The 57,671-nt window shown below is 44.1% G+C and carries 50 protein-coding genes (1 of these 50 cut by a window edge); 9 read left to right on the top strand and 41 right to left on the bottom strand.

The genetic code is table 11. The features are described from left to right. From OW255_RS19480 to OW255_RS19565, 18 genes are all read right to left on the bottom strand, one after another. Nucleotides 1-881 carry the 5' portion of a collagen-like domain-containing protein gene (locus OW255_RS19480; RefSeq protein ID WP_326498139.1) on the bottom strand. Its footprint begins 1,156 nt before the window's first position, so 881 of the gene's 2,037 nt are visible here — the first part of the coding sequence; its start codon is at nucleotides 879-881; the stop codon falls past the left edge of the window. 536 nt (nucleotides 882-1,417) lie between these two features. Then, nucleotides 1,418-1,759, bottom strand: coding sequence for a P-II family nitrogen regulator (locus OW255_RS19485; protein ID WP_268115065.1), 342 nt, complete (start codon nucleotides 1,757-1,759; stop codon nucleotides 1,418-1,420). A gap of 18 nt (nucleotides 1,760-1,777) precedes the next feature. After that, complete coding sequence (locus tag OW255_RS19490; RefSeq protein WP_024838135.1) at nucleotides 1,778-3,013, bottom strand: ammonium transporter; 1,236 nt, start codon at nucleotides 3,011-3,013, stop codon at nucleotides 1,778-1,780. 211 nt (nucleotides 3,014-3,224) lie between these two features. Further along, nucleotides 3,225-4,745: a bifunctional metallophosphatase/5'-nucleotidase gene (locus OW255_RS19495; protein WP_268115066.1), complete on the bottom strand. Its 1,521-nt coding sequence runs from the start codon at nucleotides 4,743-4,745 to the stop codon at nucleotides 3,225-3,227. A 4-nt stretch (nucleotides 4,746-4,749) separates the two neighbouring features. Beyond that, nucleotides 4,750-5,559 carry a phosphonate ABC transporter, permease protein PhnE gene (phnE, locus tag OW255_RS19500; RefSeq protein ID WP_268115067.1) on the bottom strand — a complete coding sequence of 270 codons (810 nt, stop codon included), beginning with the start codon at nucleotides 5,557-5,559 and terminating at the stop codon, nucleotides 4,750-4,752. Between the two features lie 12 nt (nucleotides 5,560-5,571). Then, on the bottom strand, nucleotides 5,572-6,393 hold the full coding sequence (gene phnE, locus OW255_RS19505) for a phosphonate ABC transporter, permease protein PhnE (RefSeq protein ID WP_268115068.1): 822 nt from the start codon (nucleotides 6,391-6,393) through the stop codon (nucleotides 5,572-5,574). Further along, complete coding sequence (gene phnC / locus OW255_RS19510; protein ID WP_024838131.1) at nucleotides 6,390-7,145, bottom strand: phosphonate ABC transporter ATP-binding protein; 756 nt, start codon at nucleotides 7,143-7,145, stop codon at nucleotides 6,390-6,392. Before phnC ends, phnE (OW255_RS19505) begins: the two co-directional genes overlap by 4 nt. Before the next feature lie 83 nt (nucleotides 7,146-7,228). Then, nucleotides 7,229-8,332 (bottom strand): phosphate/phosphite/phosphonate ABC transporter substrate-binding protein, encoded by a 1,104-nt coding sequence (locus OW255_RS19515; RefSeq protein ID WP_268115069.1) that lies wholly within the window; start codon nucleotides 8,330-8,332, stop codon nucleotides 7,229-7,231. 47 nt (nucleotides 8,333-8,379) lie between these two features. Continuing rightward, a complete protein-coding gene (locus tag OW255_RS19520; protein WP_268115070.1) occupies nucleotides 8,380-9,354 on the bottom strand; it encodes a LacI family DNA-binding transcriptional regulator in 975 nt (324 codons plus the stop codon). Nucleotides 9,355-9,534: 180 nt separating this feature from the next. Continuing rightward, nucleotides 9,535-11,736: a DNA topoisomerase III gene (locus tag OW255_RS19525; RefSeq protein ID WP_268115071.1), complete on the bottom strand. Its 2,202-nt coding sequence runs from the start codon at nucleotides 11,734-11,736 to the stop codon at nucleotides 9,535-9,537. Nucleotides 11,737-11,800: 64 nt separating this feature from the next. Continuing rightward, entirely contained in the window at nucleotides 11,801-12,742 is a 942-nt protein-coding gene (locus OW255_RS19530) for a M14 family metallopeptidase (RefSeq protein ID WP_268115072.1), read from the bottom strand. After that, complete coding sequence (locus tag OW255_RS19535) at nucleotides 12,730-13,554, bottom strand: ABC transporter ATP-binding protein (RefSeq protein ID WP_268115073.1); 825 nt, start codon at nucleotides 13,552-13,554, stop codon at nucleotides 12,730-12,732. The genes OW255_RS19530 and OW255_RS19535 overlap by 13 nt, the downstream gene beginning before the upstream one ends. After that, nucleotides 13,551-14,381 (bottom strand): ABC transporter ATP-binding protein, encoded by an 831-nt coding sequence (locus OW255_RS19540; protein ID WP_268115074.1) that lies wholly within the window; start codon nucleotides 14,379-14,381, stop codon nucleotides 13,551-13,553. The genes OW255_RS19535 and OW255_RS19540 overlap by 4 nt, the downstream gene beginning before the upstream one ends. Beyond that, nucleotides 14,381-15,205: a nickel/cobalt ABC transporter permease gene (gene opp1C / locus OW255_RS19545; RefSeq protein ID WP_268115075.1), complete on the bottom strand. Its 825-nt coding sequence runs from the start codon at nucleotides 15,203-15,205 to the stop codon at nucleotides 14,381-14,383. The genes OW255_RS19540 and opp1C overlap by 1 nt, the downstream gene beginning before the upstream one ends. A gap of 1 nt (nucleotide 15,206) precedes the next feature. Continuing rightward, nucleotides 15,207-16,148 (bottom strand): nickel/cobalt ABC transporter permease, encoded by a 942-nt coding sequence (gene opp1B / locus OW255_RS19550; RefSeq protein ID WP_268115076.1) that lies wholly within the window; start codon nucleotides 16,146-16,148, stop codon nucleotides 15,207-15,209. Nucleotides 16,149-16,248: 100 nt separating this feature from the next. Next, on the bottom strand, nucleotides 16,249-17,883 hold the full coding sequence (gene nikA / locus OW255_RS19555; RefSeq protein WP_268115077.1) for a nickel ABC transporter substrate-binding protein: 1,635 nt from the start codon (nucleotides 17,881-17,883) through the stop codon (nucleotides 16,249-16,251). A gap of 83 nt (nucleotides 17,884-17,966) precedes the next feature. Beyond that, the gene (locus OW255_RS19560) at nucleotides 17,967-18,893 is read right to left on the bottom strand and encodes a LysR family transcriptional regulator (RefSeq protein WP_268115078.1); all 927 of its coding nucleotides are present in this window, start codon (nucleotides 18,891-18,893) and stop codon (nucleotides 17,967-17,969) included. A 254-nt stretch (nucleotides 18,894-19,147) separates the two neighbouring features. Continuing rightward, nucleotides 19,148-19,948, bottom strand: coding sequence for an alpha/beta hydrolase (locus OW255_RS19565; RefSeq protein WP_268115079.1), 801 nt, complete (start codon nucleotides 19,946-19,948; stop codon nucleotides 19,148-19,150). 261 nt (nucleotides 19,949-20,209) lie between these two features. Between OW255_RS19565 and OW255_RS19570 the strand changes: the two genes are divergently transcribed. Both OW255_RS19570 and OW255_RS19575 read left to right on the top strand, forming a co-directional pair. Continuing rightward, nucleotides 20,210-22,711, top strand: coding sequence for a glycoside hydrolase family 31 protein (locus OW255_RS19570; RefSeq protein ID WP_268116640.1), 2,502 nt, complete (start codon nucleotides 20,210-20,212; stop codon nucleotides 22,709-22,711). A 306-nt stretch (nucleotides 22,712-23,017) separates the two neighbouring features. Beyond that, the gene (locus OW255_RS19575; protein WP_268115080.1) at nucleotides 23,018-23,899 is read left to right on the top strand and encodes a helix-turn-helix domain-containing protein; all 882 of its coding nucleotides are present in this window, start codon (nucleotides 23,018-23,020) and stop codon (nucleotides 23,897-23,899) included. On the opposite strand, the gene OW255_RS19580 is transcribed toward OW255_RS19575, so the two are convergent. The 5 genes from OW255_RS19580 to OW255_RS19600 all read right to left on the bottom strand — a co-directional run bounded on the left by OW255_RS19580 (nucleotide 23,826) and on the right by OW255_RS19600 (nucleotide 30,936). After that, nucleotides 23,826-25,211 (bottom strand): MATE family efflux transporter, encoded by a 1,386-nt coding sequence (locus OW255_RS19580; RefSeq protein WP_024838116.1) that lies wholly within the window; start codon nucleotides 25,209-25,211, stop codon nucleotides 23,826-23,828. The two genes, OW255_RS19575 and OW255_RS19580, sit on opposite strands and share 74 nt — an antisense overlap. Before the next feature lie 195 nt (nucleotides 25,212-25,406). Continuing rightward, the gene (locus OW255_RS19585) at nucleotides 25,407-27,833 is read right to left on the bottom strand and encodes a glycoside hydrolase family 31 protein (protein WP_268115081.1); all 2,427 of its coding nucleotides are present in this window, start codon (nucleotides 27,831-27,833) and stop codon (nucleotides 25,407-25,409) included. A gap of 4 nt (nucleotides 27,834-27,837) precedes the next feature. Further along, entirely contained in the window at nucleotides 27,838-28,665 is an 828-nt protein-coding gene (locus OW255_RS19590; RefSeq protein WP_268115082.1) for a carbohydrate ABC transporter permease, read from the bottom strand. Next, nucleotides 28,665-29,543 (bottom strand): carbohydrate ABC transporter permease, encoded by an 879-nt coding sequence (locus tag OW255_RS19595; protein ID WP_268115083.1) that lies wholly within the window; start codon nucleotides 29,541-29,543, stop codon nucleotides 28,665-28,667. Before OW255_RS19595 ends, OW255_RS19590 begins: the two co-directional genes overlap by 1 nt. A gap of 34 nt (nucleotides 29,544-29,577) precedes the next feature. After that, nucleotides 29,578-30,936 (bottom strand): ABC transporter substrate-binding protein, encoded by a 1,359-nt coding sequence (locus OW255_RS19600; protein ID WP_268115084.1) that lies wholly within the window; start codon nucleotides 30,934-30,936, stop codon nucleotides 29,578-29,580. A 148-nt stretch (nucleotides 30,937-31,084) separates the two neighbouring features. Here OW255_RS19600 and OW255_RS19605 point away from each other — a divergent pair, with 148 nt between their 5' ends. Both OW255_RS19605 and OW255_RS19610 read left to right on the top strand, forming a co-directional pair. Beyond that, nucleotides 31,085-32,926: a sensor histidine kinase gene (locus OW255_RS19605; protein WP_268115085.1), complete on the top strand. Its 1,842-nt coding sequence runs from the start codon at nucleotides 31,085-31,087 to the stop codon at nucleotides 32,924-32,926. Beyond that, complete coding sequence (locus OW255_RS19610; protein WP_268115086.1) at nucleotides 32,923-33,669, top strand: response regulator transcription factor; 747 nt, start codon at nucleotides 32,923-32,925, stop codon at nucleotides 33,667-33,669. Before OW255_RS19605 ends, OW255_RS19610 begins: the two co-directional genes overlap by 4 nt. 70 nt (nucleotides 33,670-33,739) lie before the next feature. On the opposite strand, the gene OW255_RS19615 is transcribed toward OW255_RS19610, so the two are convergent. From OW255_RS19615 to licT, 10 genes are all read right to left on the bottom strand, one after another. After that, entirely contained in the window at nucleotides 33,740-34,756 is a 1,017-nt protein-coding gene (locus OW255_RS19615) for an ABC transporter permease subunit (protein WP_024838110.1), read from the bottom strand. Next, nucleotides 34,757-35,812 (bottom strand): ABC transporter permease, encoded by a 1,056-nt coding sequence (locus OW255_RS19620; RefSeq protein WP_331485703.1) that lies wholly within the window; start codon nucleotides 35,810-35,812, stop codon nucleotides 34,757-34,759. Next, complete coding sequence (locus OW255_RS19625; RefSeq protein ID WP_268115087.1) at nucleotides 35,805-37,325, bottom strand: sugar ABC transporter ATP-binding protein; 1,521 nt, start codon at nucleotides 37,323-37,325, stop codon at nucleotides 35,805-35,807. Before OW255_RS19625 ends, OW255_RS19620 begins: the two co-directional genes overlap by 8 nt. Nucleotides 37,326-37,480: 155 nt before the next feature. After that, nucleotides 37,481-38,566 (bottom strand): ABC transporter substrate-binding protein, encoded by a 1,086-nt coding sequence (locus OW255_RS19630; protein ID WP_024838107.1) that lies wholly within the window; start codon nucleotides 38,564-38,566, stop codon nucleotides 37,481-37,483. Nucleotides 38,567-38,740: 174 nt separating this feature from the next. Further along, nucleotides 38,741-40,174 carry a sensor histidine kinase gene (locus OW255_RS19635; protein WP_268115088.1) on the bottom strand — a complete coding sequence of 478 codons (1,434 nt, stop codon included), beginning with the start codon at nucleotides 40,172-40,174 and terminating at the stop codon, nucleotides 38,741-38,743. After that, nucleotides 40,158-41,786, bottom strand: a complete 1,629-nt coding sequence (locus OW255_RS19640; RefSeq protein ID WP_268115089.1) for a response regulator transcription factor — start codon at nucleotides 41,784-41,786, stop codon at nucleotides 40,158-40,160. The genes OW255_RS19635 and OW255_RS19640 overlap by 17 nt, the downstream gene beginning before the upstream one ends. 117 nt (nucleotides 41,787-41,903) lie before the next feature. Then, entirely contained in the window at nucleotides 41,904-43,652 is a 1,749-nt protein-coding gene (locus OW255_RS19645; RefSeq protein WP_268115090.1) for a carboxylesterase family protein, read from the bottom strand. 22 nt (nucleotides 43,653-43,674) lie between these two features. Then, nucleotides 43,675-45,114, bottom strand: a complete 1,440-nt coding sequence (locus OW255_RS19650; RefSeq protein WP_268115091.1) for a glycoside hydrolase family 1 protein — start codon at nucleotides 45,112-45,114, stop codon at nucleotides 43,675-43,677. Nucleotides 45,115-45,132: 18 nt separating this feature from the next. Then, nucleotides 45,133-47,001: a beta-glucoside-specific PTS transporter subunit IIABC gene (locus tag OW255_RS19655; RefSeq protein ID WP_268115092.1), complete on the bottom strand. Its 1,869-nt coding sequence runs from the start codon at nucleotides 46,999-47,001 to the stop codon at nucleotides 45,133-45,135. 211 nt (nucleotides 47,002-47,212) lie between these two features. Then, a complete protein-coding gene (gene licT / locus OW255_RS19660) occupies nucleotides 47,213-48,052 on the bottom strand; it encodes a BglG family transcription antiterminator LicT (protein WP_268115093.1) in 840 nt (279 codons plus the stop codon). 336 nt (nucleotides 48,053-48,388) lie between these two features. On the opposite strand from licT, the gene OW255_RS19665 reads away from it, so the two are divergent. The 3 genes from OW255_RS19665 to OW255_RS19675 all read left to right on the top strand — a co-directional run bounded on the left by OW255_RS19665 (nucleotide 48,389) and on the right by OW255_RS19675 (nucleotide 50,926). Then, on the top strand, nucleotides 48,389-49,150 hold the full coding sequence (locus tag OW255_RS19665; protein WP_268115094.1) for a class I SAM-dependent methyltransferase: 762 nt from the start codon (nucleotides 48,389-48,391) through the stop codon (nucleotides 49,148-49,150). A 91-nt stretch (nucleotides 49,151-49,241) separates the two neighbouring features. Then, nucleotides 49,242-49,568, top strand: a complete 327-nt coding sequence (locus tag OW255_RS19670) for an ArsR/SmtB family transcription factor (RefSeq protein WP_268115095.1) — start codon at nucleotides 49,242-49,244, stop codon at nucleotides 49,566-49,568. 23 nt (nucleotides 49,569-49,591) lie between these two features. Next, on the top strand, nucleotides 49,592-50,926 hold the full coding sequence (locus OW255_RS19675; protein ID WP_268115096.1) for an MATE family efflux transporter: 1,335 nt from the start codon (nucleotides 49,592-49,594) through the stop codon (nucleotides 50,924-50,926). Between the two features lie 13 nt (nucleotides 50,927-50,939). On the opposite strand, the gene OW255_RS19680 is transcribed toward OW255_RS19675, so the two are convergent. Further along, complete coding sequence (locus tag OW255_RS19680; protein WP_268115097.1) at nucleotides 50,940-51,332, bottom strand: VOC family protein; 393 nt, start codon at nucleotides 51,330-51,332, stop codon at nucleotides 50,940-50,942. 155 nt (nucleotides 51,333-51,487) lie between these two features. Between OW255_RS19680 and OW255_RS19685 the strand changes: the two genes are divergently transcribed. Both OW255_RS19685 and OW255_RS19690 read left to right on the top strand, forming a co-directional pair. Continuing rightward, entirely contained in the window at nucleotides 51,488-52,003 is a 516-nt protein-coding gene (locus tag OW255_RS19685) for a hypothetical protein (RefSeq protein WP_268115098.1), read from the top strand. 32 nt (nucleotides 52,004-52,035) lie between these two features. Beyond that, nucleotides 52,036-52,257 carry a hypothetical protein gene (locus OW255_RS19690; RefSeq protein ID WP_268115099.1) on the top strand — a complete coding sequence of 74 codons (222 nt, stop codon included), beginning with the start codon at nucleotides 52,036-52,038 and terminating at the stop codon, nucleotides 52,255-52,257. 122 nt (nucleotides 52,258-52,379) lie between these two features. Here OW255_RS19690 and OW255_RS19695 read toward each other — a convergent pair whose 3' ends face one another. The 7 genes from OW255_RS19695 to OW255_RS19725 form a co-directional block, all read right to left on the bottom strand. Beyond that, nucleotides 52,380-53,045 (bottom strand): DUF1266 domain-containing protein, encoded by a 666-nt coding sequence (locus tag OW255_RS19695; RefSeq protein WP_268115100.1) that lies wholly within the window; start codon nucleotides 53,043-53,045, stop codon nucleotides 52,380-52,382. Between the two features lie 144 nt (nucleotides 53,046-53,189). Continuing rightward, nucleotides 53,190-53,777 (bottom strand): nitroreductase family protein, encoded by a 588-nt coding sequence (locus OW255_RS19700; protein ID WP_465245368.1) that lies wholly within the window; start codon nucleotides 53,775-53,777, stop codon nucleotides 53,190-53,192. A gap of 62 nt (nucleotides 53,778-53,839) precedes the next feature. After that, the gene (locus tag OW255_RS19705) at nucleotides 53,840-54,481 is read right to left on the bottom strand and encodes an RpiB/LacA/LacB family sugar-phosphate isomerase (protein WP_268115102.1); all 642 of its coding nucleotides are present in this window, start codon (nucleotides 54,479-54,481) and stop codon (nucleotides 53,840-53,842) included. A gap of 168 nt (nucleotides 54,482-54,649) precedes the next feature. Beyond that, a complete protein-coding gene (locus tag OW255_RS19710; RefSeq protein ID WP_024838091.1) occupies nucleotides 54,650-55,417 on the bottom strand; it encodes an SDR family oxidoreductase in 768 nt (255 codons plus the stop codon). A 37-nt stretch (nucleotides 55,418-55,454) separates the two neighbouring features. Then, a complete protein-coding gene (locus tag OW255_RS19715; protein ID WP_268115103.1) occupies nucleotides 55,455-55,952 on the bottom strand; it encodes a peptide deformylase in 498 nt (165 codons plus the stop codon). Nucleotides 55,953-55,992: 40 nt separating this feature from the next. Continuing rightward, entirely contained in the window at nucleotides 55,993-56,934 is a 942-nt protein-coding gene (locus OW255_RS19720) for a hypothetical protein (protein ID WP_024838089.1), read from the bottom strand. Nucleotides 56,935-56,998: 64 nt separating this feature from the next. After that, the gene (locus OW255_RS19725) at nucleotides 56,999-57,517 is read right to left on the bottom strand and encodes a methyltransferase family protein (RefSeq protein WP_268115104.1); all 519 of its coding nucleotides are present in this window, start codon (nucleotides 57,515-57,517) and stop codon (nucleotides 56,999-57,001) included. Nucleotides 57,518-57,671 lie beyond the last annotated feature (154 nt).

Here is a 57,671-nt window from a genome sequence, read left to right on the forward strand (position 1 = left end):
CCGGTATCTCCTGTTGGGCCAGTGACTCCCGTTGGGCCAGTAGCTCCTGTTGGACCGATGGTTCCTGTTGGACCGGTTTCTCCCGTTGGGCCGGTATCTCCCGTCGGGCCGGTACTTCCCGTCGGACCGGTGACTCCCGTTGGGCCCGTGGCTCCTGTTGGACCTGTTTCTCCTGTCGGGCCGGTATCTCCTGTTGGGCCAGTGACTCCCGTTGGGCCAGTAGCTCCTGTTGGACCGGTGGTTCCTGTTGGACCTGTTTCTCCCGTCGGGCCGGTACTTCCCGTCGGACCGGTGACTCCCGTTGGGCCCGTGGCTCCTGTCGGGCCAGTCGGACCTGTTTCTCCCGTTGGACCCGTGGCTCCCGTCGGACCCGTGACTCCCATTGGGCCCGTGGCTCCTGTTGGACCAGTCGCTCCCATCGGGCCCGTGGCTCCCGCTGGACCAGTTTCCCCCGTCGGACCGGTGGCTCCTGTTGAACCGGTGGCTCCTGTCGGGCCCGTGGCTCCTGTTGAGCCCGTATCCCCCGTTAGACCAATATCTCCTGTGGGATCAGTATCTCCAGTTGGGCCAGTCGCTCCCGTAGCGCCTGTTTCTCCTAACGGGCCGGTGCTTCCTGTGGGGCCGATGACTCCCGTCGGGCCAGTGACTCCTGTTGGACCGGTGGCTCCTGTGGGACCAGTTGTTCCTGTCGGACCTGTAGCTCCTGTCGGACCCGTAGCTCCGGTTGGACCTGTTTCTCCTGCGGAACCTGTAGCTCCTGTGGGACCTGTACTCCCCATCGGACCCGTTGCACCAGTTGGCCCCCTAGCTCCTGTTGAACCCGTAGCTCCTGTCGGGCCAGTGCTTCCTGTTGGACCTATATCTCCTGTGGGGCCTGTCACTCCCGTGGGGCCAATATCCCCAGTCGGACCGGTGGCTCCGTTTAACTTATGTATTCTCTTACTCGATTAAAAACGACCTTTAATTAATTATATCAGTATTCTTAATCACCAGTTTTGAATTACTCAATGTTCAGTATAATTATGTAATAATTTCCTTTACCTGATTATAATGATTCATAAAACTGATACATATATAATCAGCAATCATATTTTATTCTTAGCAGATGAATATGAATTAAATTAATATTTTTATGTATTATAAAACCAACCAAGCTAACTTCTAAGTGAATTTTTAATTATTCCTATTGTAATAAAGTTTTAATTTCTTTTCATCATTACCAAGTAAAAATGTATAAACACACTTGCTGCATCCTTCTAAAACAAAGTAACATAAGAATCAAAGTAACATCATAATTTATTCCGCAAATTTTCCTCTATACACACAAACATAGCAAAGACTAAATCAATTCTTACCCCACTAAAAAAAGCAGTGTCTGGTCGCAACTCCAGCCCACTGCTCTATTATATAGAAGAAACTATTTAATCGCATCTTCTCCACGCTCTCCGGTACGAATACGAACCGCATCCTGAATATCGGAAATAAAAATCTTTCCATCACCAAATTCACCGGTATAAGCTTTTTTTGTAATTGCACTGATAACCGTTTCAGCCTGGTCATCAGCCACAACCATTTCGATCTTTATCTTTGTAAGAAAGTTATAATCGACCTCAGCACCGCGGACATATTCTGTCCAGCCCTTCTGATTTCCACAGCCCATAACCTGGCTGATGCTCAAGCCGTTTAACTTCTGCTCTTCCATGATTTCTTTAATATCCTCCAGCTTCTCCGGACGGATAAATGCTTCTATTTTCTTCATGAGACTGTCCCCCTTCTCTTAATCCATACCATTAAATGCCGGATAAGCAGTTTCGCCATGCTCCGATACGTCAAGTCCGATCATCTCATCCTTATTGGATACCTTGATTCCTTTGGTAATCAGAGAAGCGATCTTAGCGGCTATAAGGGTTCCTACAACAGCAATGATGATGGTGATAACAATGGCTGCAAGCTGACGAAGGAATAAGGTAACTTCTCCGTATATAAGACCATTCCATGGTGCTGCGGAATTAATCTTGGTATTTGCAAAGATACCAGTTGCAATACCGCCCCAAAGTCCTCCAATGCCATGGCATCCGAATACATCAAGTGCATCGTCATAGCCAAACTTAGGCTTAATTACATTGATAAAGTAATAGCAAATCGGGCTTACCAATGCTCCGATGATGATGGCCGCCCAAATCGGTACAAATCCAGCACCTGGGGTAATGGCAACCAGACCGATTACAAGACCGGTAGAGGTTCCTACCAGGGTAGGCTTTCCATTTTTAATCACTTCTATGAGAATCCAGGAAAGAAGTGCAGAAGCTGCTGCTGTGTTGGTAGTCATGAATGCGTGAGCTGCCAGCTCATTGGCTGCCAGTGCGCTGCCTCCATTAAATCCGAACCAGCCAAACCAGAGAAGTGCTGCTCCCAAAAATACGAAAGGTACATTGTGTGGGTGATACGGTGCTTTGCCTAAGTTTCTTCGCTTTCCAAGAAGGAAGGAGAGAACCAGTGCACTGATACCAGAACTGATGTGAACTACGTTTCCGCCAGCAAAATCTACGGAGCCGATCTGGAACAGGAATCCGCCGCCCCATACCATATGCGCCAGGGGATAATACACGATAATGGACCACAATGCCACAAAAATGACCAGAGAGGAAAATTTCATTCGCTCTGCCACAGCACCGGTAATAAGAGCCGGAGCAATGATGGCGAACATCATCTGGAAGATGGCGAATACAAGGGTATTGGGGTAAGGGTGTGTGGTGTCGGCGAAGGTATCGAAGTTAAGGCCGAACCAGTTAAGATTTCCGATGACACCGCCAATATCTCCACTAAAGGAGAGAGAAAAACCGATCAAAACCCAAAGAATTGATCCAACTCCCATCATGATGGCTGATGACATTATGGTGTTTACAACATTTTTTCGTTTTACCAGACCTCCATAAAAAAATGCCAGCCCCGGGGTCATGATAAATACGAGAGCGGAACAAACAAGCATCCATGAAAAATCTCCGTGATCCATAAAAAAGCACCTCTTTCTTAATTTTGGGTAAAAAAATTAAGCCATAACCTTGTGCGACGCTGCACATTGTTATGGCTTCTTTGCCTTGAAAATTATTGTTAACTTCGTTTTATAAAGTATATAGCTAGACTAAAGCATGAATGATTTTTTGTCAAGTAAAATTTTTAAAGTCCAACTGGAATATTTTTGTCATTTTGGTGCGAACAGCCTTTTACCTACGGATGATGATGCTCCCATTCTTTTGGAGTTCTACCACGGGGTGCTTTTTTAAATAATCCAGGGCAAGCTCAGGTACATCGGTACCGATTCGCTTTATTACCGGACACGTTTTGTACACTTCATAGCCTCCGGTTCCACTTCCTCTGTAATCACTCATACAAAGACTTAAGCTCCGTCCATTTAACGGTTCACCCTGATATAAAATGGACCTTACCCGGCTTCCTACCGGCATGGTCACATCTACTTCATAGGTGATTCCTGCAAAATAATCGTAATTGTAATGCTCCACCTTTGGATTTAAGAATACATCAGAAATCTCAATGACACCATCCTTTAAGGTGAAGTATTCGGCGCAGCGTTCCAACGCTTTTTTAAGAGCAGCCTCATCAACGGATAAAACGACCAGGGTGTTGGAGAAGGGGTATACCCTTACCAGATCCCGCATGGTGATGTGCTCCGGGAGACTCATAGGAGTATTGCCAAGGCCCACACAGGAGATATCCGCCCCAGAATAGAAAAGCTGTATCTGGTTAAATAAATCTGCGATTCCAGAACCGTACATCGCCATATCAAGCTTGCTCATTTCTAAGACTGGTTCTTTTAATCTTCCAATGCTCACGTCAAGCCATTTCTGTACTTCGCCCTCCAATGGAAGAAGGGTCTTATAGGGCTCTTCCTCATGGTAATCGCCCGCCGGGCAAATGGTGGATTCAACAGTAACCTTGCCCTCTGAGACTGTAATCTCAATCCTGGCAAACTGAATGGCATTGGCCATTACCTGAAGGGTATGGGTCCCGCAAATCTCTCTTCCAGAAACCGGCATATGCTGATGAGCTGTCAGGAGGATATCATAGTCCAGCTCTTTTAAAATCCGGTAGCCTACGTTTTCACCGCTGGTGCTTAAGACCTCACCAGTTTCCAGATCGCATTCATAGCCGCCATGATAAATACAGATGGTGACATCACACTGATCCTTAAGAAGGGACAGTTCCTTCTTTGCTGCCATAAAGGCATCTGTTATCTTTATATTCTTAAGATGCTCCGGTTGTTCCCAAACATTGACATAATCAGTTACAATGCCTGTAACGCCCAGACGAAGGCCATTTTCCAGAGTGAAGATTTTACTGTTTGAGAGCTTTAATTCACCTTCCAGATCTTCTACATTGGCACCAAGACAGGCACCATGCAACGCATTGTAATAATGGGAAAGGCGTTCATATCCAAAGTTAAAGTCATGGTTTCCCGGAACCACGCAATCATACCCTGCCTCATTATACACAAGAGCGATAGGCTCGGATTCAAGAACCTCACCTCCCTTTGCCATAATGTAGGAGGCCATGGGAGAGCCCTGAAGCGTATCTCCCCCATCAAAAACAAGTGTATTTCCGTCCTTTTTAAAGTTGGATACACAGTTTAACAGACCCATGGCCTTTTCCTCTTTGTCTCCGTATGAGGTCGGAAGCAGGTATCCATGGACATCTGAGGTGTAATATATCGTTGCTTTTCGTTTCATTCCATCACCCCCTGGCCAGCTTTACACGAATCTTTGTGGAGATGTATTCCACCAGGAGAACCAACACGACAAGTCCCACTAAAATCGCTCCAGCCTCATTCCAGCGGTAGGAATTCATGGCAAAGATTAAAGGTGCGCCAATACCTCCGGCACCCACGAGACCAAGAACCGTAGCATCCCTTAAATTGATGTCAAACCTATAAATTACCGTAGAGGCGAAGTTTGGAATCAACTGGGGAAGAATGCCATAGCGGATCTTCTGAAACGTCGTACAGCCACAGGCATCTAAGGACTCTAAAATCCTGGTATCTAAATCCTCAATGGCTTCAATGTACATCTTGGATACCATACCAATGGAGCAGACAGACATGGTGAGAAGTCCGGTAAATGCGCCAGGTCCGCTGACACGGATAAACATAAGACCATATACAAATGCAGGTATGGTACGAATTGCCATGATAATCAGACGGCTGATAAAGGCAATGGGTGCTGGCATTAAATTGGACGCTGATAAAAATGACAGTGGAATGGCTAAAAATGCACCTACCAGAGTTCCTAAAAATGCAATACAAACGGTCTCAAGAAGGAGATAAGGCACGCCCTGAATGGTTAAGTTAAACAGTAGCTTTGGTTCTGGATGGAAAATACCATTTAAGATATTTCCTGCAATAGAAAGGCCTGAAAGACCTCCCTTTGATATCTCAACCGCGGAACCGGACCATAAGATACACACCAGGACAATGACAGACACTGCTATCTGGTATACTGTATTCTTTGGCCGTTCAGCGTATGCTTTTTCAATTTGTTTATTCATATGTACGCCCTCCTATACCAGTTTCTTGCGGCAATAACGGCTCACCGATTCAATGAGAAATACGGTTACAAACAGCATGAGCAGAATCATACCTACACTTGGATACTCTCTCCAGCCCAGCTTTTCATTGAGAATGAGTCCAAGACCACCTGCACCTACATAGCCTAAGATGGCTGCATAACGGACATTTCCCTCAAAACAGAACAGACCGTTTGAGATATAGGATGGCAGGACCTGTGGAATAATGGCACTTGCAAAGGCTCTTACTTTGGTAGCTCCAATGGCTTCCATGGCTTCAAAGGCACCCATATCCACAGTTTCAATCTCTTCGTAAAGGATTTTCCCCATATAGGCAAAGGTAAACACAGCAATTGCCGTGGTTCCTGCTAAGGTACCCAGTCCGAAAACATAAGTCGCAACAAGAGCGGTCACCAGGGTGGGAAGGGTTCTTACAATGCTTAAAAACAGTCTTACCACACTAACTAAGACAGAATTTTTAATAATATTGGTGGAAGCAGCCATGGCAAATGGTATGACAGTGACAGCACCTACAACAGTTCCTAAGAGAGACATTTTTACCGTGTCAAACAGGGGCTCCCACACCTGGGAGCTATAGGAAAATGCTGGTGGAATCATCATTCCAAGGATGACAAAAAACTGGTAACCCCGCTCCTTTAAAACGGCCAGGTCAAAGCCAGTGATCTTTACGGAAAGTATGGTAAAAAGCACAACGATTAAGGCGACGAGAGGAAGTCTGGACGCTGGCTTATAGACGGCTTTCCCATTTGACAATTCCATTTTCCTGGGTGGAAATATCTTGTCATATACACTCATCCTTCGGCCTCCTTTTGTTTTCCTTCATAGATCTCGTTTAAGATTTCCTCCGTTACTTCGGAAGCCGGACCGTCATATACGATGGCGCCGGAACGGATGCCTACCACACGGCTGGCATACTGGAGTGCCAGATCCACATGATGGATGTTTAAAAGAATGGTGATGTTCATCTCCTTGTTGATTCTCTGAAAATCTCCCATGACCTGCTTTGCCGTTACCGGGTCAAGAGAGGCAACCGGTTCATCGGCCAGGATGATCTGAGGATTCTGGGCAAGCGTTCTTGCAAGGGCAACTCTCTGCTGCTGTCCGCCGGAGAGCTGGTCGGCACGGACAAATGCCTTATCTAAAATTCCCACCTTATCAAGAGCTTCCAGTGCATTTAACTTATCTTCCTTTGGATAAATGCCAAACAGGGCCCGAAAGAAGGACAGTTCCGGTACCTTTGACATGAGAACGTTATTAATGACTCTGGTTCTGGTCACCAGGTTAAAGGACTGGAAGATCATGCCGATCTTTCTGCGGAAGCCTCTAAGCTCCCCACCCCTAAGCTGCATGACATCGGTGCCGTCTACGGTTAAGCTTCCCTCTGTAATGTCGTGCATACGGTTAATGGTCCGAAGAAGGGTGGACTTTCCCGCACCGGATAAACCGATGATTGCCACGAATTCTCCCTGTTCAATGGTTAAGTTAATATCTTTTAAAGCCTCAAAGCCGTTGGGATATTTTTTGCTTACGTGATTAAATTCAATCATACTTTTCCTCATTTCCATGCACAAAGAGCGGAGGCGCCGCAATTGTTACCCCTTACGACGCCCCCGCAGCCTGTATGTATTATTTATTTTGCATTTAATTCCTTAATCATCTGCTGTGCTTTGCGCTCATTGTCATAATCAGCGCTCTTTGCTTCCTGATATCCCTTGTGGCTGTAGATTGCGATGACCTTCTGGCCTTCTTCTGTCTTGCCGATGTTGATGAATGCATTGGAAAGAGCTTTCTTGAATGCATCATCCATGATTTTGGAAGTCTTGCTTACGCTTACTGTGTCGTTGAAGATAGGAGGAGTTACACCAATGACGCTGGTCTCTTCCCAGATGGAACCGGTTCTGTTGTACTCTGCTTTCCATTTTTCCTCATAATCTCTGCGAGCATCTGCGTAGGTACAAAGTACATCTACCTGTCCGGCAGCAAGTCTTGCAAATGCACTACCGTAGGAATCAGACTGAACGGCATGGGAAAGATTTAAAATGTTCTTCTGGAAATTGTCCTGAAGCCATAAGGAAGGGTAAATGTATCCTGCCGGTGAGGAGGAAGACATAACGCTCCAGTTTGCTCCGTCTAAATCTTCAAATGTAAGAGCTTCGCCGCTGTTGATCTTCTTTGCAAGCTCCTGTCCTTTTTCAGAAGGACCTGCAATGATGAGAGAACGGTAAGAGGTTGCCTGCTCTGTGGTAGCCTCGGTTGCTTTTCCGTCATTCCAGTCTTTTGCAGCATCAGAGTTCTTGCTTAAACCATCTCTGGTTGCTGTAAGAAGTACATCTGCGCCGTCATCGTAAAGGACATAGGTTCCTCCAGGAATAAGACCGATATCTGCAGTACCTGCGGAAAGCGCTTCTCCAACTGCTTCATAGCTGGTTCCAACGGTAATCACTACCTCACCAATATCATAACCTTCTTTTGAAAGTTCTGTCTTAAGCATGTCCTTTAACGGCTCTGTTGCGGTTACGATTTCCTGTGGCTCTCTGGAAGGTACGAAATATACGTTGAGCTTGTCTACCTTTTTATTCTCTGCCTTTGTATCGTCTGTCTTTGCGGAACTTTCTGCTCCTGCCTGGGTAGTCGCTGCGGTGGTTGCACCTGCCTGCTTGCTGCCACCGGAACATCCTCCGATCATTGCTGCACAGAGTGCTGCTGCCATTAATACAGAAACTGTTTTTCTCATACTGCTCTCCTTTTTCGTGTGATTCATCGGTTCTCTTGTTTTACGACTTACGCACTGTCTCCGACCTCCAGCTTGGTCGGAAGATAAATTGTCATGTTGTCCTTTCGCCCTTCCCTGATCTGCTCAAGCAAAAGCTTAATGGCTGTCTGCCAGACGATTTCCGGGAACATGCGGACCTTAGTGAAGGTAGGCCATTTGGATTCCAGAGTCTCAATGTCCTTATAGATGACCACTGCAACATCCTTAGGAATTCGAAGTCCTGCATCATAAAAAGCTTCTAAGGCTCCTTCTGCCACTTCTTCACTTCCTAATAGAACCGCCTCTGGAAGGCATCCGGATTCCACCGCCCTCTTCGCCAGCTCATAACCGCTTTCCTTACTGATATCTCCCAGATAGAAATATTTGTCTTCGTATAATTCCTTCTGGTTGAAAGCTGCTTTGATGCCCTCTAATCTGCGGTAGCCGATCTTTACCTGACCCTCTTCGTAAAGACCTCCTATGTAACCAACACTTCGGTACTTTTTCTGATCCACAAGATAAGAAAGCATCTCATGGATTCCCTTATTAAAGTCCATGACAATGCTGTCATATTCATAATCCTTAGGATCGGAATTGATGAATACGATGGCATAGCCTTGCATCCGGAGAAATTCCATCTCTTCTTCGGAAAAAACACCAAATGCAATGATTCCGTCGTACTGTCCGGGCGTTCCCTTATCCATGCGCTCGAACCTTACCTCACTGTTTCCTGACATGGACTTAACGATTATGTCCAGGGAGGAAAGCCTGATGTTTGTCCGGTCCTTGCGGATAATGTGCCAGTCAGCCACACCAATGACAATTTCTCTTTTTTTCTGCGTATGACGCATCCTGGGTGGGACATATTTTAATTCGTGGGCAATCTTAAATATCCTCTTTTTCACTTCCGGGCTCACCACAATGGTTTCATCCTGATTGAGCACCCGGGATACGGTTGCGATGGAAACCTCCGCAAGCTGTGAAATTTCTTTAATTGTAGCCATAACCTATATCCTCACCTTTCAGATTTCATTATAATTGGACTCTCTGGTACCGTCAATAAGCAAAGTAAAATTTTACTAAAGTTTTACCTTGGCTTTAAATGAGATTCAAATAAAAAGAGAAATGAGGGCATCGCTCTATCACATCAAGGATGAAATTGCGATACCCTCACTATTAATTTACTAATCTTCTTTCCCCAGATCCAGCTTTGCAAATGCCGCAGCAAATGGACTGTTGATGGCTTCCTTTGCTTCCTTGTTCTGCTGATTGATGTATTTCGCCACATCTCTTTTGGATACTCCGGCCCCTTCCTTGGTCCGGCGTTCCTTAAAGGCAGAAAGCTTTTCCTTATAGCCGCATTGGCAGACAAAGATCTGTCCATCTCCTTTTCCCTTTAGAGAAAGCTTTTTATGGCAGACCGGACACCTTGCGTTGCTGGTTCTTGAGATCACTTCCCGATGGCCGCATTCCCGGTCCTGGCAAACAAGCATCTCACTGTTTTTGCCCTTTACTGACAGCATCAGTTTTCCGCAGTCCGGACATTTTTTATTGGTCAGGTTATCATGGGAGAAACAGCCTTCTCCTGCCTTAATCTCATGAATCAGCTCCTCAGAGTACTGTCTGATATCCTTCATAAAGGCAGCTCGTTTTCTCGTTCCTCTGGCAATCTCAGAAAGCTTCATCTCCCAGTCAGCCGTAAGCTCCGGCTTCTTTAAATCCTCCGGCACCAGAGTGAGAAGCTGTCTGGCCTTGGAGGTGACGAAGATGTCCTTCCCCTTTTTCTCCAATAGAAAGCTGGAAAATAATTTTTCTATGATATCAGCTCTGGTTGCTACGGTTCCCAGCCCCCCGGTCTCTCCAAGGGTCTTTGCCATATCTCTGTCTTTCGACTCCATATAGGAAACTGGATTTTCCATGGCGGACAAAAGAGTGGCCTCATTAAATGGAGCAGGTGGTTTTGTCTTTCCTTCTATCATGAAAAGGGTAAGTGAGGAGAGGCGCTCTCCTTTTTTAATGAGAGGCAGATTCTGTTCCTTTAATTCCTGCTCCTCCTCTTCCTCATCCTGGTTCTCATAGACTTCCTTCCAGCCTGAGTTTTTTACAGTTTTTCCACGAGCCACCAGCTTTTCTCCCCCTAAATCCACAAAGAGTTCTGTCTGTTCATACTCAAAGGGTGGATAAAGGACTGCGATAAATCTTCGGACCACAAGATCATAGATCTTTCTCTCGTCAATGGTCATGTGATCCATCTGAACAAACTGCTCTGTTGGGATGATGGCATGATGGTCGGATACTTTTTTATCATCTACAAACGATGACTTTGCCTCAATCTTCTGATTGATCAGTCTTCCTGCCAGCTTCCGGTAAGGCCCTATGCTGCAGGCCTCCAGCCTTTCCTTAATGGAGGGCACAATATCTGAACTCAAATACCTGGAATCCGTTCTCGGATAGGTGAGGACTTTATGATTTTCATACAGCCTCTGCATGATATTTAAGGTCTCCTTGGCGGAATAGTTAAAGCGGCGATTGGCTTCTCTTTGAAGCTCAGTCAGGTCGTAAAGCTGAGGAGAATACGTCTTCTTTGGCACGCTCTTTACCTCGGTGACCACACCTTCACTCTCTTCCTTCATCTTTAAAAGCAACGCTTCTACCCGCTTTTTATCAAAGGAGCGGTAGCTTTTAGAGCCTTCGTCTCTCCAGGTAAAGGTAAGGGAAGGAGTCTGACATTTAGCCGTGATTCCGTAGTAGGGCTTAGGAACAAACTTTTTAATCTCTTCTTCTCTTTTTGCAATAATCGCTAAGGTAGGAGTCTGAACCCTTCCGCAGCTAAGCTGTGCATTGTATTTGCAGGTAAGGGCACGGGTGGCATTGATACCAACCAGCCAGTCTGCTTCGGCACGGCACATGGCAGCATCGTATAAATCATCGTACTGGTGCCCGTCCTTTAACTTAGCAAAGCCTTCCTGAATGGCCTTATCGGTAACAGAGGAAATCCAAAGCCGCTTGATAGGTTTTTTATTCCCTGCCTTTTCAAGAATCAACCTTGCCACCAGTTCCCCTTCTCTTCCGGCATCTGTGGCAACAATGATTTCACTCACATCATTTCTGTGTATCTGAGTTTTGACCACACGGTACTGTTTTCCCGTCTGTTTGATGACTTCCAGCTTAAACCGGTCCGGCATCATGGGAAGATCTTCCATCTTCCATTCCTTATATTTGGGATCGTAATCCTCGGGATCTGCCAGGGTGACCAGATGGCCAAGCCCCCAGGTTACAATATATTTATCTCCCTCAACGACCCCGTTCTGGTTCCTGGTACAATGAAGCACCCGGGCAATGTCCCTTGCTACCGAGGGTTTTTCCGCTATAATCAAAGATTTCATGGTATTCCTCCAAATTTCATTTCTCCCACAATTATAGCCCATAGCGCCTTTTATTACAAGAAAATCACTTCCCGTATGCAATCAGGGATTCTCCTTGGCTTACTCCCATGCACACGGTTTCATAAAGAATGATGCCGTCATACGCTCCACAAACTGCCTGAAGCTCATTTCCCCAGACATCCTTAACTGTTCCAAGTAGCTCTCCTTCTAAAAAAGTATCACCCGGACGTTTACATGGATACCAGAAGCCTTGTGCCTCTGAGTTAATATAGGTTGCTGTCAAAACTTCCTTCTGCTCCTGTTTTTCCGTCAAAATCTCATCCCTTAACACACCTAGATGAACCAGAACCTGCTTTACCTCTTGCCTATAGCTTTCTAGCTCTTCTGGTAAAAAGGCACCCTGGCCTCCTCGTTCCATGAGGATGGAGGGGATCCCTTGAATAGCTGCATAGTTATAGGAGCCAGTAATAGCTGTAGACTTAACCCGGATTGCCATACCGGTTGCTTCTGCCATCATCCTGGATTTTTCTGATACTTCTTCCGTTGCAACTCCAGCATAATAGACAAAGGACATGACCCGTTCACTGGTATCCCCGGAGTGTAAATCTATGTAATAGTCTGCCTGATTCTGCAATTCCTTTTCCATAGTGTAGGCAATTTTTTCCGAGAGGGTGCCATCCTTTTTCCCTGGAAACATACGGTTTAGATTTTTCCCATCCTCTGGCACGAAACGGCGGGTATAGGTATAGGCCGCTGATGGATTTGCCACCAGAAGAAACAAGATCGTTCCACGGATTTGAGAGGGCTTTAGCTCTTTTGACAAAGTCATGGCTGTCTCTATGCCAATGTATTCGGCTCCGTGGACTCCGGCAGAGATTAATACAACAGGTCCTTCCTCGTCTCCTTTTATGGCGCATACCGGTAGCTCAAGGTTATGGTTGATTACCGGAATTATGGTTTCCAATTTGCACCCTTTTTTTAATTGCTGGTTATTTATGTAGCACATAATAATTCCTCCTGCTGTAGTATTTCTTCCTCCCCCATAGCCTCTACATCAAATATGGCATTTAAAAGCTTTCTGGCATATGGATGAGACGCTTGACCAATGATTTCCACACTTCTCATCTCTGCCACCTGCCCCTGATACAGAAATAGTACATGAGTGCATAAGTAGGTGACTGAGGTTAAGTCATGAGTGATAAAAATATAAGTTAGTTCCTTATCTTTTTGTATCTGTTTTAATAAGTCCATGATCTGAACCTGAGTATGGGCATCCAAAGAACTGATGGCTTCATCAAAAAGAATGACCTCCGGGTTTACAGCCAATGCCCGTGCAATGCACACACGCTGAAGCTGCCCTCCGCTCAGCTCGTGAGGCAGCCGCTCCTTATAGCTGGTGCACAGTCCTACAAACTCCAGAAGCTCATCTATTTCCTTTTCCTTATTAAGTGAAATGCCCTCCCGCCGTTCCCTGGCCCGTAAGCCCTCACCAATCAGGCCCCTGACCGTAAATCTTGGGTTTGCAGATGTGGTGTAATCCTGGAATACCACGCTTATTACTGCCTTTTTTTCTCCTTTTTTCCGTTTTCCCATTGGCTCCCCATGGAAAAGAAGATGGCCCTTATCCGGCTTTAACAGACCGCAAATCACTCTTCCCAGAGTGCTTTTCCCGCTTCCGCTTTCTCCAAGGATTCCAAGACACTCTCCTTTTTTTACCTCAAAAGAGACATCTGTAAGAACCTGCTGGCGATCCACGCCCCACAGCCGTGTCTGGTTTTCCTTTTTAAAGCTGACGTAAATATGTTCTGCCTTAATCATAAACCAATTCCTCCCTTTTTGCGAACCGCCTGATGATATTTCTCCATAACTGCCCTTTTCTTTTCCACAAGCAGCCTGGTATAAGGATCCTGGGGATTTTCGTAGATTCTGGAGAAGGTCCCTTTATCCGCTACACTACCCTGGTTCAATACAAGTACCTGATCCGATATGGCAGATATGACCCCAAGATCATGGCTGATAAAGATCATAGAAATTTTAGACTGCTTTTTAATTCGCACAAATTCCTTCATAATCTCATATTGGGTGATGGCATCAATGGCAGTTGTCGGTTCATCGGCAATAATCAGGTCCGGCTCCATGGACATGGCAAGTCCTATCATGATTCTCTGTAACATGCCGCCGCTTAGCTGATGAGGATATTTCTTTAAGACTTCTCTTGGGTTTGAGATTCTCATGGATGTCAAAACCTCCACCGATTGATCCAAAATCTCAGCCTTTGTAAGACTTTTATGTTCTCTGTATGTCTCTGCCAGCTGTTCGTCAATCCGGTAAAGAGGATCAAAGCAGGTCATGGGATTTTGTAAAATCATCCCGATTCTTTTTCCTCTAATTTTCCGAAGCTGCTCCCTGGATTTCCCGATTAAATTTTCTCCCTGAAATATGGCTTCTCCTTCTACGGTAAAGCCCTGACCCAAAAGGCCCATTATGCCCTTTAAGCTCATACTTTTCCCGCTTCCGCTCTCTCCAAGGATACCAAGGCACTGACCTGGCATCACTTCAAAATCAATGCCGTGTACAATGGAGGTAGAATATTTTTTACTCCTGTGCTCTATAGTTAAATTGCTTACCTTTAAAACTGGTTCCATCAGATTCTAACCTCCTTTGGATCTAGGGCATCTCTTAAGGCATCCCCTAGAAGATTAAAGGCAGCCACCAGGATAACTATGGCAAGTCCTGGTGCAATCATTTGGACCGGATTGGTTGTCATGACATTCTTCGCCTCATTCAGCATTGCTCCCCATTCCGGCATGGGTGCCTGTACTCCCAGTCCTAAAAAGGACAGAGTTGATATGTTAAGAATAGCCCAGCCAATATCAAGAGTGGCAAGAACTGCCATCTCAGATGCCACACTGGGAAGAAGATGATTTAACATGATAAACCGCTCTCCGCTTCCCACACATCTGGAAAAAAGAACAAAGTTCTTATCCCTGTATTTCATAACGTTAGTACGAATCATACGGGCATACCAGGCCCATTTGATGAGTACATTTGCAAGAATTACATTTCTAACGTCAACTCCAAGAAGTGCCACTACGGCAAAAACCATGATCTGGCTGGGAAACGACATCATTACATCTACAGCTCTCATTATGATCTCATCCACAAATCCACGGAAATATCCGGCCAGAAGTCCCATGATACAGCCGATTCCTATCGTTCCTGCCATGGTTACCAGAGACAGAAAGAGTGTAGGGCGGATTCCATAAATCATTCTGGAAAAAATACATCGGCCGAGCTGGTCTGTCCCCAGGGGATAGGTGAGGCTGAAGCCGGAAAACTTTTGAAGGATATTATTTTCATAAGGATCGTTGGGAGCAAACACAGGGGCAAAGATACCAAGGACAGCCACCAGAAAAATAAGGGCCATCATGATTACCGCAATTTTATTCTTAAACAGACGTTTCCACATCTTAAGATACCTCCCTTCGAAGTCTTGGGTCCGCAATGGACTGTATGATATCAAACAACAGATTAAATACCACAAATAAGGTTCCAATTAAGAGCACATAGGTTTGAATAACCGGATAATCCCGGTTGAAAATAGATGTAATGCAGAGCTTTCCAAGTCCTGGCCACGCAAAGACATTTTCCACTACAATGGTACCAGCCATAAGCTGGGGAACGCTCATGCCAATGGCTACGATACAGGTGTGAAGAGAATTCTTCAAAATATGCCTTATGAGGATGTTCCGCTGCCTAAGTCCTCTGGCATTTGCGTACAGAACGTAATCCTCTTTCATGTTCTCCAGCATATTGTTTCGGATGAGGCGGATATAGGTTGAGATATAGGTGAGAGACACGGTAAAAGACGGCAGAATAAGGTGCTTTATGGTGCCGCTTCCACTGGTGGGCAGCAGATCCCATTTAATACTGACCAACCAGATGAGCAAAAGGCCGATCCAGTAAGCAGGCATGGCAGTGGTCATAAAGACGATTCCCCTTACCACCCGGTCAAAAAGGCTGTCCTTGTAAACAGCACACAAAAATCCGATGGGAAGGCTTAATACGATTACAAAGACAAGAGACGCCATGGAAAGTACAAAAGTGGCCGGGAGACAACGGACGATCTCTCCCAGCACAGTTCGGGAGGGATTCGTATAACTTACTCCAAAATCAAGCCTCAAACAGTCCAGCAGCCAGTTAACATATCGTACCAGATAGGGGTCATTCAGTCCCATTTCCTCTCTCACCTGTTCTATGGCCTCTGGTGTGATTACAGGTGTCTGGCGGACTCTTAGGGCCACCTCCGCGGGATCAGACGGAATTAAGTTTATAAATACGAAGCACAAAAAAGAAATAAGGAGCAAGAGCGGAATGGCAGACAGTGTTCGCTTTATGATATATGATTTCATGTATTACCTCCAATGTATCGAAAGAAGGGAGAACCAGCCTCTGGTTCCCCCTGTGATGTTTTTCCTTGGGTTCCGGTAAACATCCTGTTTCTTTTCGTTCTTATTCAAAATACATCTGTCCAAAGGGAACCTCATACTGGGTCTGGGTAAATCCTACCCCCTTTAATGAGGAAGAATAAATGGCTTTGTTGCACTCATAGGTCAGGGGAATGTAAACGGCATCCTCGTGAAGCCTTGTCAATACGAAACGGTAGAGCTCCTGACGCTTTGCTTCATCGGTGGAAACCAGAATCTCTGAGATGGCCTCGTCAATTTCCTTCTTATCCTCAAGACCCTGCTGCGCCGCAAAGTCACCGTATACTGGCTGTCTCATGGCAGATAGAGAGGACTGCGGATCGTATGGAGTTCCCCAGCAGATATTAAATACCATGTCAAAATGACCTGCCTTCATGTTGTCCCGGTAGGACTGCTCCTCTTCTCCCTTAATTTCAAGACCCATACCAAGCTTTCCAAACTCAGACTGCAAGTATTCAGCAATAGTCTTCTCCGTTACACTGTCACTGTTGTATAAAAGGGACAGCTTTAATGCTTTACCGTCTTTTTCCCGGATGTTATTGCCACTCATGACCCAGCCTGCCTCATCAAGCATCTGACCTGCCTTCTCTGCATCGTACTCATAAGGCGTCAGTCCGATCTTGCAGTAAGGAGTGGATTCTGCAAACAGGGTATCTGCAGGTTTTTCAAGTCCGTAAAAGACTCCGTTAGAAATAGCCTTGCGGTTGGTGGCATGCTGAATCGCCTGACGTACTGCCTTTTCCTTTAAAATATCATTGGTAGTATTTAAAACAATCTGTCTTGTGGAGGTGGGCTCGGATAAGGAAACTTTGAAATCACCGCTTTCCTTATATTTATTTACTGCATCGGCGTCAATCATGTTTTTGCCGAAGATCAAGTCAATTTCTCCTTTTTCCAGAGCAAGAATTCTTGTCTGGTTATCAGGAATTACCTTTACCGTAATTTTTTTCACCTTTGGCTTTTCTCCCCAGTAGGATTCATTGGCTTCAAAGATGGCATATTCATCGGTTACAGATTCTTTCAGTATGTAAGCACCAGTTCCCACATATGCGCTTACACCATCTTTGGTACTTCCGCCCTTCATGGCCTTTGGAGATATCATAGCGAAGGGTCTGGTCACTCCAAGCTCTGTCAGCATTGGATAATACGGCTTAGACAGTTCAATGACAAAGGTTTCTTCATCTGGTGCGGAAACTCCCACTAAAAGATTCATCATCTCCAGCCAGGTGTGACGGTCCTTATTTTCAATAATGGCATCAAAGTTGTCTTTTATGGCATTGGCATCGCAAACCTCTCCGTCTGAGAAGGTCACTCCCTTTCGGATCTTAAAGGTATATGTCTTTCCATCGTCACTGATTGTCCAGCTTTCTGCAAGACATGGCGCGTAGCCGTCCTCTGTAATGGTAACCAGAGTTTCGTAAAGCATTTCCTGGGCATACATCTCCCCGGCATACAGATGAGGATTTAAATCTCTGATGTCTCTGTAGTTAACAAACACCAGCTCCTCCCTCGCCTTATCAGACTGGCCAGCCTCCTGGCTCTCCTCTGCTTTGGCGGAAGCTGCTGCTTCCTTTCCGCCGGCAGGTGCTTTGCTGCATCCAGCTAATACTGCTGCAGAGATAACGCCTGCAAGACAGGTATATAATAACTTCTTTTTCATTTATCGTACCTCCTGATTTTATCACGCTATCTACTATAGCACGGTTAGTCTTAACTTACCAATAACAAATCAGGGAGGGTTGGTTATAACAAATCGTTATACTCAGACAGCTTTTTCTTAAGCTCCTCTATGTAATACTTGGCTTCCATTGACAGCTCTTTTTTCTTTTGTTTTACATAGCCAATGGTCAGAAACCGTTCACAGTCATTGACCTTAAGTGCCTTGATACCCTGGGCTTCATAATCCTTGGAAACAAAATCAATGCCCATGCAGCAGACATCGGTATGCTTTAACATGTTGTGAATCATATAATCGCTGTTGGTATAAACAGCATTGTTACGATTCTCCATCTGCATGGCCCCTATACTGATCCGGTCGATGTGATGCTCCATGGCAAAGAAATCCTCGGTACCTTCCATAAATTTCAGTTCCTTCAGTTCATCAAATTCAATAGAATCCCTGTGATACCAGGGGTGTTGATTCCCCATGTAGATCCGTATTCCACGGTCCCCCAAGGGGTGGTATTCCAGTTTCTTGTGCCACATAATATGATGAAAGCAGGGAAGCTGGGAATGAGCCAGATAGACAATGCCTATCTCAGATAGGTGCTCTGACACATGATCAGTAATCTCCTCAACGGTCCCTTCTCTGTATCCAAACTTAATACCTTTATCCTTATGAGCCACATATAAATCTGCCACCAATCTGGTCAGGATGCTGCTTTGATAACCAGATACGCAGAAATAAGTCTCCGCCTGCTTTTTTACCAGGACCTGAATCATATTGGAGTTCTTCAAAATGGAAAGTGCGTAAGTATACAATAAATTCCCCTGCTCCGTGATTTTGATTCCTCTGCTGTTTCGTTCAAATAAAAGGACTCCCAGTTCCTTTTCCAGATTTGCAATGACCTTGCTTACATTGGGCTGGGAAGTGTATAAGTACTCTGCCGCCTTGTTTAAGCTGCCGTGGTCTGCCGTTGCCACAAAATATTCCAATTGTTTAATTTCCAACTTTATATCTCCTTTCAGGCCTTTCGCCGGATTCATCTTAAGCATAAAATAGGCGCAAAAAAAGCCGTCCAGTCATGCGGTAACCAGTACGGCTCTCTTGCAGGAGTCATGATCCTTCACGGGTCAAATGAAGGATGCAATCAGAGGGTTAGTCTGATTTAGAATATTCACACGCAGTTAGCTAAAACTAACTGTATTTATATTACCATAATATGATTAAAAATGCAAGAAGTGCACACGAAAAGAATTATCATTTATAGGGGTAACATCCACTGTAACACCTTCTGGATGTATGCCTCCCAGAAGTCCCAGTCATGATTGCCGGGGCCTTCCACATAGACAGCCTTAGAGCCTCTCTCATCAAGCTGTGCTTTCATGGCGGTATTCATATCGTACACAAAGTCCTCGGTGCCGCAGGCAAAGTAAAGCTCCGGCAGATTCCCGGCCTTCTCACAGCGGTCATAAAGGGTAATCAGATCTGCATCGCTTCCCAACACATCCGTTGGATTCTTAAAAATTAAGTCCCAGCGGAAGGGGGATCCGCCTTCCCCGTCTTTTGTTCTTTCATAAGTCATCTCGATATCAAGGGCACCGGATAAGCTGGCTGCCTTTGCATACTGCTCTGGCTTTGAAAGTCCCAGATACCAGGCGCCATAGCCGCCCATGGAAAGACCTGCCACAAAGGTATCTTCTCTTCTCTTTGAGATTGGAAAAATACTTTTTACAAAAGCAGGAAGCTCTTCCGTAAAAAAGGTAAAATAATTATTTCCCAGATACATGTCCTGATAAAAGCTGTTATCCGCAGAAGCCATTACCACTGCCACACAATGCTTTTGTGCATACCGTTCAATATTGGAAAACCTCATCCAGGAGCTGTAATCTCCATAGGCACCATGAAGAAGGTAAAGAACAGGAAGCCCTGTATCATATGGGTACGACTTTTTTGTTTCTTCACTGGTGATCTGCTCGTTTCCTTCCGGAGTTGGGATAATTACATTTACATCGACTGTGCGCTTTAGGGAAAAGCTATAGTAATGACAATTCATGCTGGCCATGAGCTGGTCCTCCTTACTGTTTTTTCTTATTATATGCTTAAAGATCAGGGAAAGCTAGACGGAAATTGCACTGTTATTCTCAGTATAAAACGTATTTTGCTCATTTTACATTGGGAATGCCTTATATTTCGTCAGAAAAAAGCGCAAGATATGTATAGTTTTACCCGTCAAACTGCAATTTCCGTCTAGCATTTGCATGACGTTTTCTTTATGATGATAGCAGAAACTTATGATACATTTACAAAAAGGAGCAGATACCATATGAAGCTTTGTACCGCTGTAAAAGAAGTGATTTCCTCTGATTCTTATTTCCGGATCCTTACCAATTCCATTGAGATCCGCCTCATGTTCTTTACCGATTCCATTATCCGCATCCGGGCAGGCTTTGACGGGGATTTTGCAGAAGAATCCTACAGCCTCATTACCACTGCATGGGAAGACCGTATGGATAAATTCCTTGGCAGTATGAGAAAGCGGATTACGCCTGCCCCAGCCAGTATGTCTGACCAAGGAGACTCCGTAATCCTACAGGGAGCACTTTTAAAGGTGGTCGTTGAAAAAGACCCGTTTCGTATCTGCATCTATGACAAGGAAGGAACCTGCATTCACTCCGATATCGTGGACCTTGGCTATATGGAGGACAGCAACCACAGACGAATCCATACCAGCGAAATTTCACCAAAAGACTGCTTTTACGGCTTTGGAGAAAAGAGCGGGGAATGGAACAAGGCCCAGAAGTTCCTTTCCATGAGTCCAAAGGATGCCATGGGGTATAACCCGAAGGAAACAGACTCTTTATATAAGCATATCCCATTTTACATTAAACTGAATAAGGATACCAAAAAGGCAGTGGGCTATTTCTATCACAACACCTACGAATGCGATTTTGATATGGGCCGGGAAAAGAGCAATTACTGGAAGCCTCACAGCCGCTACCGTGCCGACGGCGGTGACATCGACTTATTCCTCATTGCAGGGCCAAAGGTAAGGAGTGTGGTGGAACGGTACACGGATTTGACGGGAAAGTCAGCCCTTCTTCCCCGCTACGCCCTTGGCTATCTTGGTTCCTCCATGTATTACCCGGAGCTTCCCAAGGACTGTGACGACGCAATCCTGGAATTTATTGATACCACAAGGGAAGAAGACATTCCGGCAGACGGCTTTCAGCTCTCCTCCGGCTACACCTCCATTGAGACAAAGGATGGCATCAAGCGCTGCGTCTTTACCTGGAATAAGGACCGTTTTAAAGATCCAAAGAACTTCTTTAGGGAAATGAAAAAACGGGGCATTACCGTATCTCCTAACGTAAAGCCAGGCATCCTGTTATCCCATCCAGATTTAGAAACCATGAAGGCAGAGGATATCTTTGTAAAAGACAGTGAAAAGGACGAGCCGGGAGTGGGGACCTGGTGGGGCGGCAAGGGCGTGTTTGCCGATTTCACGAAGGAAAAGACAAGAACCGTCTGGAAGAAGCTGTTAAAAGAAAATGTTCTGGAGATGGGCACTAATTCCATCTGGAATGATAACTGCGAATACGACAGTATGGTGGACAAGGACAGCCGCTGCGACTTTGAAGGAAAGGGCGGCACCATCGGACAGTTAAAATCTGTGATGTCCAACTTAATGTGCCACATCACCGACGAGGCCATTCATGAGACCTTTGACAATACAAGACCATTTATCGTATGCCGTTCCGGTCACAGTGGAATCCAGCGCTATGCCCAGACCTGGGCAGGAGATAATTTGACCTGCTGGGATTCGTTAAAATATAACATTGCAACCATTTTAGGAATGAGCTTAAGCGGAGTTGCCAATCAAGGCTGTGATATCGGCGGCTTTTACGGCACATCACCAGAAGCTGAATTAATGGTCCGCTGGGTGCAAAACGGAATCTTCCAGCCTCGTTTCTCTGTTCATTCCGTGAATACAGACAACACGGTAACAGAGCCCTGGATGTACGGAGACTATACCAAATATATCCGTAACGCCATGAAATTCCGCTACCGCATGATTCCATATTTCTATTCACTCATGGAGCGGGCCCATGAAACTGGTCTTCCTATTATGGAACCCATGTGCAGTGCGTTTCAAAACGACCCGAAATGCTACGAGGAAGGCATTGATTTTATGACCGGCGATTCTCTTCTGGTTGCCAACGTCGTAGAAAAAGGAGCCCAGTTCCGGGAAGTATATCTGCCTGAGGGAGAAGTCTTCTATGATTTTTACACAAGAGAACGGTATGAAGGCGGACAGACCATTAAGATTCCTGTTACCATCGAGAGCATTCCTCTCTTTGTCCGGGGCGGAGCCATTATTCCCATGGCCTTAAACCAGATAAATAACGTAACTACAGAAACCATTACCGGCCTTCATCTCCTGATTGCAGCAGATAAGGACAATTGCTTCACTTTATATGAGGATGACGGCTGTTCCATGGATTATGAAAAGGGAGCATATTTAAAAACTCATATTGATATGAAGGCTGGAGAGCAGACAGTTCTTAAATTTAAGCAGGAAGGAAATTTTGAGACCACAGTGGAGACCCTGCATCTGGATGTGATTCAGAGAGAAAAAGCACCTTTCTTTGTAACCCTTGACGGAGAACTTATGCCCCATTTCCTTCACAGGAAAAAATTTGAGCAGGCAGAATCCGGTTGGTATTACAGCCAGACATTAAAATCGGTTCAGATAAAATATCCAAATCCGAAAAAAGATTCCAAACTGTTAATCTCCTTTGAACAGTTTGATATGATCGGAATGTAACAATCAAACAATTTTTAATATCAAAAAGGCCGTCCTTGTCATGCGGTAACAAGGAGGGCCTTTTCGTAGGAGTCATGATCCTTCATGGGTCAATGAAGGAGAATCTCAGAGGGTTAGTCTGATGTATAGAATATTCACACGTAGTTAGTGTCGGCTAACTAACCTTATGTTAGCATAGGGACAAGAAAAAATCAAGAGGGTTTATTGATATCATTTATCAATAACTCTTTTTTTGTCTCATTGCCAACGGGTCAAGAAACAGATATAATGTCCCTATCGTTAGAATTTGAAAGGAGGAGAGAAACGTTGATCGATTCTGCAGGCTTTTTAATGGCTGGCGGGAAATCCATAGCCAGCGAACGCATCCAGGGTGTGGATGACAACATGGAACGATCTCATTATCATGAGTATTTCGAGCTTTACTATCTGGAATACGGAAACCGTTACCACATGGTTAATGAACATATCTATTCCATTCAATCCGGGGAATTGATCCTGTTTCCTCCCTATGTGATGCATCACTCCTACGGAGACAGCGGCGTGGCTTTTAAACGTCTTTTGGTCTATTTCACCCCGGATATGATTCTGGTTCCTGAGATCAAAAAGGCTTTAGGCACCTCTTCTGGCGTTTACCGTCTGGATAAGAAGGACAGCCTTCTCATTCATCAGCTGTTAAAAGAGATTCTTAAGGAGCAGGATGAAGGAGATGGCTATGGAACAGAAGCCATGCAAATGCTTTTAAATCAGCTTTTAATTAAGCTGGCAAGGCGGTCCGGAGAGTCCATTAAGCCGGAACAGTCCGGACGCATCAGTGAAATCCTTCATTACCTTCACTTAAATTACAGTGAGAACATTACTCTTAATGACCTGGCTGCCAGGTTTTATATCAGTCCCTATTATCTGTGCCGGGAATTTAAACGCTATACCAACAGCACCATCATTCATTACATAAATAACCTTCGCATCATTCAGGCGCAGAGAATGTTTCTGGAGACGGACAAGACCATCACCGACATCAGCCGGGAGGTTGGTTTTTCAAACGTCACTCATTTTAACCGGGTCTTTAAAAGCCTCCTTGGTATGTCACCGTCTCAGAACCGGAAGCAGTTAAGACCTAGCCTTCCTCCAGAACAATATTCTGAATCCAAACGCCCTTCTTCACCAGAACAAAACCAATCGCACATTTGACCAGATCCACCATCTGGCACATGAAATACAGCTGGACGATTGGAATATCCGTAAACCGGCTTAAAGTATAAGCAACCGGAATACTGGCTACCCAGATAAACACGCTGTCAAAGAAAAAGGTAACAATGGTCTTTCCTCCGGAACGAAGGGTAAAATAAGAAACATTCATAAATGCATTAATGGGCATGCAAAATGCCAGGATACGGATAAACTGTACAGCTAATTTTTTCACCTCATCCGAGGTGTTATATACCATGGGGAATAACGGTGCCAGGACCATTAAAATCATTCCGATGATAAGTCCCGAGCAAACAGAAAATGCAATCAGCTTTGTATCCGTATCTCTTGCCTCCTCATGCTTTCCAGCTCCCAGAAGCTGACCTACAATAATAGAAACCGCGCTTCCCATAGCCAGATAAACCACGTTGAACACATTACCAATGGTACCGGATATATTAAGACCTGCCACTGCCACTAAGCCTCTGATGGAATAGCACTGCATCAGTCCTGCCATACCGGCAGCCCAAAGCGCTTCATTTACCATGAGAGGAGTGCCCTTAATGAGAATCTTCTTTACCAGGCTTCCTGGAATGTAAAGGCTTTTATAAGCTCCTACAATAAATGGATTTCTTTTTTTATGGCTGTGAGTCCAGGAAACAATGATTCCAGCCTCAATAAATCTTGCTACCGCAGTGGCTGTACCAGCACCCATGACTCCAAGCTCCGGGGCACCGAATCTGCCAAAGATCAAAATAAAGTTCAAGGTCACATTGACAAGTACGGCTACAATACCAGCCTTCATGGGAACAACAGTTTGACCGCACTCTCTAAGGGTACTGGTATACGCCTGTTCAATTCCAAATGGGACCATGCCGATTAACATAATCAGCATATACTGTCTTCCATAGCCAAGAACCATCTCACGTTCTGCTTCATTTCCCTCGCCCTCAAGATACAGGGCAATGAGATCTTTTCCGAAAAAAAAGAAGAGAGCCGCAGCAAACGCCGTAAGAATGAGACAGCAGATAATCTTAAACCGGAACGCATGCCTCACTCCGTCATGCTTTTGGCTGCCATAAAACTGGGCACCAAAAATCCCGGCACCTGATATGATTCCAAAAATAGTGATGTTAAATACGAACATCAGCTGGTTAACAATGGCAACTCCGGTCATCTGTTCCGTTCCCACCATACCAACCATAATATTATTTAAAAGGCTGACAAAATTCGTAATACCGTTCTGTATCATAATGGGGATGGCAATGGACAGCACCATCTGATAAAATCTTTTATTTCCAATAAATTTGCTCATAGTATGTTCCAGTAAAAGGAGCCCCTTTTTCTGTTATTCCTCCCTGCTTTCACCTGCATTTACATTGTTTCCTTCTATTAGTCTTATGTATTATAATCAATAAGAAGGCGATGCGCAAGCAGAACCATAAGTCGTGGAAAAAAGGCCGCCATTCCTGAAATTATGAATGATGGCCTTTTTATTTTCCTGTTCATTTTATGGGAAAGATATGGTTGTTTCCGTTCCATCATAGGAAAAGAACATTTCCCGTCCTCCCGAGGTGCGGATCACGCAGCTTCGACCCTTAATGGATTGGGGAAAGGAATAACGGCTCTTACCAAGGGACAGCTCTCTTTTTTTATCGTCCCAGGAAACCGGAATAAGATTATAGATTCCTTTTTCATAATCATACCCATCTCCCGAATCCTCATACAGCTGAAAAGATCCGTCTTTTCCTTCGTATACGTGAAATTCAAATGGAGTATCAACCACCTCATCTGCATAGCTAAGTCCCTGTTCCATTGGAATGATGGCTCCTTCCCTGATAAATACAGGAATCTTATTAATAGGAGCTTCTGCTATGATCCATTGGCCGCCCTCATAATAATTTCCGGTCCAGAAATCATACCAGCCGCAGGAAAGGGGCAGATAGCATCTCCAGGTCCGTTCCCGCTCCAGTGGGATATTTTCCGCTTCATAATACATAGGCTCTGTCACCGGACAAACCAGGATGGAATCTCCGTACATAAACTGTGAGGATATTCCCTTTGCCGTCTCATCCTCTGGAAAATCAAACAGAAGGCTTCGAAGCATGGTATCATCCTGAAGCATGACCCGTCCCGCAAGGGAATAGGTATAGGGCATTAATTTATATCTAAGACGGATACATCGCTCTATCTCATCATAAAACATAGTGCCCCGCTCTCCGAAGTTCCAGATTTCCCGTGGGGTATCCGTTCCGTGAGAACGGAACATGGGAAGAAAGAGGGAAAACTGAAGCCATCTCACATAAAGCTCCCGGTATGCCCTGTCATCCACTCCCTGCTCATAACCGCCCTGCCAGAACCATTTGGGTTCCGGGTCATTGCTTGAATTGCAGCCCCTTTTTTTCCAGTTGTCCTTTACCACAAAGAAGCCCCCCACATCCAGTGTCCAGTAGGGGTGACCGCTCATGCAGAAGTTAAGTCCTTCCTTCATCTGCAATTTAAGAGTTTCCCAGGTGGCAGTAATATCCCCGGACCAAAGAACCGTTCCGTAGGCCTGAGAGCCGGCAAAGCCGGATCTGGTCAGATTCAGTACCCGCTTATTGTGGTTCTCTTTCCTCTGATTTTCATAGATTCCCTTTGCATGGTATTTTCCATATAAGTTGGCCTTAGCAGGATCAAGGTATTTCTTATGCTCTTCCCCCACCAGCATGAACCGCTCCCAGGCTTCCCTACGAAAGCTTCCCTTCCAGTCCGGTCCGCAAAACGGCTCCGTGGAATCACACCACCAGGCATCCACGCCTGCCGCAAGCAGTTCCTCTTTCAGCTGCTTATAATATACGGCTCTCGCCTTGGGATTAAAAGCATCGTAGGTGGATAAATCATGTAATAGCAGTCCCTTATCCAAAAATTCCTTGTGGTTTTCCGTACTGGGGTCCATATTGGGCCATACAGAGACCATGACATGAACGTTTTTCTTATGTAATTCCTTCACTGCCCCAGGAAAATCAGGATACCGGGATTTATCCAAGAGCTTATTGCCCCATTTCCCCTCTTCCCAGGTGTTCCAGTCCTGAACAATTCCGTCAATGGGAATGCCTCTCTTTCGATATTCCTTTACTACATCTAAAAGCTCCTGCTGGGTATGGTATGCCTCCTTGGACTGGATATATCCAAAGGACCATTTGGGAAGCATGGGCGCTCTCCCGGATAACGTTCTGATCCCCTTTATGATCTGGTCAAATTGAGGTCCATAGATAATATAATAGCTCAGCTGATCCACTGTATCAAAATACACATAAGAGCCCCTTTTATCATCATTAAAGGTCATCAGGCTGCCGCAGTCAAACAACAGGCCATAGCCCCGGTCAGATATGAGGACAGGAAGGGGAATTCTCATGTTATGCTGGTAAAGATACTGAACAGAACCCTTGTAATCGTAGATTCCTTCCTCTCCCTGCCCAAGCCCATGAAGCTTTTCATCCCTTTGCCACTCAAACCACAATTTTCCCCTGTAAGCGGTCCTCACCTCTTCCTGCACCAGGTTATTGATAAAAATACGCTCTCCATCAACGGTCTTTACCCGTTTGATTTCAGGGGCTTCCCCCTTTGTGGTATGCTGATAGACAGGGATCTCATAAAGCTCCCTGTCTGTCTCTTCAAAAAGCAGTTTCCCGGACCCGCTGTGGCTCCAGTATGTCTTTCCTGTTTTTCTGTTGATCTCCGCTTTAAGAGTACCATTTCCAAATATATGGAAATGATTGGTCCTCTCATACTGAAAGACCCCGCTTGCAGGCGGCTCGATTCCTAAGGGGGAGGGCTTTATAATACTTCCCGTCACCCCACAGGTGCAGTGAATGATGTTGTCAGAAATATTTCTGTATATCAAAGTTTTCTTTCCCGATTCTATGACCACCGTATCTACCTGATTCAATGCCATTTACCTATCCTTTCACCGCTCCGGCTGTCATACCGGATACAATATACTTTTGCCCTAAAAGATAAACAAGTATTACCGGAAGACTGGTCAGGAAAATATCGGCACAGACCAGATTCCAGTCTTTAAAATACATTCCAAAAAAGTTGTAGACCGAAAGTGTCATTGGCCACTTGGCAGAGCTGCTTAAAAAATACAAAGGGGATACAAACTCATTCCATGTATTTAAAAATGTAAGTACCACTACCGTTGCAATTGCAGGCTTTAAAAGAGGCAGGATAACCGAGACAAACAACCGGACCGGACTGCAGCCATCGATGACAGCGGCTTCATCAAGCTCTGTTGGCAGCTTTGCCACAAAGCCATGAATCAGAAATACGGAAAACGGAAGCTGCATCGCCGTATACAAAAGAATGATTCCCACTCTGGTATTATTCAGATGAAGAAACATCATAACCTTTGTCAGTGCCACATAATTGACTGGCATGGTGATTCCTAACACCATATAAAGATAGAGAATCCGGTTTATTTTAGACCGGTTCCTTGAAAAAACATAGGAGGCCATGGACGCAAACAGCGTACAGAGAAAAACACTTGCAACCGAATAGATGCAGCTATTTAAAAATGAGGTCAAAAGCTTTCCCTTTTCCACTACCACAAGGAAATTATCCCACTGAAGGGGAACTGCCGGTAGCTTAAGATTCATTTCAGAGGCTCCCAGGCTGTCCTTTAAGGAGTTTAATAGAATAAGCAGAAAAGGAATCAGTGAAATGGCAGTGATCAGCCATGCCCCGGCGTTGGCGGCAATGGCAGCGGCATGTTTTTTTGCTTTCATTATTCTTCCACCTCATCTTTCGTCATCGTGCGGATCATAAAGAATCCGATTACTACCATGAATACGAACATGACAGAGGATAGGGCGGTACCAATGGCATACTGACCGGTTCCGAACTTCTTGAACACAGCCGTATAAAGAACCTCTGTCGTTGCTTTTCCGGGACCTCCGTTTGTCAGTGCATAAATCATATCAAAGACCTTAAGTCCATAAATTACATTTAAAACCGTTGTGGTGGCAAGGGTGGGAAGCAGCAGAGGCAGTGTAATAAACCGGAATTTCTGCCAGGAGGAGGCCCCATCAATGCTGCATGCCTCATAGTAATCCTGAGAGATGGAAAGGATACCGGCAATTAATATGGTCATGATATACCCGGTCCCTCTCCAGATATCCACTGCCATCACAGACGGAAAGGCATATACCGGGCTGGTGAGCCAGGGCTTAGCAAGCCCCTCCAGCCCAGTTCCCCGTAAAAATGTATTTAATAAGCCTGTGGAGGGATTCAATATCGAGGTGAAAACCATTCCAAGGATCAGGGTAGACAGCACAGACGGCAGGAACATAACGCCCCGGTGAAAATTTAAAAGCCGGATGGATTTTGTAAGCAGCACCGCCAGTGCAAGTCCTAATATGTTCTTAATTACAGTTGTTGAAAGAGTGAATACCAGAGTATTCTTTATAATCTTCAAGTAATTTTCATCTGCGGAAAATACGGTCTTAAAATTCTCAAGCCCAACAAAATGGAGCTGGTTTGAATAGGAGGACCAGTCAGTAAAGGAATATCCGATACCAATCAGGCCGGGAAGAACAAATAAGACCGTGTAGATGAAAAGTGCCAGCGCAGCAAACCACATAGGGTAAATTTTATTTTTATTCATCGTATTCACTCACCTTAAAGAGAATTACAGGTTGTCATTTCCAGGCGGGGTCCCCGGCGGCCTTTGCCTGCTGGGCTCTCACTTCATCAATTGATTTTAATACCTCTTCCGGTTTCATCTCACCAACGATCATTGCTGATAAATTGGCCCCTATTTCGCTCCACTGAGGATTAACATATTTGACCGCTGTCTGGATTACTGTTCCCTTGTTGGTGTAGCGGCTGTAGAAATCCTGAACAGATTCTGTATACATGCTGGGCGCATTCTTAAAGGGAAGCTTATTGAATTTGCTGACATTCTCCGTTAAGTAAGCCAGGTTCTCTTCCTTAGCCAGGAATTCCAGATACTGAATTGCCTCTTCCTGATGCTTCGAGCCGCTGAATACAAATCTTGCTGGTCCTGCCGGATTTACATTTAAGGCCTGATTATCAGCTAGTGGTATTACAAAATATCCGATATCATCTACCGCAATATCAGGATTCACCTTGTTGACCTCTGCCCCAAAGCCCTGATTGGCAATTGTCATGGCGTACTTACCAGAGGCAATGTTCTTTGCAGAATCTGCATACGTATTGGACATGTAGTCCTCGCCCCAGTACCCCTTAGAGACCATTTCATTAACCTGATTTAAGATGGTTGTCAGAGTGGCATTTCCCTCAAAGGCTGCCTTATTTTCATTCCACTTGTCTATGATTCCAGGCTCTTTTGTCTCTGCCTGTACCCCTGTTTCCGGCAGCCATAAGGTATGATGCCAGCCATCGGATACACACTCATATATAGGCGTAATTCCCTCTGCCGATATGGCATCACATACTTTGGTAAAGCTTTCATAATCCGTTGGTATCTCTAAATTTAATTTCTCAAAGATCTTCTTGTTATAGCCAATGGCCCATACAGAAGACACATCCTGTATTGGCTGCCCATACAGCTTTTTGTCTATGGACAGTTCATCGGCTACCAGAGGTTCCACCTGACTGCTAAAGGCGGTTTTAGATAAATCAACGGCATTCTTCTCAACACTAATCTGGGCCTTAATATCAAATCTTCCGCTTTGGGCTCCAAAAATGTCCGTACATTCCCCAGTATTTAATTTCGTCATTAAAAGGTTGACGTACTGGTCAGAAGGAATAATCTGATAATCCACCTTAATTCCTGTTTCTTCCGTAAATTTCTTAGACAGCTCAATTTCTGCATCCTGAATCCAATCCTGGCTTGCCATAAAGGAAATAGTCACACCATCCTTTCCCTTACCGGAGGAAGCCTTTGCCTCCTGGGAAGCGCTTTCCCCGGAAGCAGCACTTCCGGTTCCTCCACTCTCCGTTTTTGCGCAGCCGGTAAAAATAAGTGCAGCCGCCATCGTCAGGCTCAATACTACAGTTTTTTTAAGCTTCATAAAAATACCTCCCCGAAAAATTATATTGACTTTTAATTTGTTATCTGTATTATATAGTGTAATATAGACATTTTTGAATGAACATTTCGATCATTTTTCATGTATATTTTTAACCATCAGGGATGAAGCCGGGGAGGAAAAGTCAATTATGGTGTCAATAACAACAAAGAAACCGAGAAATCAGAGCATCATGCAGACACTTTTTCTTCCATATACCGCCTTGTTTATTTTTGTAATTCTTTTACTTACCTTCTATACCATTGCAAATGAGACAACCAAGCTGAAAACCAGTGCATTCTCTACGTTACAGAACAATGCTGCTATCATCATGGACAACTTTGAGTCCGTGGTACACGACTTAGATACCGCATCTCAAAACATCATTTATTCCAATCTCATAAAAGAAAAATTCGGAACCTATATCAATTATCAGGACAGTACCCTAAGCTCCAATGAAATCTATGAAAGTATCAACAACACAAAAGTGCTTTACGATTTAATTATCGCAATGATTGGACCAAACTCTCCCGCTGACCAGACCTATCTCTATTCCCTGGACTACGGGAAATTCGGCGTAGGCTTAGACAACACCTCCTCAAAAGACAGCGTTTTAAACCAGGACTGGTATGATGAGGTGGTTCGCTTAAAAGGCAAGAAGTATATCTATTGTGAAAAAGATGAGACCTTGGGCCGCTATTATTCCTATCCTGACGATAACAATTTCATTTCCCTCAGCCGGGTATTTTACAGTCCGCTAAATATCCCTCAGGGAATTGTTGAAGTAAAAAAATCCTTTAAAAGCGTAGCCAACGCTGTCACTGCCTTTCAAAGCCCCTACGAGGAGGAGGTCTACCTTTACGGCCCCGACGGAAAAACGGTCTATTCCACGGGAAGCGGGAAACATAACGAGCTTTACTTCGATTTAATAACCAAGCAGACAAATGGGGCTCTAGAGGATGCCAATCAAACCCCTATTTATCTGAAATCAGAAAACAAGTACATCCTGTTTACCACCTCCGATTATACCGGCTTTATTACTGCATTGGTCATTGATAACCGGATGCTGATGCAGCCCATCTATCAGTATATTTCTGCCAACTTGATTCTTTTGCTTTTCGTCATGGTAATAACCGTTTTCATATCCTACTTAATTTCCAAACGGATTGCTACACCGCTATCCAAAATATCGAATCAGGCGAGAGCCTTTCAGCTGACAAGCGCTGATACAGAGCCAGCATTTGAAGAGATGGAGCTTAAAATCACAGAGGTAAATACCTTATATCAGACGCTGTTAAAGATGCAAAAGAAGGCCAGAGCCTCTATGGAGCGGGAACTCCAGCTGCAAAGCAGTGATATGCAGTCTAAGATGCTTGCGCTACAGGCTCAGATGAATCCTCATTTTTTATATAATTCCCTTGCCACCATTCAGGCCATGGCCGATGAGAATATGAATCAGGAAATTATCATGATGTGCCAGACGATTTCACGGATATTCCGATATATCTCATCTGACAGCGAACAGCTTGTATCCTTAAAAGATGAGCTGTCCCATACACAGGATTATCTGGAATGCATGAAGGTGAGATACCACGACAGCCTTCAGTTTGAATTTGATATTCCGGAAGGGATGCATGAGGTACGTATACCGAAGCTGTGCCTACAGTTAATCGTAGAAAATGCCATTAAGTATTCCACCAAATCAAGTCCTCCCTGGAATGTTAAGATACTGGGAGTTTTAACCAACACATACTGGGAGATTCAAATCAGGGACAACGGGCCTGGCTTTACAAAGGATGACCTGGAACATCTCCAGGAAAAAATATCTCACATTGAAAAAAACGGAGTTCTTCCAAACCTGGAAATAGACGGGATGGGGCTCATGAACATCTACATCCGATTTAAAATTTTATATCAGGGAAAACACATTTTCAGATTGAGCAACCACGTGCCTCACGGAGCAATTGTAGTCATAGGAGGAATGATGCCATGAAGTTTTCAGTACTGGTGATTGAAGATGAATCCTTAATTGCCAAAAACATTGCCAAGAAAATTGAAGAGTTGAACCCGTCCTTTTTAGTAGCTGCAATTGCTTCCAATGGTCAGGAGGGGCTTAAGCTGGCGGAAGAATATCTCCCGAATGTCATTTTCACCGACATTCGAATGCCAGTGATGGATGGACTGGAGCTGGTAAAACAGATTCACGAAAGGTATCCCTTCATCCTTTCTGTCATCATCAGCGGTTACTCCGACTTTGAATATGCCAAGGAGGCCCTCCGGTACGAGGTGAGCAATTATCTCTTAAAGCCAGTCAATTACGAAGAGCTTAGAAAAACCCTGTCTGTTCTGGAGACTAAGCTGCTTTCAGCCAAGGACCGCTTCCAACAAGACACCCTGCTTCATTCTCCAAACCGGGCAAAGGAAATCGTAGAGCTTGTGAAGGAATATATTCACAAAAATTACCAGAATCAGATTGATTTTACTTCTCTTGCCACAGAATTTGGTTTCTCCGTCCCCTATTTAAGTAAGATTTTCCTAAAACACTCCGGAATCACGCCTTCCAAGTATTTAAGGAACCATCGGTTAAGTATTTCAAAACAGCTTCTTCGAAATCCTGAGCTGTCTATTGCAGATATCAGCCAGCTTACTGGCTATCTGGACCCCTTTCATTTCAGTAAGACCTTTAAACACGTCTACGGCATAAGCCCCAGTGAATACCGGAGTGAGCTCTCATAAGGGAAGCTTCTATAGAAGCCACAAGCAGGCAGGAGATCTCAAGTCTCCTGCCTGCTTATCAAAAGGCCTGTTATCGTTTTTCCTTTGCCTTTGCAAAAAGGCTCTGAAGTATAATAAAGAAAGCCAAAAGGGCTGCTATGGTAATCTTGGTCCACCAGGAAGAAAGAGTTCCCTGAAAGGTGATAAAGGTCTCAATGGTTCCTTTAATCAGTACCCCGAACAAGCTTCCAAAGACATTGCCAACACCTCCGGTGAGCAGGGTGCCTCCGATAACGGCAGATGCAATGGCCTCCATCTCAAAGCCCTTTGCCTGCTCCACGAATCCGGCACACGTATTCAAGCAGAACAGGAAGCCCCCAAGGGAACATAAAAACCCATTGATGACATAAACAAAAAGCTTGGTGCGCCTTACATTAAGACCCATCATCAGGGCCGACTGCTCACTGCCACCTACCGCATAGACCGTCCGTCCAAACTTCGTATACTTTAAGAGCACGAATACAAGAACCAGGACAATCAGGGCAATGATAACACTGGGATAGATAAAGGGATAATTTACCACGCCCTTTTTATTCACCGTTCCCCCCAGGAAGGTTAAGTTAATTTTGCTTTTCGCCCATTGGAGGAATAATTCATTTTTTACACTGATCATCTCCTGGCTGATAATGGCTGTCATACCTCTGGCAAAGAACATGCCTGCCAGGGTAACGATAAAGGGCTGTAGCTTTAAATAAGCAATTAAAAATCCCTGTACCAGACCAAATACCAGGCCCATGATCAGGACGATGATGAGAGCCGGAACCGCTCCTACACCCTTAACCTCCATCATCCAGGCAAGCATCATACAGGTAAGAGCCACCACGGAACCAACGGAAATATCAATTCCTCCGGTAATCATGACCATGGTCATTCCTGCTGCTATGACAATGAGTCCTGCATTGGATATGAACAGATTTAAAAATACCTGAGGCTTTGCAAAGCCCTTACTGTTAAAGATAATAACACCGGCCAGATACATGGCAAGGAAAAGAACGATTGTAATAATCAGAAGGAATACTTTGCCGTCTATTTTACCCATTTTTTTCATTTATGCCACCTTCTTTCCCGCTGCACGTTCTGTTTGTAACCGCTTCACGATTCTCTTAAGTTCTGTTGACTGGAGGGCAACAATTACCACCACTACAGCTGCCTTGTAAACCGGAATCTGGTCAGGTGACACTCCCATGGCATATAAGGTGGTGCTTAAAGCCTGAATGGTATAGGCTCCGATGACACTTCCAAGCAGAGAGAATTTACCACCGCCCAAGCTGTTTCCTCCCAGGGCAACTGCTAAAATCGCATCCAGCTCCAGATTCAGTCCAATGTTATTGGCATCGGCCGAATAGATTCTTGATGAAGCCACAAGACCAGAAATTCCAGCACAAAGACCGCAAAATACATAGGATAAGAAAATAATCATAGGAGAATTAATTCCCATGAGCCTGGAAGCCTTGGGATTAATTCCTACCGTCTGAATATAAAGTCCAAGAGTTGTTTTCTTTAACAGCACATAGGTCAAAAGAACTACGATTAATGCCACGAACACAGGAGTGGGAATTGGAATTCCCGGAATGCTGGAACCTAACATCTTATAGGATTCCACACGTATGTAGGTAATCTGGCCTTTGGTAATCAGCTGGGCGATTCCCCGGCCCGCCGTAAACAGAATCAACGTGGCGACCATGGGCTGAATCTTCATCTTTGCCACTAAAAATCCGTTAAAGCACCCGCATAAGATACCGGCGATTACAGCTGCCAGAACACCTAAGAGATATGGATTCTGGAATGCGTTGACCGACTGCTGGCCCCCAGCCAGAATAAAGCAGCAAACCGCACCAGCCACTGACATGACTGCTCCTACAGAAATATCTGTACCGCCAGAAGCTGCGACGACCAGAGTCATACCGACAGCCAGAATGACCAGATCGCTGGCCCGGTTAATAACGTCAATGATATAGCCGTAGAGAACCCCGTTTTTAATGGTTACTTCAAAAAATCCAGGTGTCTTTATAAGATTGGACAACAATACTAATACCAGGCAAAACAGAGGAAGAAACAGCCGGGCTCCCGTCAGCTTTTTATAATATCCCATGAACTTATTCATCTGCCCCACCTCCTGCAATCGCTTTCATGATCTGGTTCTGGTCAAGCTCATGTTCCTCCAGCTCGCCTACCTTTTCCCCGTCCCGAAGCACTGCCATTCGGGTGCAGGTACGAAGCATTTCCTCTACTTCTGATGAAATGAACATGACGGATTTCCCCTCCTCCGCAAGCTTCACCACAAGTTTTTGTATCTCTGTTTTGGTTCCTACATCAATTCCTCTTGTAGGCTCATCTAAAATAAGAAAATCAGGATTGGTCAGGAGCCAGCGCCCTAAAATTACTTTCTGCTGGTTTCCTCCGCTCAGACTTTTAATGGGAGTGTCCAGACTGGCTGTTTTTATCTGGAGTATCTTTACATACTCCTCTGCCAGCTCCTCCTGCTCCTTTCTGCCAATGAGATGGAACATGCCCCTTTTTGCCTGTAGGGCAAGAATTAGATTATCCCTTACAGACAGGTCCGCAACAATTCCTTCTTCCTTCCGGTTCTCGGGCAGATAAGCCATTCCTGCCATCATGGCATCTAAGGGCTTATTCACCGTCACATGGGTTCCATTTACCTTAAGCTCTCCGCTGTCTGGCTTATCCGCCCCGTAAAGGCTTCTGGCAAGCTCAGAACGGCCGGAGCCTAGCAGCCCCGTAAGCCCTACGACTTCCCCTTTATGAATCTTAAGATCATAAGGTTTAATAGATCCCTGATGTCCAATGCCATGTGCATCAATGACGATATCCTCACGGATCTTTCCTTCCTCTTTTTCCTTCTTAATGGAGGCCAGATCATCAAAATCCTTACCCATCATCTTTGCAACCAGCTGTACCCTTGGAAGCTTTTCCGTTTCATACTCTCCCACCAGGCAGCCGTTTCTGAGCACCGTAATCCGGTCACAGACCTCATAGACCTGCTCCAGGAAATGAGTCACGAAAATGATTCCGACTCCTTCGGATTTCAGACGCTTCATCAGCTTAAACAGCTTCTCCACCTCGCTGTCGTCAAGGGAAGAGGTAGGCTCATCAAGGATTAAGACCTTCGCTGACATATCCACGGCTCTTGCAATGGCTATCATCTGCTGGAGTGCAATGGAGTAATTCTCTATGGCCTTTGTCACATCAATTTCAATCTTAAGCCCTTTTAGAAGCTCTTTTGCCTTCCGGTTCATGGTCTTCCAGTCGATCATGCCAGCCCGCCTTGGCTCTCTTCCGATAAAAAGGTTTTCCGCCACGGAAAGATTGGGGCAGAGATTCACCTCCTGATATACGGTGCTGATTCCCCGCTCCTGTGCCTCCTGGGGAGAATGATTGATGATATCACCCTTTTCTCCAAGGAGGGTAATCTCCCCGGATTCAAACTCCTCGACTCCTGTAAGAACCTTTATGAGAGTGGATTTCCCCGCTCCATTCTCTCCCATCAGTGCGTGGATTTCCCCGCTTCGAAGGGTAAAATCCACATGGGACAGAGCCTGAACCCCTGGAAACGTTTTCGTTATATTTCGCATGGCCAATACGTGTTCACCTGGCATAATCGAACCTTCCTTTCCTTTGCTGTACTGCCTTAGGAGGCAATTTTAAGGATAAAAAAAGGTGAGGAGCGGAGGACGAAAGGAAATCGTCCTCCATGACCCTACACCTGTTTATCCGGCTTTTGCCTTCGTCCGGCATCACCGGTCTTTATGGATTAATATTGTCTCTTTGGTTTTTCTGCTGCTGCGGTATCTGCTGGGAATACGCCCTCTTTTACATAAGCGATCTTATCTACAGTTTCGCCCTTTTCAAGCTTCTGGATAATTTCAGCAACTCTTGGTCCGTGAAGAGGATTACATTCTACAGAAACGTTCATATCACCTGCGATCATAGAATCAAAGGCTGCTGCAACAGCATCAAAGGAAATGATGGTGATATCACCCTTCGGTCCACAGGTCTTTCCTGCTGCCTTGATGGCATCAATGGCTCCAAAAGCCATGTTATCATTTTCAGCGATTACAACATCAATATTATTATAGGTCTTTAAGAAGGACTCCATAACCTCCTGACCCTTTGCCTGTGTGAATTCACCGGTCTGACGCTCTAACATCTTCCACTTCGGATGGTCTTTCATCTTCTCTTCCACACCATTAGTACGTCCGATCTGTGCAGAAGAACCGATGGTTCCCTGAATGGTTACGATATTAATCTCTTTGTCAGCCTTGTTGTTGGCCTTTAAATAACCGTCAAGCCAAGCCACTGCATCATAGCCTTCCTGAAGGAAGTTAGAGCCAACCCATGCGGTATATAAGGAATCATCGGATACATTGATCATACGGTCAACGATGATAACCGGAATTCCGGCATCCTTTGCTTCCTGTAATACAGTATCCCAGCCGGTCTCAGTAACCGGTGCGATTACGATATAATCGACATCCTGCTGAATAAAGTTACGAACTGCCTTTAACTGATTCTCCTGTTTCTGCTGAGCATCGTCAAAAATCAGCTTATATCCATTGGCCTCTGTAAATGTGGATTTCATGGATTCGGTATTGGCAGTTCTCCAGTCAGACTCTGCTCCTACCTGAGAGAAACCTACTACGATTTCTTTCTTTTCGCCTTCCTTTGCCTCTGCTTTGGTCTCATCCTTTGAAGCCTCTGTGGTGGCTGCCTCCGATTTGCTTTCTGTTGCTGCCGGAGCTGCGGTTGTCGCTGCGGTCTGTGTGCCGCTGCAGCCTGTGAGAATCGTAGCCGCGGTCATAACTGCTACTGTTAACACGCTTAAAAATCTTTTCTTCATATCTTACCCTCCATCTAAAATATCGTTTCTGCTACCGTTTGTATCTATCCGTATCATAGCTTTCCTACGAGTGTTTCACAATGCAAAATCTTTCGAAAAAGTTTAAGTTTCTTACGCATCTGAAATAATTCCTGCCAGGGGTTGATTTTTTTACGAAAAAAGTTGATTTTTTTACTAACATTTTAAGACTGCCGGAATTCGCAGGGTCACTGACGTCCCCACTCCATACTGGCTGTCAATGGAAAGCTCATAGGCTTCCCCGAAATTCAACCGGATACGCTCCGCTACGTTGGCAATTCCAAAGCCTTCCCGCTGGTCTACATCTTCTCCTCTTCTGCGGACCAGCTTCCGCATCTTTAAAAGCTCCTCCTGTTTCATTCCGATTCCGTTGTCCTCTACCCTTAAAAAGATATCTTGTCCTTTCAGCCAGCCGCTGATCTTAAGAGACCCCTTTTTTCTGCAATTCTTAATACCATGGTAAAGGGCATTCTCTACAATGGGCTGTAGGGTAAGCTTTAGGATGGAATAGTCCTTAATCTCTTCCTCAAAATCGATCTCATAATCCATAATATCTTCATAACGGAAATGCTGAATCTGAAGATAGCTTTTAATATGCTCTTCCTCTCCCCGTATGGTAATAAAATCCCGCCCGTTATTAAGCCCCGTCCGAAGAAAGAGGGAAAGAGCCGTAATCATCTCCACCACTTCCTCATGACGCTTCCCCTCTGCCAGCCACACGATGGTATCCAGGGTATTATAAAGAAAATGAGGGTTAATTTGAGCCTGCAAAAGCTTAAGCTCTGTCTTCCTTTTAAGCTCCTGTTCCTCCCTGATATGCGAAATGAGTTCCCCGATCCGCACCACCATCTGGTCGTATTGGTCACTTAACATCTGTATTTCCCTGATGTTGCTTTTTGGCGCACTGACATTTAAGTTTCCATTGGCCAGCTTCATGGTGTAATTGCACAGCTCTTCCATGGGCGTTGTAATCTTTTTCCCAAAGGCAGAAAAGGAGGCCATAAGACATATGACAATGTAAGCAGAAATCACGATGCAAAGGGCAATGGCCTGCTTAATCTGTTCATCTAAGGTCTGGCGCATGGACTCCAGGGTTTTCGTCTCATTATAAATATAGTTGGACATGGACTCTTTTATGAGATCGGTGATCACATAAATGTCCTTTTCCAGCCGTTCCATGTTCTGGTCATAATCGCCGAAAATACTGCTGGCCTTAATATCATCAATTCTCTTTTCTAAAATTCCTATGAGCTGAAGCAGACCGTCCAGCCCCTTTTTACTGGTCTCCTGAGGTGTGGACTCCTTAAGCTCTTCAAATATCTTTCTGGAATTTTCAAGGTCCTCATAAGGGTCCAAGGTCTGAAAGGTATCTGCTCCGATTACGATCCGGTACATCTTATAATCAATGTTTGATTTAAAGTCAAAGTTAAACTCCGTTGCCATGGTCAAATTCCTTATGCTCTGCCGATACTGGCTGTTTTGCCAGGCCATCATAGAAAGAAGTACCCCAATCATTAGGATGACCGGAAGAAACACCACTATCTGCATCATATTGATCTGTGATTTAATGGAATCATGCCTGCGCTTCATACTCTCCTCCTGACCGGAAAGCCTTAGGCGTGATTCCATGTATCTTTTTAAACAGATAGCTGAAATAATGAGGGTCCTTATATCCCACCTGATAACCGATTTCAGAGGTCCGAAGGTCCGTCTTTAACAAAAGCTCCCTGGCTGCCTCCATACGGACCTTTGTTAAATATTCCACAAACGTAATTCCGATTTCCTGACTGAATATGGTACTGAAATGATTCGGGCTGATATTCACACAAGAAGCGACCACATTTAAGGATATATTCTCATCCCGGTAATGACCTAGGATATACTCTTTGGCCTTATCAAGAACCTGGCGGTACTTCTTTTGGGAACAGTCCGCCCGAAATGCGATTGCCTTTTTTAAGATATCTCTGGCATACCGGGCCGCTGCCTCCTCCGAACCGGTACAAGGCTGCATGGTCTTTGCATCTCCAAGCTCCCTTGCCACCTGCTCCTGATCCATGCCAAGCTGTAAGAGGAACTCATTGACCGCCAGGTAAATGTCCATTAATATGTACTGTCTGAATATAAGGGATTCAAAATTGCTGCCACACGCCTGTAAGTATTCCTCAACAAAATACCTCACTTCAGAAACAGAACCATTGCGCAGGAAATTCGGAACAATATCCCTGCTTAATTTCGTCAGATCCATTCCTTCCAGACTGATGCTTCCAGAGTCTTCGTGTACCTTAAGTGCCTCTTCAGCCCTTAATATCTGGTTGTATTCCAGCATGTAACGGCCTGCATAAGCCTTACTTGCCGCCTTAAAGGAAGCTCTGATCTCACTGAGCCTGCAGACTGGAATCCCAACGCCTCCAAAGTATTCCATACCCTGACAGGATTTCACAAGAGACACCAGGCATTTTGTATAGGACTGAATCTTATGTTCCAATTCTTCCGGGTCATTGCCCATAATCAAAAAAGCATATCCTTCGCTGAGCCGGTTAAACGAGACAATATCCTTCGCCCCATCAAACTCTCTCTTAAGCTTTTCATCAAAGATAACTCCCATATCCGAATACTGCTCCAGATTATCCGACACCCGGATCTGAAACAGTATGAGGTTGTACATGGGAGCACTTAAATGCAGATTGTGCTCCTGCCCCTTTAAAAGCATTTCAGAAAGGCTGAGCTTTCCTGATACAATGGCATCAAAAAGCCTGTCCCTCTCCATCCGCTTTCTTTCCTCCTGCTGTTCGCAAAAGGCCAGTTTATACCCCATCTCACTTTTTTTCTGCATAATGGCTTCGCTCATCCGCTCCAGAGCCTCTAAGAGCTGGCTGCTGCTTACCGGCTTTAACAGATAATCCGCTGCTCCTATTTTTATGGCCCGTTTTGCATACTCAAAATCATCATACCCGCTGAAAAACATAATGTGCAGATCCGGAAGCTCCTTTTTTACAAGCTCAGCAAGCTCCAGTCCATCCATGAAGGGCATTCGGATGTCTGTAAGAAGGATATCCGGCTTTGTTTTCAGTATCAGTGGATAGGCCAGTTCTCCATCCGGCGCTTCCCCTGAAAATTCAAATCCGTATTTCTCCCACGCAATCCCGTTTTTAATCCCTTCCCGGACAATCTTTTCATCCTCTGCCAGAAAAATTTTAACCATACCGTACCCCCTCCGTTTACGTACCTTTATGATTTCATTTATCTACCACTCCTTTATACTACCACAAAAAAAGAGCGTCTGAAACTCCCAGATAAAAAGAGTTTCAGACGCTAGGTCTTACTTGTTATTTACATCTGCCCAAAGGCTTTCGTTCTTATATTTCTCATCCAGAGCAGAACTAAACCAGCGGCCGTCTAACACATGTTTCACCATCTTATCCTTAATTTCCCGGGATACACTGGCATCGGCCTCCATTGCCTTTAGAATGTCCTCATAGGTGGTGCTCACATCCTTTTGTGCAATGACCGCGTTTGTCTCATCGCCATCAAACACCATGGTTACCTTATTATCCGGTGCCCATTTACTCCAGGAAGTCATTCCCTGCCCATTTGGATCACCGGAAGAAAGGAAATTAGCCAGATACTGATTGTATTCTTTTGCCATGGCAACATACCCCGGCTTCTCAAAGGCTCCCTTGAAAATCTCTGTATAATTGTTCTTAGAGGAAAGCATAGGAACAAAGATTCCATGGAATGCCCCGTAATCACCCAGATCCTTCACCGCTGATGCTGTACTGCCATAGTCCACCTGACAAATATAAATATCAGACTTATAATGATCATACATGGTCTCGGCACTTTCCTGTGCATTAAAAATCCGGTACATATCACTTCCGTACCTGCTGGCAAATGCTTTGGCATTCTTTAGCTCATCTTCTGAGTATCCCTTCATGTCATCACTGCTAAAGTAAGGGTCATTGAGACAGAATAAAGAAAACTCCGAGCTTCCCGTAAGCATCATCAAAGGAACGCTGTTATAAGTCTGAGTCTGAAAGCCTTCTTTTGGAATTACGGTTCCATCCTCGTAAAGATGAGGGAACACACTCATACGGATCATGGCATTGCCCATAAGAGGCGCCAGACGCTCCGGAGAAATGGAATACAGATATTCCTTTACGTCATCCCCATCGGTCATCAGCCACTTAGCGGCCTCATTTTCATCCGACGCTTTTTTATCCTCTACAGCCAGAGGAGCCAATGCCTTTGCAATCTTTTTGGCGCTTAACGCTTCCTCTGCAGTGGTCATACCGCCGCTGAATGCAATTGCCTTCTGGAACTTCCCTTCAAATACCGGACTGATCAACATTGCCATCACATCACGGCCTCCGGCAGAAAATCCAGATATGGTAATATTATCCGGATCACCACCGAATTCCTCTATGTTCTCCTTCACCCAGTCAAGGGATTTTGCAATGTCTAACATTCCGAAGTTGCCTGTTCCTCCCTCCTTTGTAAGGGCCGGCAGACAGTTAAAACCCAAAAGTCCCAATCGGTAATCCACAGAAACATAAACACAATTCGCATTTTTAACCAGCTCAGTACCTGGAATTTCACCTGCGTTTCCTGTCTGATTATTGCCTCCGTGAATGAATACCATGACCGGAAGCTTTTCACTTCCTTCTTTCGCATAAACAGTAAGGCGCAGGCTGTCTTCACTGCCTGTTACCTCTTTCCCCGCCAACTGGAGAGCCGGCTTTGACGGCTCTGTGCACTCCAGTGGCTCCTTCCAGGCATCAGGCGCTGCAGGCGCTTTAAAACGAAGTTCTCCTGACGGTTCCTTTCCATAAGGAATTCCGTACCAGGTTAAGATCTCCCCTTCTTTAACCCCTTTCACCGGACCATATGTTGTCGAAATTATGGTCTCGTCAGAACTAATATCCTGTTTCGTCGTTTCTTCTTTTGTACTTGTAGATTCAGATGCCGATGTGATGGCAGGAGCCGTTTCCTTTTTCCCGGCTCCCCCACATCCTGCTGCCATCACTGCTGTAAAAAGAACCATTCCTGCAATCAGAAATTGTTTTTTCATATTTAAGAACTCCCCAAAATTCTTAATCTAATGCCGCTCCGTTGGTTTCAATCACTTTCTGATACCAGTCAAATGATTTTTTCTTTCTTCTGGATAAATCACCGCTTCCGTCATCGTATTTTTCCACGTAGATGAAGCCGTAACGCTTTGCCATCTCTCCGGTAGATGCACTGACCAAATCAATACAGCCCCAGGGAGTATATCCCATCAGCTCAACGCCGTCTTCGATCGCCTCACCCATCTGAACGATATGCTTTCTTAAATAGTCGATGCGGTAATCATCATGAATGGTACCGTCTTCTTCTATGGTGTCATAAGCTCCCAGTCCATTTTCCACCACCATAAGGGGAATCCGGTAACGTCCGTAAAGCTCATTTAAGGTATAGCGCAGACCCTTAGGATCAATCTGCCAGCCCCAATCACTGGCTTCAAGATAAGGATTCTTTGCTCCTCCCATAATATTTCCGGAAGAAATTGAGGCATCCGCTTTAGCAGTCGCACAGTTTGACATATAGTAGCTGAAGGTATAGAAATCTACACAGCCCTCCTTTAAAATCGCCTCATCTCCCGGCTCCATCTTAATCTCAAGGTTATTCTCCTTAAAGTAACGCTTCATAAAATGAGGATACTCTCCCCGCACATGAACATCTCCACAGAGCAGATTTGAAATCTGATTCTGTTGCTGTGCCTTAAGGACATCATCTGGATTACAGGTCAGAGGATAAGTGGTCATATGGGCAATCATACAGCCAATCTTGCACTGTGGATCAATCTCATGGCCTGCTTTCACAGCCAAAGCACTTGCAACAAACTGATGATGAAGCCCCTGAAAACGAAGAATTGGAACATCCACCTGATTGTTAAAGTCCGTAGTCCCTTCATTTAAAATACCAAGGGAAAGGAAGTTGCCCATAGGCATGGTTCCTGCATTAATTTCATTAAAGGTCAGCCAGTACTTTACCTTTCCTTTATAACGGTTAAATAAAGTCTTTGCATACTTCACATAGAAATCAATACACTCTCTGGAAGACCAGCCGTTATACTTCTCTGTAAGGGCAAAAGGCATCTCGTAATGAGAAATGGTAACAAGGGGCTCAATGTTATATTTTAAGCACTCATTAATCACCTTATCATAGAATTCAAGCCCTGCCTCATTTGGCTCCGCTTCCATTCCCGTTGGAAAGATCCTGGCCCATGCAATGGAAAAACGGAACACCTTAAAACCCATTTCCGCAAACAAGGCAATATCTTCCTTGTAGCGGTGATAAAAATCAATGGCTTCCCGGCTTGGATAAAAGGTATCAGGCTCCATGGTTCTTGTAATTCGTTTGGATTTTGTATGGGAACCTCCGGTACAGACATCAGAGGTGGATACTCCCTTTCCATCGACATTCCAGGCACCTTCACACTGATTGGCAGCGACCGCACCTCCCCATAAAAAGTTTTCAGTAAATACAGACATATAGCACCTCTTTCAAAATCAGACAATCGTTAACAGGGTATCTCCAGCCTTTACCTTCTTATCTTCTGTGGCTTTCAGGCTTATAAACTGATTCATGTTAGATACAAGAACGGGAGTTGTTAAAGGAAATCCAGCTTCTTTGATTTTCTCCATATCAAACTCAAGTAAAAGAGCTCCTTGCTTTACTTTATCCCCTACCTTGCAGTGGAGAACAAAGCCTTCTCCCCCTAACTGTACGGTATCAAGTCCTACGTGGATTAAAATCTCCGCTCCGTCTTCACTAGTCATCCCAACGGCATGTTTTGTTTCTGTGATAGCACTAATGGTTCCATCAGCAGGGGCAAATACCTTTCCTTCTTCCGGAATCAAACCCACTCCCTCTCCAAGAATTCCGCCGGAGAACACTGCATCCTCAACCTGAGACAGAGGAATTACAGTACCTGTCACCGGGCTTGTTAACTGAATGGTTTCTACCAGTGGTTTTTTCTCTTCTGCTGGCTCTTTTACTGTTTCTGTCTCCTCTTCCTTTATCTCCGGTTTGTAGAGAATCATTGTCATGACAAAGGTTACGATAAGAGATATGGCTAAGGTAATAACACCATTGATCATATTTCCAAAGCTGTCTCCGCCAATCATCTGGATTAAAGATAAGGAAGATGGAGATCCACCCATGGAATAAGCCACCAGGTGAGTAATACCTGCATAAAGTCCTGCGGCTCCTGCACCAATGACTGCAGCCATCATTGGAGTTTTATATTTCAGGGTTACACCATACATCGCTGGCTCTGTAACACCTGCTACAATGGCGGAAATACCTGCGGCTGATGCGGTTGATCTAGTATCTTTATCTTTATTTTTCACTGCAACTGCTAAAGAAGCGGCACCCTGTGCCAAGTTAGAGCAGAACATGGTAATAATTAAAACTGCATCAAATCCCAGAGTTGCCAGACCGATGGTTGCAATTGGAAGCAATGCATAGTGCATGCCTGTCATAACGATAAATGGCATTGCGGCGGAAAGAAGCATAATAGCCAGCCAGCCTGCGCTGCTATATAAAAGGTTAATTCCAGATGCCAGATAATTACCTGCAATACTTCCAATCGGTCCTACTACTACAAGTGCGATTGGAATTGTAACAAATATTACAATCAGTGGTTTTAAAAATACTTTTACAAGACTTGGGCAGATCTTATCTGCAAATCGCTCCACGTATCCCATAATCGGCACCATGAGAAGTACTGGGAGTACGGATGAAGCATAGTTAGCTGAGGTTACAGGAAGCCCAAAGTAGGTGGTGCTGCCTTCTGCCAGAAGTGCTCCTAACTTCGGGTGGAGCAGGAACGCAGCCATAACCATGGCAAGGTAAATATTGGAGCCAAGACGTTTTGCTGTTGTCATAGCAAGAAGTATCGGCATGAAGTAGAAGAATGCATCGCCTGCCGCTTCTAAGGCAATATAAGTACTTCCAGTTGGATCTACAAGGTGGAATGTGGTCAAAAGAGTTAATACCACCTTAATCATACCACAGCCAAGCATGGCAGGAAGAAGAGGTGTCATACAACCAGCAATAAAACCGGAAAGACGGAAGAATAAATTCTCCTTTGGTCCATCGTTCTTAGAACCTGTGGTCTCTTCAAATTTACCAAGCTTTAAAAGCTCGTTATAGACATTGGAAACCTCATTTCCAATGACTACCTGGTACTGACCGCCCTGGCGGATTACCCTGATAACTCCAGGTATTTTTTCAATTTCTGCATCCTTAGGCACATTAAAGTCCTTTAAAACAAATCTCAAACGTGTCATGCAGTGAGTCAGTCCTATCACATTTTTATCTCCGCCTACTTTATCCAGAATGGACCTAGCGGTATTCTCATGATTAAATGCCATAATTATTTCCCCCTTCTTTTCAGGTAAATTTATTGTTATATATCTGTAAAAGCATCTGCCTTTATAAGGCTGCCTTTGCATTCAGTGAAAAAACAGAAAATAGAAAAAGGACCCTGCAACAAGCAGCCTGCAAATGTTCTTGCAGCCCACTATATGTGCAGGGTCCTGCCCAGACATAGATCCCGTCCGGTAACAATCCCAACTCTCAGTTTTACTTTAAATCTCTTGTAACTTTTTCTATATGAATCATCAGATACATCATCTCTTCCCGGTCCATCTCATAATAATACCGGTCATGAACGTAATCAGCTATTTTTACAATGCAGTTATAGGAATTGCGGTACTTTTCCTTTAAAACATGAAACCAATCCTCATCAGTAATCTCATACTGCTTATTCTGCAGCATGCGTTGAGCGAAAAATCGAATGTGTGTTACAAATCGTCTGTAATCCCAGGATTCCGCATTAAGCTTTACCTGATAAGATGCCTCCACAATATCAACGATATCACGGATAATCTGGGTAATCAGTTCAAAATTCTCAGGCTCTTTTTTCTTTAACTGGCCGTAGACGAAATGAAATGCCAGGAACATGGCCTCATCCTCTTCCATCTTCACATTCAGTCTTTTTTGAATGAGATCCAGAGCATACTGTCCAACCTTGAACTCATTGGGATAAAACCGCTTTCCCTCCCAAACCATGGCATTGCGAAGAATCACTCCATCCCGGTAACGGTCAACCGCTCCTGCAATGTGGTCACAAACCGTAAGGATGGTCCGCTCGTTAAGCTGTATGCCAAATTCGCTTTTCGCATAATCAACGGTCTGCTCGCTGATCTCCCAATATTCCTGGGGAAGCTTTGCAAAGTATTCTTCAAAGTGTCTGGCATCCTTTTTATCATTCTGTACGAATACCCGTTCCACCAGTTTGCGATCAATCTCATCGCCTTTTTTTCTTCCGAAACCGATGGATTTCCCTTTTAGAATAACTTCTTTTCCCTCCGTATTATAAGCTAATACCATGTTATTATTCAGTACTTTCTCAATCTTCATATTCCCCTTCAAATAGAACAAAAAAAAGACAAGCACAGAGGACCACAGTATAACACTGATACGTGATTACAACCCCTGTAGACCTTGCCTGCATGACCAGTCACAAACTACACATCTATTTTCTAAACGTAGTATAGCACGGATAGAAAAGGAAATCTATCTGCAAAACGTTCAATTTATCCTATGCTTTTTGTTAAATGTGCACAAAAAAGTTTGGAATATTTCTTTCCGTACTATCATCAAAATCATATCATAATGGAAATTATAAGTCTACCATTTTTTACTAAATTCTGTATACTGAATATGCCGGCAATTAAAATACGAAAGGAATGTAATATGAAACCAAAACAATCGGATTGGTACAAACAGATATGGAGCCTTGATATTAAACATCACTCTTGGGTAGAGGATACGGAAAGACAGGTAAATTTTATCATTGAAACGCTGAACTTAAAAGGAAATGAGCGAATCTTAGATCTGGCCTGCGGATACGGCAGGCACTCCTTATCATTTGCCAGGAAAGGCTTTGAAGTGGTGGGCATTGATATTACAAGAGATTATATTGAAGATGCCATAAAAACAGCAAGGGATTACTCCCTGCCTGCCACCTTCCTTTTATCCGATATCCGTGAGGTTACCTTTTCACAGGATTTTGATGTAGTACTGAATCTGGCGGACGGAGCCATTGGATATTTGGAAAATGACATGGAAAATCTGAAGATTTTTGACGTCATCTCAAACGCTTTGAAACCGGGTGGTGTACACGTTATGGATATCTGCCGGGCGGAACACGCAGAGCTTTATTTCCCAAAATATAACTGGGAAGCAGGAAGCAGCACCCTGTCCCTCTCTCAATTTGAGTGGATTCCAGATAAAAGAATCATGCTCTATGGTGGGTATAGTCTCCCCTACGGAGAACCAACCGTAAAGCCTGACATTATTTATGGAGACCCCATTCGCCTTTATTCAATGAAAGAGATTAAATCCATCTTGAGGACCAGAAATATGAAAGTGCAAAAAACTTATTCAGACTTTTTGGGAGCACCTGCTTCTCCAAAAAGCCTACAGCTTATGGTATTTTCAAAAAAACTTTCTTGACAAACCAGGGCGGCAGGATTAATCTAATTAAGTAAAAGCTTAATCAAATACAACGAATAAAACTGTCATAGAGAAAAAGAAAGGAATCACCATGGATCCTATCGCCATTGTTCACATTATTACAGATCCTACCAGATATAAGATTCTGAAGCTATTAATGGAACGTCACTACTGTGTCAGAGCTGTGTCAAAAAAGCTAGGAATTAGTGAACCCGCTGTATCCCAGCAAATGAACCTATTAAAAAAAGCCGGTGTGATAACCGGGTCCAAAATGGGATACCATATGCATTATCTGGTCAATACTGATTTGGTAACTGATACGATCCGCCAATTTACCGAAACATTTTCGACGCAGCAAGAGAATGGTAAAGAAGCATTAGAATGCAGCTGTGAATATGAATGCGGAAAAAAGCAATGAAATCTATGACTTAGGAGCAAGAGATGGACAAAGAATACTTAATTAACGATAAACCCGCCAAAGCCCTGGCTGTCTTTACTGTGCCGATGATTATCGGCAACCTGTTCCAACAGTTTTATACCATGGCAGATTCGGTGATTGTAGGCCGTTTCGTCAGCGAGGATGCCCTGGCCGCCATAGGTGCTTCCTATTCCTTTACCAATGTATTTATCTGTATTGCCATTGGAGGAGGCGTTGGCGCTTCGGTCATCACCGGACACTATCTGGGTGCCAGGAATTATAAGAAAATGATACAGTCAGCCACAACGGCTCTCATCTCATTTTTAATTCTCAGCATCCTATTGGCTGCCATTGGACTTATGTTTGGCAGGAACTTCATGACCTATCTAAACACCCCGGAGAATATTTTAGATATGGCTACGGATTACCTTCATATTTATTTCTGGGGTCTGCCCTTTTTATTTATGTATAACGTGATTTCCGCCATATTTAACGCAGTGGGAAAATCAAGAATTCCTTTGTATCTCCTGATTTTTTCCTCCCTGCTCAACATCCTTTTGGCTGTATTTATGGTCTATAATCTGGGACTTGGGGTACGGGGTGCCGCCTGGGCCACCTTTATTGCACAGGGCGTCTCTGTTTTGCTTTCCGTTCTTCTTTTAATCCGGGAATTTAAAAAATATGTCTCTTACCTTCAGACTCCATTTGATTCTTCTTCTCTGTCGGAAATGTCAAAGGTGGCCCTGCCCTCTATCTTACAGCAGTCCACCGTGGCGATTGGAATGCTACTAGTCCAGTCCGTTGTTAACAGCTTTGGTAGTGAGGTATTGGCAGGCTTTTCTTCTGCCATGCGTGTAGAAAGTATTTGTGTGGTGCCTATGGCTGCCATTGGAAACGCCATGTCTTCCTATACCGCACAAAACCTGGGAGCAGGAAAGGCGGAACGGGTTCGAAAGGGCTATCATGCCGCCAATCAATTTATATTCCTGTTTGCTGTATTTACCTGTGTGATGTTAGAGCTGTTTCATACTCCCATCGTCAGGCTGTTTCTGGGAGGAGGCGGAACCCAGCTTGCATATGAGACCGGAACCGGCTATTTAAGATTTATGGGCTTCTTCTTTGTTCTCATTGGCCTTAAGATGAGTACAGACGGCCTGCTTCGGGGGGCCGCCGATATGAAGATGTTCACCATTGCAAACTTCGCAAATCTCACCATCCGGGTGGTTATGGCAGTCACTCTTGCCCCACGGTTCGGCATTGCCATGGTATGGTATGCGGTTCCCATTGGCTGGCTTACAAACTATATTATCTCTTATCTCCAGTACCGTACGGGGAAATGGAAAGCAGCCTTAGATTAGAGGCTGCTTTTTTTCATACGCTTAAATACCAGTATACTCCGTATTCATCCACTACCTCTGCGCAGCAGGTGCTCCACGGAAGTGATCCCAGGGGCAAAAGTATGGTCCCTTTCTCACTTAATTTATGAAAGGCTCTTTTTACTTCCTCATCATGTTCAAAGCTTAAACCAAAACACATGGTAGGACGGGCTTCCTTTTGGTTGGAGGAAAGCATCATGTTTACCATTGTATCATTTGTGGATTCGCTGATGGCAAATACTTCTTTCCCGTCTTTCTTAAGCTCTGCATGCATATAAGTTCCATCTGGATACACTTCATGATATCCCAGCGTAAGACCAAATGCTTCCCTGTAGCATTCCACAGCTTCCACTGTATTCTTAATGTATAACGTAGCTCCTAATTTCACATAGCACCCCTTTTCTAAGAATCATCTTCGCATTTCTTACATTATAACATTTAATTCTATAATTATTAAATGAAGTTCATAATCAAAAATAATTATAGAAATCATTACCATTTTATTGTATAATAATTTCATCAAATAAAAGGAGTTGATATAATATGATGTGGATTATTGTAATTTTTGCCGCAGTAATAGCCTATTGCGTGTTTTATAACATTCGTTTAAAACAATACAATCAAAGCGGGCTCCGGGCAGAAGAAGATAATGATTTAAAAAGTCAACTAAAGAATCTTCTGCATTGGGCAGGAGTTGATTTAACGAACAAAGTATTCGTCAACGGACACTTTATAGAACAATCTTCCCTGGTACTGACTAAAACCACTTATTATTCCTACCTATTACTGTTTGACAAAGAGAGTGGCCCCATCGAAGTATACAGCTACTTGCCAGACGACAAAAAAATCGAACTGGTGGGAAGCTATTTCGTGGATCAGATCACCCCTAAGCCATATTCGACCGTTGGTACCAACTATCTCTTTCACGACAAAGAGGGAAAGCACCTGTTTACCGTTCAGACTCTGGCCGAAGATTTGCCAGGAAGCAGTGAATATCAGATCAGCTATGGACAAAAGGAAGAGTATCAGGCTTTGCGTAACCGCTTTCATTTAACATAGTAAAGATTCATCCATGAGAAAGGAGAAACGTTATGACACCTCAATTGATTACATACCTTATCTTTTTTATATCCCTAGGATACATCGGTTTTAATTTGTTTTCTTATTATAAGAATAAAAACAACGGATATGGCTTTCATTTTAAGCCCCTCTATCTGATTGCTGCAGGAATTTTATTGCTGATATCCATTTATGCAATTGCTACCGGACAGACCTATGATAACCTGGTAGATAAAATAAATGGAAGCTTTTAAATCATTACATCAGCCTTATATAAAGTAATATAAAAGATACCCCTCGATTGGTTTCTTAGAATCCAGTCAAGGGGTATCTTTATTATGTTAACGTTTGCTTTATGTAAACCAAATAAATAATTTTACTTCAGTTCACCAATGGGATATTCTTTCCATACAGAAGCCTCTTTTCCATTCAACATATCTGAAATCGGGTAAAGTACGTCTCCCGGGTCAGCTCCATAGCAGATGCTACGTCCCATTAAGAAGGAAGCAGCATAATCCTGCCAGCTATGAAAACCAGCGCTTACAACTGCCGGTGCAATCCTGTTCTTTAATATGTTCCAGGCCTCATCCTGTGAAATATATCCTACGTGATAAGCACCTCTTGTAAGGAACGCAGCCCGTTCAAAATCCCATGCTGAGATGCTTCTGCATTCATCAAGGTACTTTTTATCAAATTTGTAGTCCTCTGCATATTCGTATAGTTCTTTAATGGCCATGGTAGCTTTGCCGCTAAGAGCTCCGGTATCTCCATTTTTATACTGCTCAAATTTATATCCAAACTCACCGCGGTGGCCTTCGGCTAAAAGCCACTCCAGAGTATCCGCAAATGACTTGGAGTCGGATATCTCCCAGGCATCAGCCAAAAGGTTCTTAAAATCATTTACATTAATACGCATTTCCAGTACATAGCCTGTAATATCGTTCATATCCACCAGAATATTTCCCAGGCCTAAATATACCTGATTGTCTTTTGAAACCTTGTTTTCTTCTATGAATTTCAGTCGTTTTCTTTTACCAAACATATATTATCCTCCTTGCATAATAGTGGTGTCGTTACGCTGCTTCAGATACATCTTATGTTATTATTCTTCTGACACATATATTATACCAAAAATGGAAAAAGGAGGAAAGTTACAAAAATCTTAAGCTAATATAAACATGAGGCATTATACACGCCACTCTACAACCTCATTCATGCTTTTTCTAGGCCTTGCGCCCGGTGCCTCTTGTGCATATCCGATTGATACAGCCGCAAATAGTTCACCGCCTGTATTTAAGTAGTTTTGCAGCTCATCATAAGCAAAATAAGTATCACAGATCCATAAGCTTCCCAGTCCAAGCTCAGTGGCTGTCAGTATCATATTTTCAATCGCCGCACCAATAGACTGAGCGTTACAGATCTCACTGATATGCTCTTCCTCGGTCAATGATGAGTGTACGTCAATGCCCACAGGATTGATGATAAAGATTGTTACTGGGGCTTGTTCCATAATCTTAAGGGTATGGGCTGCTCCAGAAATATAATGAGAGACATTCGGTAAAAGGGGACGTTCCTTTTCTCTCTCTAACCCATTTCTCATGACCGTCACCATGTCTGCCTTAGCATTTCCGGAAACGACCACAAATTTCCAGGGCTGACCATTTTTAGAGGAGGGGGCAAGTATACCGGACTGTATGATCTCTTCTATCATGTGCTTTGGCACCTCATCATCTTTGAATTTCCGTATGCTGCGTCTGTTTTTAATGGCTTCCAGCATGATTTTTCTATCCTTTCTCTTTCTTATATTTTATACACAATTGGCAATGTTACTTGCTTTCATTGTACATCCCTCATACTCTCCATCATTCTCTTTAAGTTAATGTCTTTCCCATGTTCCATAATATAGGAATACACACAATCATAGCTTAAAGCTGCTCTCACAAATGCTTTATCCAGCTCTGGCAAGACATCAATTAGACTTTTTTTACTCAGAGAATTGATGTGTTTGATTAACTTAGTATCTTCCTTCTTCCGGTCTGCATCTTCAACCGGATATCCAATACCAAACGGTTCTTCAAATAATGCATTCATAGTACTTTGCAGATTGATTTCACCCGCCCAGCCAAAATTCAGCCCTAAGGGATAGGAAACCACGTTTCCATCATTGATTCTTCCAAACAGGTAAGCATCAGAAGGGTTCTCAATATACCCGCATAATATTCCAGGAAGGCTGTTGCAGGCAAGCATCATTCCTTGTCCGGAAGAACACCCAGTCACAACAAAATCAACTGCCTTGCTCTCGATTAGCAAACTGATACATAATGCGATCTGAACATAGGAGTAGGTTCTCTTTTCCTCTCCAAAGACTCCAAAATTAATTACCTCATGCTCTTTGCCCCTGACAGCCATGTTAACACTGTTTTCTAATATACTGTTTTTATCACTCTGGGAACTGGCCTGTATCATTCCTATTTTCATGGTGTAACTCCTATAGGTATCTATTTGGTATTTTCTTTATGGTATCATTTATTCATAGAAAGCTCCAGACTTCTTTTGCACAATATTGTCAGTTCAGCTACTTTGTTTGTATTTGCTTTCCTTAAGTGCGAATAAAGCCCGGGACTTTTTACTGTCCCAGGCTAATGATTAAATGGTTGTCCAACCGCCGTCTATCTGAAGCAGCTGTCCTGTAGTATAGGAAGAGGCGTCAGACGCAAAATAAATCAAAGCCCCGTCTAATTCGCCGTCACGCCCCGGCCTTCCCATGGGGCATAAGTTGCAGATTGCATCGTACATCTCTTTGTTATCTAATACATCAGACGTCATTTCACTTGGGAAATAGGCAGGACCTATGGCATTTACGGTAACACCATGCTTGGCCCATTCATTGGCCAGTGATTTTGTCATCATCAGTACGGCCCCCTTTGTGGTAGCATATGCAGAGATGGGGAATCCCGGCATGGCAACGGTGGAATGAATGGAGCCAAGATTAATAATCCTACCATATTTCTGAGCTACCATAATACGCCCCACCTCGCGGGCAAAGAAAAACACACCATTAATGTTGGTATCCATCATTCGATGCCACATTTCATCTGTGGTATTCTCCGCCGCATCCGAAAGACCAAGGCCTGCGTTGTTTACCAGGATATCAATTCTGCCAAAATGCTCTTTTATATCTGCCACTGTCTGAACGATTTCTTCCGTCTTCGTTACATCGCATCCATGGGTATAGCACCTTACTCCCAGATCTTCAATTTCCTTTTTTACCGATTCCAAACGGTCCAGACGTCTGGCAACGATTGCAACATTCACACCTTCTCTTGCCAGTGCAAGGGCAAATTGTCTCCCAAGCCCGGAAGAAGCCCCCGTAACAATAGCAAACTTTCCTTTTAAGTCAAATAAGCTGCTCATTGTAAAACCTCCTTTGATTATATACTATTAAGCCCTGTTATGTCAGCTCACGCTTCATCTGCTGCATATACAGAGACTTATTATCAATCCCTCGCATGGTAGCTAATATTCCATCTAAATGATCGTATTCATGCTGTAACAGTTCCGATAGATCACCTTCCAGAAACATCTTCTGGGGATTAAAATCCTGATCAAGGTATTCCATCTCTGCACGTCGATAACGTTCCACCTTTACCATGAGACCTGGAAATGACATGCAATCATCGAGCAGCACATACGTCTCATCATCCGGAAAGGTTAAGACTGGGTTAATAAAAACGTACGGCTGATCGGTAAACATATAAATCAGCCGTTTCTTAATTCCAATCTGAGGTGCCGCTACGGCACGGCCTGCACCATATGTTTTCCTGTAATCCATAAGAGTGTCATGTAAATCTTGTACCCATTCCGCTAAAAAATCACGGTCCGAATCCACAATTTCTTCACTTAGCTCGTACAAATGAGGATTTCCAAGCTTTAATATTTCTCTTATCATTGATATTTCCCCTTTTCATGGAAGCTTGAATAAAACGTCCTTACATTTTCACTTCGTTAATCAGGATATTGAGATTAATTCTCTCACGCTCCAGCTCTGCCTTGCTGGAAGTATCTATGCTTCTTAAATGGCTTAAGACACGTTCAATCTGTCTCTTCGTATTTTCCACTTGAGACAGAGACTCATTAATCCGATTTAGCACCGCCCAATCTGCAAATAAACCGTCAAGGAAATAATCTGCAAAGCCTAGAAATCCGTCAATACTGACCTGCACATCAGCGTCAATTTTTACATCCGTCAGCTCAGTCTTAAACCGGCGCAGCTGTATCTGCAAATCTTCCACCTGATTCTGAGCTTCATCAAGATGACTGTGCTTTGCCATACCTGATATCAGTCCTCCCCCCATTAAATCCCATGTACCCCAGCTCTTTGCACTGTCGATGTTAGAAAGAATCCGGTTCGTAATAACGAGGGCTTTTTCTCCGACAGAAAGAGCCTCCTCGATTTCCTTCCTTTGGCTTTCTATGAAAGAAATGCGTTTCTCCGTCTCATAGATTTCCACTGCCTCCTGAGATCCGGTGGATTTAATTGCTTCAGCCTTACTCTTTAACATTTTCTCATACTGTTTTTCACTGGCCCCTAACAATCTTATTTCCGTTTCGATTCGGGCAATATCTTCCTCCACCGCAGAAAGCTCACGAGAAGCCACATCGTATTTCACCTTAGCTGCATATGCTTCCTCCCGCTCCTTATCAAGCTTCTCTTCCTTTTTCCCTATAATCGCATAGAAGAAAGAGGATAGGCTGCCGCCCTCCAGTTGATCTACATCCTTTTGCTGTTCTAGTTTGCTTTTCTTAAGCTCATATACTTTCCCACTTAGCTCCTCACGTTGTATATATAATTGCTTCAGTTTGGTCTCCTCATGATTCTTTCGTGCAATTTTCTGTTGGAGAAGCTGTAATTGTTCATCATAATATGCCATATGGAAATCCTCTCTTTCTCTATAACTGTCCCAACATCTGCGTCATAGTGTCTATTTTTCTATTTTACATATAACGCCTTACTTTATCCATGTAACTTATGTACTCTTGCCCGAATTTCTCTATACACCATCTTTCTTCCAATCGGATAATCCAGTGTCCTGACACTTGAAATACCATTAGGCTTGCAACTAAGAGCCAGGACCGGGTAAGCACACAGCAGCCTAAGAAAAATATAAAATACCCTACATACATTGGATTACGCGAAATTTGATAAAACCCAGTCGTGTTGATACCATTCTCCCCAGGTTTTGCAAAATCCAAGACCGACATAAGACACAACAACAATCCTAAGGCATAAATTACCAAGCCTATGTAAAACCAGTAAGAATCTGTCTGAATCCTAAGAAAACAAAGATACACAAAAATGAAACTGTTTGATACCTGATAAAACCACAGTGCCACCTTCTCCTTACCAATCGCTGGAGCAAATAAAGCCGCACGTCTTAAGGCATCTTCATTCAGCAAACGTAAGACTCCAAATCTTATAAATAAAAGCGGCACTAAACAAAAAAAACCATTCATGCACCATCACCTCAAATATTTTACTATCATTTTAACATTTTTCCATATATAATCAACCATCTGCCCAGAAGAATCTTATGAAACAAAATATTCAGAGTTTAACATACAATTCAATATACTATTTCAAATACCATTTCAGCTTGTTTCATATAGT

Origin of the sequence: Lacrimispora xylanolytica, assembly GCF_026723765.1 — a bacterium.
GTDB classification, from domain to species: domain Bacteria; phylum Bacillota; class Clostridia; order Lachnospirales; family Lachnospiraceae; genus Lacrimispora; species Lacrimispora xylanolytica.

Bases quoted from the DNA above. Each gene is read 5' to 3' on its own strand.
- OW255_RS19485 (WP_268115065.1), bottom strand. From the start codon at position 1,759: ATGAAGAAAATAGAAGCATTTATCCGTCCGGAGAAGCTGGAGGATATT.
- OW255_RS19490 (WP_024838135.1), bottom strand. From the start codon at position 3,013: ATGGATCACGGAGATTTTTCATGGATGCTTGTTTGTTCCGCTCTCGTA.
- OW255_RS19495 (WP_268115066.1), bottom strand. From the start codon at position 4,745: ATGAAACGAAAAGCAACGATATATTACACCTCAGATGTCCATGGATAC.
- phnE (WP_268115067.1), bottom strand. From the start codon at position 5,559: ATGAATAAACAAATTGAAAAAGCATACGCTGAACGGCCAAAGAATACA.
- phnE (WP_268115068.1), bottom strand. From the start codon at position 6,393: ATGAGTGTATATGACAAGATATTTCCACCCAGGAAAATGGAATTGTCA.
- phnC (WP_024838131.1), bottom strand. From the start codon at position 7,145: ATGATTGAATTTAATCACGTAAGCAAAAAATATCCCAACGGCTTTGAG.
- OW255_RS19515 (WP_268115069.1), bottom strand. From the start codon at position 8,332: ATGAGAAAAACAGTTTCTGTATTAATGGCAGCAGCACTCTGTGCAGCA.
- OW255_RS19520 (WP_268115070.1), bottom strand. From the start codon at position 9,354: ATGGCTACAATTAAAGAAATTTCACAGCTTGCGGAGGTTTCCATCGCA.
- OW255_RS19525 (WP_268115071.1), bottom strand. From the start codon at position 11,736: ATGAAATCTTTGATTATAGCGGAAAAACCCTCGGTAGCAAGGGACATT.
- OW255_RS19530 (WP_268115072.1), bottom strand. From the start codon at position 12,742: ATGTGCTACATAAATAACCAGCAATTAAAAAAAGGGTGCAAATTGGAA.
- OW255_RS19535 (WP_268115073.1), bottom strand. From the start codon at position 13,554: ATGATTAAGGCAGAACATATTTACGTCAGCTTTAAAAAGGAAAACCAG.
- OW255_RS19540 (WP_268115074.1), bottom strand. From the start codon at position 14,381: ATGGAACCAGTTTTAAAGGTAAGCAATTTAACTATAGAGCACAGGAGT.
- opp1C (WP_268115075.1), bottom strand. From the start codon at position 15,205: ATGTGGAAACGTCTGTTTAAGAATAAAATTGCGGTAATCATGATGGCC.
- opp1B (WP_268115076.1), bottom strand. From the start codon at position 16,148: ATGAAATCATATATCATAAAGCGAACACTGTCTGCCATTCCGCTCTTG.
- nikA (WP_268115077.1), bottom strand. From the start codon at position 17,883: ATGAAAAAGAAGTTATTATATACCTGTCTTGCAGGCGTTATCTCTGCA.
- OW255_RS19565 (WP_268115079.1), bottom strand. From the start codon at position 19,948: ATGGCCAGCATGAATTGTCATTACTATAGCTTTTCCCTAAAGCGCACA.
- OW255_RS19570 (WP_268116640.1), top strand. From the start codon at position 20,210: ATGAAGCTTTGTACCGCTGTAAAAGAAGTGATTTCCTCTGATTCTTAT.
- OW255_RS19580 (WP_024838116.1), bottom strand. From the start codon at position 25,211: ATGAGCAAATTTATTGGAAATAAAAGATTTTATCAGATGGTGCTGTCC.
- OW255_RS19585 (WP_268115081.1), bottom strand. From the start codon at position 27,833: ATGGCATTGAATCAGGTAGATACGGTGGTCATAGAATCGGGAAAGAAA.
- OW255_RS19590 (WP_268115082.1), bottom strand. From the start codon at position 28,665: ATGAAAGCAAAAAAACATGCCGCTGCCATTGCCGCCAACGCCGGGGCA.
- OW255_RS19595 (WP_268115083.1), bottom strand. From the start codon at position 29,543: ATGAATAAAAATAAAATTTACCCTATGTGGTTTGCTGCGCTGGCACTT.
- OW255_RS19600 (WP_268115084.1), bottom strand. From the start codon at position 30,936: ATGAAGCTTAAAAAAACTGTAGTATTGAGCCTGACGATGGCGGCTGCA.
- OW255_RS19605 (WP_268115085.1), top strand. From the start codon at position 31,085: ATGGTGTCAATAACAACAAAGAAACCGAGAAATCAGAGCATCATGCAG.
- OW255_RS19610 (WP_268115086.1), top strand. From the start codon at position 32,923: ATGAAGTTTTCAGTACTGGTGATTGAAGATGAATCCTTAATTGCCAAA.
- OW255_RS19615 (WP_024838110.1), bottom strand. From the start codon at position 34,756: ATGAAAAAAATGGGTAAAATAGACGGCAAAGTATTCCTTCTGATTATT.
- OW255_RS19620 (WP_331485703.1), bottom strand. From the start codon at position 35,812: ATGAATAAGTTCATGGGATATTATAAAAAGCTGACGGGAGCCCGGCTG.
- OW255_RS19625 (WP_268115087.1), bottom strand. From the start codon at position 37,325: ATGCCAGGTGAACACGTATTGGCCATGCGAAATATAACGAAAACGTTT.
- OW255_RS19630 (WP_024838107.1), bottom strand. From the start codon at position 38,566: ATGAAGAAAAGATTTTTAAGCGTGTTAACAGTAGCAGTTATGACCGCG.
- OW255_RS19635 (WP_268115088.1), bottom strand. From the start codon at position 40,174: ATGAAGCGCAGGCATGATTCCATTAAATCACAGATCAATATGATGCAG.
- OW255_RS19640 (WP_268115089.1), bottom strand. From the start codon at position 41,786: ATGGTTAAAATTTTTCTGGCAGAGGATGAAAAGATTGTCCGGGAAGGG.
- OW255_RS19645 (WP_268115090.1), bottom strand. From the start codon at position 43,652: ATGAAAAAACAATTTCTGATTGCAGGAATGGTTCTTTTTACAGCAGTG.
- OW255_RS19650 (WP_268115091.1), bottom strand. From the start codon at position 45,114: ATGTCTGTATTTACTGAAAACTTTTTATGGGGAGGTGCGGTCGCTGCC.
- OW255_RS19655 (WP_268115092.1), bottom strand. From the start codon at position 47,001: ATGGCATTTAATCATGAGAATACCGCTAGGTCCATTCTGGATAAAGTA.
- licT (WP_268115093.1), bottom strand. From the start codon at position 48,052: ATGAAGATTGAGAAAGTACTGAATAATAACATGGTATTAGCTTATAAT.
- OW255_RS19665 (WP_268115094.1), top strand. From the start codon at position 48,389: ATGAAACCAAAACAATCGGATTGGTACAAACAGATATGGAGCCTTGAT.
- OW255_RS19670 (WP_268115095.1), top strand. From the start codon at position 49,242: ATGGATCCTATCGCCATTGTTCACATTATTACAGATCCTACCAGATAT.
- OW255_RS19675 (WP_268115096.1), top strand. From the start codon at position 49,592: ATGGACAAAGAATACTTAATTAACGATAAACCCGCCAAAGCCCTGGCT.
- OW255_RS19685 (WP_268115098.1), top strand. From the start codon at position 51,488: ATGATGTGGATTATTGTAATTTTTGCCGCAGTAATAGCCTATTGCGTG.
- OW255_RS19690 (WP_268115099.1), top strand. From the start codon at position 52,036: ATGACACCTCAATTGATTACATACCTTATCTTTTTTATATCCCTAGGA.
- OW255_RS19695 (WP_268115100.1), bottom strand. From the start codon at position 53,045: ATGTTTGGTAAAAGAAAACGACTGAAATTCATAGAAGAAAACAAGGTT.
- OW255_RS19705 (WP_268115102.1), bottom strand. From the start codon at position 54,481: ATGAAAATAGGAATGATACAGGCCAGTTCCCAGAGTGATAAAAACAGT.
- OW255_RS19710 (WP_024838091.1), bottom strand. From the start codon at position 55,417: ATGAGCAGCTTATTTGACTTAAAAGGAAAGTTTGCTATTGTTACGGGG.
- OW255_RS19715 (WP_268115103.1), bottom strand. From the start codon at position 55,952: ATGATAAGAGAAATATTAAAGCTTGGAAATCCTCATTTGTACGAGCTA.
- OW255_RS19720 (WP_024838089.1), bottom strand. From the start codon at position 56,934: ATGGCATATTATGATGAACAATTACAGCTTCTCCAACAGAAAATTGCA.
- OW255_RS19725 (WP_268115104.1), bottom strand. From the start codon at position 57,517: ATGAATGGTTTTTTTTGTTTAGTGCCGCTTTTATTTATAAGATTTGGA.